Annotated in this window: 53 protein-coding genes, 1 tRNA gene and 1 pseudogene (2 of these 55 cut by a window edge); 30 read left to right on the forward strand and 25 right to left on the reverse strand. The window is 68.9% G+C overall.

Going from position 1 to position 56,264, the window contains the following annotated elements:
- Both M9979_RS05340 and M9979_RS05345 read right to left on the reverse strand, forming a co-directional pair.
- Positions 1-208: the 5' portion of a hypothetical protein gene (locus M9979_RS05340; RefSeq protein ID WP_254288308.1), read on the reverse strand. 128 nt of this gene lie to the left of the window's left edge; only the first 208 of its 336 coding nucleotides appear in the window; the start codon lies at positions 206-208; its stop codon lies beyond the left edge, outside the window.
- A gap of 131 nt (positions 209-339) precedes the next feature.
- On the reverse strand, positions 340-660 hold the full coding sequence (locus M9979_RS05345; protein ID WP_254288309.1) for a hypothetical protein: 321 nt from the start codon (positions 658-660) through the stop codon (positions 340-342).
- A gap of 156 nt (positions 661-816) precedes the next feature.
- On the opposite strand from M9979_RS05345, the gene M9979_RS05350 reads away from it, so the two are divergent.
- Entirely contained in the window at positions 817-1,413 is a 597-nt protein-coding gene (locus tag M9979_RS05350) for an FKBP-type peptidyl-prolyl cis-trans isomerase (protein WP_254288310.1), read from the forward strand.
- Between the two features lie 405 nt (positions 1,414-1,818).
- Here the strand turns inward: M9979_RS05350 and M9979_RS05355 are convergent, their stop codons facing one another.
- Positions 1,819-3,081: an MGH1-like glycoside hydrolase domain-containing protein gene (locus M9979_RS05355; RefSeq protein ID WP_254288311.1), complete on the reverse strand. Its 1,263-nt coding sequence runs from the start codon at positions 3,079-3,081 to the stop codon at positions 1,819-1,821.
- A complete protein-coding gene (locus M9979_RS05360) occupies positions 3,081-5,561 on the reverse strand; it encodes a TonB-dependent receptor (RefSeq protein ID WP_254288312.1) in 2,481 nt (826 codons plus the stop codon). Before M9979_RS05360 ends, M9979_RS05355 begins: the two co-directional genes overlap by 1 nt.
- 159 nt (positions 5,562-5,720) lie before the next feature.
- Between M9979_RS05360 and M9979_RS05365 the strand changes: the two genes are divergently transcribed.
- From M9979_RS05365 to M9979_RS05430, 14 genes are all read left to right on the forward strand, one after another.
- Positions 5,721-6,632: a LysR substrate-binding domain-containing protein gene (locus tag M9979_RS05365; protein ID WP_254288313.1), complete on the forward strand. Its 912-nt coding sequence runs from the start codon at positions 5,721-5,723 to the stop codon at positions 6,630-6,632.
- A 122-nt stretch (positions 6,633-6,754) separates the two neighbouring features.
- Positions 6,755-8,044: a glycerate kinase type-2 family protein gene (locus M9979_RS05370; RefSeq protein WP_254288314.1), complete on the forward strand. Its 1,290-nt coding sequence runs from the start codon at positions 6,755-6,757 to the stop codon at positions 8,042-8,044.
- Positions 8,041-9,258, forward strand: coding sequence for an MFS transporter (locus tag M9979_RS05375; RefSeq protein ID WP_254288315.1), 1,218 nt, complete (start codon positions 8,041-8,043; stop codon positions 9,256-9,258). Before M9979_RS05370 ends, M9979_RS05375 begins: the two co-directional genes overlap by 4 nt.
- Before the next feature lie 38 nt (positions 9,259-9,296).
- A complete protein-coding gene (locus M9979_RS05380) occupies positions 9,297-9,869 on the forward strand; it encodes an RNA polymerase sigma factor (RefSeq protein ID WP_254288316.1) in 573 nt (190 codons plus the stop codon).
- Positions 9,866-10,825, forward strand: coding sequence for a FecR family protein (locus M9979_RS05385; RefSeq protein ID WP_254288317.1), 960 nt, complete (start codon positions 9,866-9,868; stop codon positions 10,823-10,825). The genes M9979_RS05380 and M9979_RS05385 overlap by 4 nt, the downstream gene beginning before the upstream one ends.
- Positions 10,826-10,908: 83 nt before the next feature.
- On the forward strand, positions 10,909-13,680 hold the full coding sequence (locus M9979_RS05390) for a TonB-dependent receptor (protein WP_254288318.1): 2,772 nt from the start codon (positions 10,909-10,911) through the stop codon (positions 13,678-13,680).
- Positions 13,680-15,014, forward strand: a complete 1,335-nt coding sequence (locus M9979_RS05395; protein WP_254288319.1) for an alpha/beta hydrolase — start codon at positions 13,680-13,682, stop codon at positions 15,012-15,014. Before M9979_RS05390 ends, M9979_RS05395 begins: the two co-directional genes overlap by 1 nt.
- The gene (locus tag M9979_RS05400) at positions 15,014-16,315 is read left to right on the forward strand and encodes a family 1 glycosylhydrolase (RefSeq protein WP_254288320.1); all 1,302 of its coding nucleotides are present in this window, start codon (positions 15,014-15,016) and stop codon (positions 16,313-16,315) included. Before M9979_RS05395 ends, M9979_RS05400 begins: the two co-directional genes overlap by 1 nt.
- Positions 16,312-17,535 (forward strand): glycoside hydrolase family 1 protein, encoded by a 1,224-nt coding sequence (locus M9979_RS05405; RefSeq protein WP_254288321.1) that lies wholly within the window; start codon positions 16,312-16,314, stop codon positions 17,533-17,535. The genes M9979_RS05400 and M9979_RS05405 overlap by 4 nt, the downstream gene beginning before the upstream one ends.
- The gene (locus M9979_RS05410; protein WP_254288322.1) at positions 17,532-18,482 is read left to right on the forward strand and encodes an alpha/beta hydrolase; all 951 of its coding nucleotides are present in this window, start codon (positions 17,532-17,534) and stop codon (positions 18,480-18,482) included. Before M9979_RS05405 ends, M9979_RS05410 begins: the two co-directional genes overlap by 4 nt.
- On the forward strand, positions 18,479-19,516 hold the full coding sequence (locus tag M9979_RS05415) for an alpha/beta hydrolase (protein WP_254288323.1): 1,038 nt from the start codon (positions 18,479-18,481) through the stop codon (positions 19,514-19,516). The genes M9979_RS05410 and M9979_RS05415 overlap by 4 nt, the downstream gene beginning before the upstream one ends.
- A gap of 18 nt (positions 19,517-19,534) precedes the next feature.
- A complete protein-coding gene (locus M9979_RS05420; RefSeq protein WP_254288324.1) occupies positions 19,535-20,878 on the forward strand; it encodes an alpha/beta hydrolase in 1,344 nt (447 codons plus the stop codon).
- A gap of 200 nt (positions 20,879-21,078) precedes the next feature.
- Entirely contained in the window at positions 21,079-21,438 is a 360-nt protein-coding gene (locus M9979_RS05425) for a hypothetical protein (protein WP_254288325.1), read from the forward strand.
- Between the two features lie 5 nt (positions 21,439-21,443).
- Positions 21,444-21,998: a hypothetical protein gene (locus M9979_RS05430; protein WP_254288326.1), complete on the forward strand. Its 555-nt coding sequence runs from the start codon at positions 21,444-21,446 to the stop codon at positions 21,996-21,998.
- Here the strand turns inward: M9979_RS05430 and M9979_RS05435 are convergent.
- Both M9979_RS05435 and M9979_RS05440 read right to left on the reverse strand, forming a co-directional pair.
- Entirely contained in the window at positions 21,989-22,942 is a 954-nt protein-coding gene (locus tag M9979_RS05435) for an alpha/beta fold hydrolase (protein WP_254288327.1), read from the reverse strand. The two genes, M9979_RS05430 and M9979_RS05435, sit on opposite strands and share 10 nt — an antisense overlap.
- Positions 22,943-22,985: 43 nt before the next feature.
- Positions 22,986-23,900, reverse strand: coding sequence for a hypothetical protein (locus M9979_RS05440; protein ID WP_254288328.1), 915 nt, complete (start codon positions 23,898-23,900; stop codon positions 22,986-22,988).
- Between the two features lie 147 nt (positions 23,901-24,047).
- Between M9979_RS05440 and M9979_RS05445 the strand changes: the two genes are divergently transcribed.
- Entirely contained in the window at positions 24,048-25,145 is a 1,098-nt protein-coding gene (locus tag M9979_RS05445; RefSeq protein WP_254288329.1) for a sensor histidine kinase, read from the forward strand.
- Complete coding sequence (locus M9979_RS05450; RefSeq protein ID WP_254288330.1) at positions 25,142-25,864, forward strand: LytR/AlgR family response regulator transcription factor; 723 nt, start codon at positions 25,142-25,144, stop codon at positions 25,862-25,864. The genes M9979_RS05445 and M9979_RS05450 overlap by 4 nt, the downstream gene beginning before the upstream one ends.
- Here the strand turns inward: M9979_RS05450 and M9979_RS05455 are convergent.
- The 5 genes from M9979_RS05455 to M9979_RS05475 form a co-directional block, all read right to left on the reverse strand.
- On the reverse strand, positions 25,861-26,115 hold the full coding sequence (locus M9979_RS05455) for a hypothetical protein (RefSeq protein WP_254288331.1): 255 nt from the start codon (positions 26,113-26,115) through the stop codon (positions 25,861-25,863). The two genes, M9979_RS05450 and M9979_RS05455, sit on opposite strands and share 4 nt — an antisense overlap.
- A gap of 2 nt (positions 26,116-26,117) precedes the next feature.
- Positions 26,118-26,294 (reverse strand): hypothetical protein, encoded by a 177-nt coding sequence (locus M9979_RS05460; protein WP_254288332.1) that lies wholly within the window; start codon positions 26,292-26,294, stop codon positions 26,118-26,120.
- Entirely contained in the window at positions 26,291-26,674 is a 384-nt protein-coding gene (locus M9979_RS05465) for a hypothetical protein (protein ID WP_254288333.1), read from the reverse strand. Before M9979_RS05465 ends, M9979_RS05460 begins: the two co-directional genes overlap by 4 nt.
- A gap of 4 nt (positions 26,675-26,678) precedes the next feature.
- On the reverse strand, positions 26,679-27,443 hold the full coding sequence (locus M9979_RS05470) for a hypothetical protein (protein ID WP_254288334.1): 765 nt from the start codon (positions 27,441-27,443) through the stop codon (positions 26,679-26,681).
- Between the two features lie 156 nt (positions 27,444-27,599).
- Positions 27,600-28,187 (reverse strand): ankyrin repeat domain-containing protein, encoded by a 588-nt coding sequence (locus M9979_RS05475; protein WP_254288405.1) that lies wholly within the window; start codon positions 28,185-28,187, stop codon positions 27,600-27,602.
- A gap of 79 nt (positions 28,188-28,266) precedes the next feature.
- Between M9979_RS05475 and M9979_RS05480 the strand changes: the two genes are divergently transcribed.
- Complete coding sequence (locus tag M9979_RS05480; RefSeq protein WP_254288335.1) at positions 28,267-29,313, forward strand: hypothetical protein; 1,047 nt, start codon at positions 28,267-28,269, stop codon at positions 29,311-29,313.
- A gap of 440 nt (positions 29,314-29,753) precedes the next feature.
- Positions 29,754-30,148, forward strand: a pseudogene (locus tag M9979_RS05485) (IS3 family transposase); the annotation flags it as partial.
- Between the two features lie 224 nt (positions 30,149-30,372).
- Here M9979_RS05485 and M9979_RS05490 read toward each other — a convergent pair.
- Positions 30,373-30,463, reverse strand: a tRNA-Ser gene (locus tag M9979_RS05490).
- 87 nt (positions 30,464-30,550) lie between these two features.
- On the opposite strand from M9979_RS05490, the gene M9979_RS05495 reads away from it, so the two are divergent.
- Positions 30,551-31,399 (forward strand): peptidylprolyl isomerase, encoded by an 849-nt coding sequence (locus M9979_RS05495; protein WP_254288336.1) that lies wholly within the window; start codon positions 30,551-30,553, stop codon positions 31,397-31,399.
- 81 nt (positions 31,400-31,480) lie between these two features.
- On the opposite strand, the gene M9979_RS05500 is transcribed toward M9979_RS05495, so the two are convergent.
- The 7 genes from M9979_RS05500 to M9979_RS05530 form a co-directional block, all read right to left on the reverse strand.
- Positions 31,481-32,065, reverse strand: a complete 585-nt coding sequence (locus M9979_RS05500) for an ABC-type transport auxiliary lipoprotein family protein (protein ID WP_254288337.1) — start codon at positions 32,063-32,065, stop codon at positions 31,481-31,483.
- A gap of 5 nt (positions 32,066-32,070) precedes the next feature.
- Entirely contained in the window at positions 32,071-33,033 is a 963-nt protein-coding gene (locus M9979_RS05505) for an MlaD family protein (protein ID WP_254288338.1), read from the reverse strand.
- Complete coding sequence (locus M9979_RS05510) at positions 33,033-33,929, reverse strand: ABC transporter ATP-binding protein (protein ID WP_254288339.1); 897 nt, start codon at positions 33,927-33,929, stop codon at positions 33,033-33,035. Before M9979_RS05510 ends, M9979_RS05505 begins: the two co-directional genes overlap by 1 nt.
- Positions 33,929-35,029, reverse strand: a complete 1,101-nt coding sequence (locus tag M9979_RS05515) for an ABC transporter permease (protein ID WP_254288340.1) — start codon at positions 35,027-35,029, stop codon at positions 33,929-33,931. The genes M9979_RS05510 and M9979_RS05515 overlap by 1 nt, the downstream gene beginning before the upstream one ends.
- An 82-nt stretch (positions 35,030-35,111) precedes the next feature.
- The gene (locus M9979_RS05520) at positions 35,112-36,377 is read right to left on the reverse strand and encodes a DUF445 domain-containing protein (RefSeq protein ID WP_254288341.1); all 1,266 of its coding nucleotides are present in this window, start codon (positions 36,375-36,377) and stop codon (positions 35,112-35,114) included.
- Positions 36,378-36,587: 210 nt separating this feature from the next.
- Positions 36,588-39,818: an efflux RND transporter permease subunit gene (locus M9979_RS05525; protein WP_254288342.1), complete on the reverse strand. Its 3,231-nt coding sequence runs from the start codon at positions 39,816-39,818 to the stop codon at positions 36,588-36,590.
- 1 nt (position 39,819) lies between these two features.
- Positions 39,820-40,995 carry an efflux RND transporter periplasmic adaptor subunit gene (locus M9979_RS05530; RefSeq protein WP_254288343.1) on the reverse strand — a complete coding sequence of 392 codons (1,176 nt, stop codon included), beginning with the start codon at positions 40,993-40,995 and terminating at the stop codon, positions 39,820-39,822.
- A gap of 222 nt (positions 40,996-41,217) precedes the next feature.
- Here M9979_RS05530 and M9979_RS05535 point away from each other — a divergent pair, with 222 nt between their 5' ends.
- Entirely contained in the window at positions 41,218-41,943 is a 726-nt protein-coding gene (locus tag M9979_RS05535) for an SIMPL domain-containing protein (RefSeq protein WP_254288344.1), read from the forward strand.
- Positions 41,944-42,010: 67 nt separating this feature from the next.
- Here the strand turns inward: M9979_RS05535 and M9979_RS05540 are convergent, their stop codons facing one another.
- The 3 genes from M9979_RS05540 to M9979_RS05550 all read right to left on the reverse strand — a co-directional run bounded on the left by M9979_RS05540 (position 42,011) and on the right by M9979_RS05550 (position 43,033).
- Positions 42,011-42,268, reverse strand: a complete 258-nt coding sequence (locus M9979_RS05540; protein WP_254288345.1) for a GlsB/YeaQ/YmgE family stress response membrane protein — start codon at positions 42,266-42,268, stop codon at positions 42,011-42,013.
- A gap of 134 nt (positions 42,269-42,402) precedes the next feature.
- Entirely contained in the window at positions 42,403-42,702 is a 300-nt protein-coding gene (sciP, locus tag M9979_RS05545) for a CtrA inhibitor SciP (protein ID WP_254288346.1), read from the reverse strand.
- A gap of 103 nt (positions 42,703-42,805) precedes the next feature.
- Positions 42,806-43,033, reverse strand: coding sequence for a hypothetical protein (locus M9979_RS05550; protein ID WP_254288347.1), 228 nt, complete (start codon positions 43,031-43,033; stop codon positions 42,806-42,808).
- A 135-nt stretch (positions 43,034-43,168) separates the two neighbouring features.
- On the opposite strand from M9979_RS05550, the gene mnmA reads away from it, so the two are divergent.
- Together mnmA and M9979_RS05560 are read left to right on the forward strand one after the other, a co-directional pair.
- Positions 43,169-44,287 carry a tRNA 2-thiouridine(34) synthase MnmA gene (gene mnmA / locus M9979_RS05555; protein WP_254288348.1) on the forward strand — a complete coding sequence of 373 codons (1,119 nt, stop codon included), beginning with the start codon at positions 43,169-43,171 and terminating at the stop codon, positions 44,285-44,287.
- Complete coding sequence (locus M9979_RS05560; protein ID WP_340689046.1) at positions 44,284-44,538, forward strand: UvrB/UvrC motif-containing protein; 255 nt, start codon at positions 44,284-44,286, stop codon at positions 44,536-44,538. The genes mnmA and M9979_RS05560 overlap by 4 nt, the downstream gene beginning before the upstream one ends.
- An 81-nt stretch (positions 44,539-44,619) precedes the next feature.
- Here M9979_RS05560 and ligD read toward each other — a convergent pair whose 3' ends face one another.
- Together ligD and ku are read right to left on the reverse strand one after the other, a co-directional pair.
- On the reverse strand, positions 44,620-47,145 hold the full coding sequence (gene ligD / locus M9979_RS05565) for a DNA ligase D (protein ID WP_254288349.1): 2,526 nt from the start codon (positions 47,143-47,145) through the stop codon (positions 44,620-44,622).
- A gap of 114 nt (positions 47,146-47,259) precedes the next feature.
- Positions 47,260-48,150, reverse strand: coding sequence for a non-homologous end joining protein Ku (ku, locus tag M9979_RS05570; protein WP_254288350.1), 891 nt, complete (start codon positions 48,148-48,150; stop codon positions 47,260-47,262).
- 230 nt (positions 48,151-48,380) lie between these two features.
- Here ku and pdxH point away from each other — a divergent pair, with 230 nt between their 5' ends.
- The 5 genes from pdxH (at position 48,381) to M9979_RS05595 (ending at position 54,260) form a co-directional block, all read left to right on the forward strand.
- Positions 48,381-48,959: a pyridoxamine 5'-phosphate oxidase gene (pdxH, locus tag M9979_RS05575; RefSeq protein ID WP_254288351.1), complete on the forward strand. Its 579-nt coding sequence runs from the start codon at positions 48,381-48,383 to the stop codon at positions 48,957-48,959.
- Positions 48,956-49,909, forward strand: a complete 954-nt coding sequence (locus M9979_RS05580) for a cation diffusion facilitator family transporter (RefSeq protein WP_254288352.1) — start codon at positions 48,956-48,958, stop codon at positions 49,907-49,909. The genes pdxH and M9979_RS05580 overlap by 4 nt, the downstream gene beginning before the upstream one ends.
- The gene (locus M9979_RS05585) at positions 49,909-50,706 is read left to right on the forward strand and encodes a PhzF family phenazine biosynthesis protein (protein WP_254288353.1); all 798 of its coding nucleotides are present in this window, start codon (positions 49,909-49,911) and stop codon (positions 50,704-50,706) included. The genes M9979_RS05580 and M9979_RS05585 overlap by 1 nt, the downstream gene beginning before the upstream one ends.
- A gap of 156 nt (positions 50,707-50,862) precedes the next feature.
- Complete coding sequence (locus M9979_RS05590) at positions 50,863-53,337, forward strand: circularly permuted type 2 ATP-grasp protein (RefSeq protein ID WP_254288354.1); 2,475 nt, start codon at positions 50,863-50,865, stop codon at positions 53,335-53,337.
- Positions 53,338-53,369: 32 nt separating this feature from the next.
- Positions 53,370-54,260 (forward strand): transglutaminase family protein, encoded by an 891-nt coding sequence (locus tag M9979_RS05595; protein WP_254288407.1) that lies wholly within the window; start codon positions 53,370-53,372, stop codon positions 54,258-54,260.
- A 149-nt stretch (positions 54,261-54,409) separates the two neighbouring features.
- On the opposite strand, the gene M9979_RS05600 is transcribed toward M9979_RS05595, so the two are convergent.
- Positions 54,410-54,670, reverse strand: a complete 261-nt coding sequence (locus tag M9979_RS05600) for a hypothetical protein (RefSeq protein WP_254288355.1) — start codon at positions 54,668-54,670, stop codon at positions 54,410-54,412.
- A 92-nt stretch (positions 54,671-54,762) separates the two neighbouring features.
- Here M9979_RS05600 and M9979_RS05605 point away from each other — a divergent pair, with 92 nt between their 5' ends.
- Positions 54,763-55,701 (forward strand): DnaJ C-terminal domain-containing protein, encoded by a 939-nt coding sequence (locus M9979_RS05605; RefSeq protein ID WP_254288356.1) that lies wholly within the window; start codon positions 54,763-54,765, stop codon positions 55,699-55,701.
- A gap of 7 nt (positions 55,702-55,708) precedes the next feature.
- Positions 55,709-56,264 carry the 5' portion of a YihY/virulence factor BrkB family protein gene (locus M9979_RS05610; protein WP_254288357.1) on the forward strand. 395 nt of this gene lie beyond the right edge of the window, so only the first 556 of its 951 coding nucleotides appear in the window; it begins with the start codon at positions 55,709-55,711; its stop codon lies beyond the right edge, outside the window.

Here is a 56,264-nt window from a genome sequence, read left to right on the forward strand (position 1 = left end):
AATTGGTGAAATTGGCGATCAGGGTCTGCTGGCAGATCGGATGCATCGGCACGACATCGCGGCCACCGCGGCTCTTGGGCACGGGATGGTGCCAGACGATGGCCTTGCCGGTCGGTCGCCCGCACAGCCAGCAGGGCACCGGCGCGGCCGGGGCATCGTCGTCCTGCGGAAGATGATCGTAGGGATCCTGTCTCGAACGTCTGCCCATAGCGCGATCTACCTGCCTTGATTGCGCTCGCCTGTAGCGAAGCGATCCGCTGCATCATATGGAAAGATATGGAAAGCTGTCAGCGGTGTCGGCACCTCGTTCTGCCCTGACGGCCATACGCGTCCCGCACCTCAATTGCCTTCGGCATCGACCGTGATGACCATCGGCTTGCCGCGCGACAACGGCTCCCAACCCGCCGACAAAGCGGCACGCACGCACCGTGAAATCGTCGCGTCATCCAGCTGGAGGCGACCGCGCGGCATCCCCTTCAACAGTCGCTTGGGCGGCGGGAATTCCAGCAGTGCGGCGCGTTTGGCATCTTGCTGGAGGAGCGAGATGGTCATGCCCTTCCAGCCCTCGTCATCCGACAGATGCGGCTCGCGCTGGAGATGCCAGTCATAGGTGACGCCATCGACATCGACGGTGCCGGCCGTGCTTCGGGATTTTGCCATAGGACGGGCTTTAGCACGGCATCGCCGCCGAGGCACAGGTCAGGGTACCACCCGATGGGCAGCCGACCTCGGCCGCCTTCCCGGACAGGCGGCGTCGCAGCGCCTGGACGACGATCGAAATGGCGCCGGCCGCAAGCCTTGCCTATAGCGGCCGCCATGCCATTCTTGTCGCACGCTTCGTCCCGCCTCATCCTCGCCGCGCTCCTGCCGTTGCTCGCCGCCCCGGTGCCGGCGAGCGCGGCGGCAACCCGCCGGCAAAAACCGCGCGTCGCAGCGCCCGCGCCCATCAGGACGGACAATGCCATCATCGCCTTGCCGCTGACCCCCGTGGTGCCGGCCGGGCAACGCCGGTGTGCGACGACGGCACCGACCGGGCTGGGATCGACGATCCTGCGGCCGGGCACCGGCGCCAAGCCGGGCGCAGGCGATGTCGTGCTGGTCAACTATATCGGCTATCTCGCGTCGACGGGCGCGGTGTTCGATCAGGGCATGCGTTCGCCCCTGCCCGTCAACGGCGTCATTCCGGGGTTCTCGCAAGGGTTGCAGACGATGGCCCGATCCGGCGTCACGCGCTTCTGCATTCCCGCCGCCCTGGGCTATGGCGCGCAGGCGTCGGGGCCGATCCCCGCCAACGCCGATCTCGTGTTCCAGGTCGAACTGCTGGACTTCAAGACGGCGGCCGAGGTGGAGAGCATGAACCGCACGCCAGCCGCCGAACCCGCGGCGCAAGGAAAGGCATCGCCGCAGCCATGACCGCGGCGATGCCGGACGAACGATACGAGACGTCCGGTCGTACCGCCAACGCGATGCGGTGCCACGCCGGACGACACCGACCGCCTGTCCTCCCGTTCGCCTGAGGCGCCTGCCCATGCCTATGCCGGTCGAGATCCACGACCCGGACGATCCCAGGATCGAGGGAGCTGTCAGGTCAAGGCAAACGCGTCTCGGGTCGAAGCACGTCGGTGGTGATGGCATCGGCACCACCCCCGGATCACTTCCGGCGACGAATGGAAATGGCGGAAACGGGTTGGCTGGCCTGCGCGCACGGGGCATGTCCTGCCCTACCTCGTTTGGCCCATCGGCACAGCGGGTGCAGCTGATCTGACGGAGCCCTCGAGTTTCCACCGATCGTTCATCCCCCTACCCACCAGTCATCGGTTACGGATCCGATCGCCTCGCCCAGGCGAGCCAGATTGCCGCGGTCCAGGAAAAGGTGTCGCCGCCGGTTGGCGCGCCGCCGGTAGGATCGAACGCCTCGTAGAATCCCGATCGCGCGATCAGCCCGTTGGTGTCGGCGCGTATCCGCTCGCCCGCAGCGACATGGCCCGCTTCCTTCAGTCCGCGGCCGATCATGTAGTTGACGACCGCCCACACCGGCCCCCGCCAATAGCGCAGCATCTGGAAGCCGGGATCGTCCGGATCGAGGCTCGGCATCAGATAGCCAACACGCATGCCGATCCGGTCGAGATGCGCGAGCATCGCCTCATCGCGCGGACCATCGCCTGCCCCCGCCCAGAACGACAGGAAGGATGCGCTGGTGACGAAGCCCGACGAGCGCCCGGTGATCGTGTCGCGCGAACACCAGCTTCGTGCCGCATCGTCCCACAGCCAGCCGATGCCTTGCTCGGCGCGGGCGATATGGCCTGCAATCTCGTCCGCCGCCGCGTCGTCGCTGAGCACCTGCGCCAGCGCCAGCAGATCGCGGTTGGCGCGCAGGAAGATCATCGACATGCCCACATCGGCGACGCGGAACGGATTCTCCGCGGCGATCCGGGCATGATCCCACCCGGTGCTGCGCCCGAAATCGACCAGCGCGACGTAACGGTCGTATTCCGCGCCGGTCGGTCGCATCGCCGCATCGAGATGGCCGAGGTCGCGCCGGACGTACGGTGCGACGCCGGCGGTATCGATGGCAGCGCCCGGCACATCCCATTCGGGCGAATTGTCGCGCCCGGTTTCCCATGGATGCATCGCGACGACGACGCCACGGCCTTCGAAATCGCGATATCGCCAGAACCAGCGGTGCCACGCCAGCAGCTTGGGGAACAGCGCCGCCAGTCGCGGGCGAACGCCGGGATCGCCATCCCACAGGGTGCGCACGATGCTGGCTGCGACGGGTGGCTGGGTGATGCCCGAGGTGCGCACCCCCTCCCCCGCCTGCCAGCGGTCGGGCCCCGGAAAATAGCCGGCGTCGTCCTGCCAGAAGACGATGTGCGGCACGAAGCCGTCGGCCCATTGCGCGGCGAATAGCGTCTCGATCTCCTGCCATGCCCGATTCCCATCGAAGGTGGCGAAGCCGAGCGCGACGAACGCCGAATCCCAGTTCCACTGAAACGGATAGACGCGCCCGTTGGGCACCGAATAGCCGCCGCGGTCGTTGCCGCGCAGGATCGCGCGCGCCTCCTCGTCTCGCGACCGCATCAGAAGTCGTAGCTCAGCCGTATCGACAACCGGCGCGGCAGGATCGGGCGGCCGACGAAATAGGTGCCGACGGTCTGCGATACCTGGCGCGGCGATCCTTCCGAAATGCCCTGGCTGTCGAACAGATTGTAGACGTCGACCCCGAGCCGAACCGACTGGCGATCCGCGAGCGGCAGCTTGTAGCCCGCGATCAGCCGCACGGTATTGAAGCCGTTCAGCCGGATTGCGTTGGAATTGTCGGTATAGTTCGGCCCGGTATAGGTTGTCGCCACCGACGCATCGAAGGCGTCGTCGTCGTAATACAGCCCGGCATTGTAGAGCACGTTGGGCTGGCGCGGTTCCTTGTTGCCGACGAACTGCGGCGTGATGTCCAATGCCGTGAATTCGTCGTGGACCAGGCTGACGTTGCCGTCGAAGCGCAGATGGTCGAGCAGACGGACGCCGAGCACCGCCTCCAGCCCATAGGCCTTGGTCGAGACGATCGTCACCTGTTCGGTCACGCCGCCGCCGGGCGCATTGACCAGCAGCACCGTCCGCCGGTTCTTGAGGTCGTTGTAGAAGCCCGACAGCGATGCGGTCACGCGGCCCGCTCCGAACTTCAGTCCGGCCTCGGCCTGGCGAATGATCTCGGGCTGGTAGGATTGCGTCTGCCCCGCCGCGTTGACCGCCACCGAATTGAGCGCAGGGAAGAAAAAGCCGCGATTGGCGTTGGCGTAGAGGTTGAGGCTCGGCGTCAGCTTGTAGAGCACGCCGGCGGACAGCGCCCAGCTACTCGCACTCACCTTGCCGCGCACCACCGTACCGGTTTCCCACACGACGTTGCGCAGCGCCGTCGACAGATTGGGCGTGGTCGCATCGGTGATCGTCGTCGCGGTCGCGGCGCGCGCGATGTCGCCGTCCGACCATTCGACGCGGCCGCCGAAGTCGAACACCAGCCGCCCGCCCTCGATCTGGTCGGCAAGGTAGACCGCGTAATGCGTCTGTTTCGCGGTGTTGTCGGTGTAGCCGACACCGGCATCGAGCAGCCCGCCGTTCGACACGATCGTCGGTACGCCCGCCGCGTTGCGCACGGTGAGGTTGATGAGCCGCGGCCGGTTGTTGAACGCGCCGAGATAGGCGGTGGTGACGGTCTGGTCACGCGCCCAGGCATCGGCAAAATAGCCGCCCAGCGTCAGGTTGTGGCGGACATCGCCATCGGTCAGCTGCCTGGTCAGGTTCAACTCGGCGGTGGTGTCGTGATTGGGCCGGTTGCGGTCCTGGAAGCGGTTGGCGAACAGGATCGCGGACCCCGGCACCGCCGACCCGTCGTCGGCATAGGTGAAGCTGGCGTTGCTCGGCAGTCCGCGCAATGCCAGGAACCCGGCCTGCGTCTGCGGCACGTTGGCGAGCCCGTCGCCGTCGAGGAAGAAGCCGAAACGATGGGCGTAGCGCGAATATTTCGCCTTGCCGTTCAGCCCCCAGCCGTCGCCGAAATCCTTGGTGAAGGCGAGCGCCACCTGACCGCCCGCGGTATAGACGCCATCGGCGATCCGCGTCTGGAACCGACCGCCGCCGGGCGTCGCGAAGCCCAGTCCCGACACCGCATCGGTCAGCAGCGAATTGACCAGTTTCCCGTCATTGCCGGGGATGCGCTCGCGCGTTGCGCCGTCGAGCGGAAACGGCAGATAGAATTGCACGCGGTCGTGGATATACTGGCCCGACAGCGTCACCGATCCCGATCCGTCGGAGAAATCCTTGCGGATATTGCCGCGCAGCTGCCCACCCTTGGTCGGCAGACCGGTGCGGATCGGGCCATCGTCGTGGCGGAAATACCCCGAGAAAGCGTAATAGAGCCCTGCGGCGTCCAGCGGCCCGCTTGCCGCCACATCGCCGCGGAACCGCCCACGCTCGGCCCATTCGGCCTGGACAGTGCCCTGCGGCGTATCGGTCCCCGTCTTCGAAATGTAGTTGATGAGCCCCGCGACCGAACCCGAACCGAACAGGTTGGACACGCCGCCGCGGACGAACTCGAGCCGTTCGATGCCCGGATCGTTGCGATAATAGACGTCATAGGCCGACGAGTTGAGCCCGAACGAGCTCAACACTGGAATACCGTCATATTGCAGCGGTGTCAGCTGGTAGGTGCCGCCGAGCGGCAATCCCTTGATGAAGACGTTGACCGCGACTTCGCCGCCGCCGCCCTCCGCCTTGATCGACGGGACGGTATTGAGGATGTCGGCCTGGCTCGACGCGGCGGTGCGCTGCAGCTGGGTGGCATCGATCGTCGACACCGACAGCGGCGTGTCGCGCGCGCGGCGCGCGGCGCTGGTGCCGGTCACGACGATGTCGCCGTCCTGCGGCTGATCGGCCCCGGCGGGCGCCTGGGGAGCCGGTGCGGTCTGCGCCTGGGCGACGCCGGCTCCGGCGCCTCCCGATGCGACGGCCATCGCCCCCGCCAGCCACAGCGCCCGCATCGATACGTTCGACCTTGAATAGCTCATCGATCCTCCCCCTGTGCGTGCTCCGCCTTGCCGGTCGGTCGCGTGTCGAGGGATAGGTGCGGCGATCGCCGGGGAAACAGAAGGCGCGAAAGGCAGAACAGTCCGTTGCGGTTACAGCAACAATGCCGCAGACTGCCGGTAAAGAGAGGACACGCCATCATGCTCGATTTCGGGGACCTCACGGTCTTCGCCAAGGTCGTGGAGACCGAGAGCTTCACCCGCGCCGGCCACCAGCTCGGCATGCCCAAGTCGAGCGTCAGCCGGCGCATCACGCGGCTCGAACAGCATCTCGACACACAGCTGCTCCGCCGCAACACGCGGGCGGTGACGGTGACCGAGGACGGCGCGCTGTTCTTCCAATATTGCCTGCGCTCGATCGGCGTCCTCAAGGACGGCGAACGCGCGTTGCAGAGCCAGCAGCGCTATCCGCAGGGGATCATCCGCACCGTCCTGCCGCACGGCCTCAGCCAGAGCCTGCTCGGCCCGATGCTCGCCGATTTCCTGGCGCTCTACCCAGAGGTGCGATTGCTGACCCAGGTCAGCGACGACGGGATCGCGATGCTGCGTAGCGGATTCGACGTTGCGATCGTGGTCGGCCCGCTGGCCAGTTCCGATCTCGTCGCGACCCGGCTGGGCGGCGCCGAATGCGGGCTGTTCTGTTCGCACGATCTCGCCGAGCGGATGGGGATGCCGCAGACGCCTGTCGAATTGCCGCGCTTCGACCTGCTCGGCCTCGACGCGGTCGATCGCCGTCACCGCTGGACGCTGCAACGCGGGGCCGAGGAGGCGAGCGTCGAATTCGCCGCCCGCTTCGCGACCAACGATCTCGCCATGCTGCGCCAGGCGACGCTCGCCGGGCTGGGCATCGCCAGCCTTCCCGCCTTCCTGTGCAAGCGGGACCTGGCGGAGGGCCGGCTGACCGAGGTGATGCCGGGATGGAACAGCGGCGGCATCGACTATTTCGCGGTGTTCAGCGATCCCAAGACGGTGCCGGTGCGCGTGCGCACGCTCATCGATTTCCTCGTCGAGCGCCTGCGTCGCGGCCTGTCCTGGGAACCCGCCGGACTGTAAGTTGTCGAAACCGGAACAGGGCGTTGCGCAGACAGTGACTGCCGATGGTGCGCGCGCTGGGCGAAGATCGGGCACAACGGACGGGCCGAACCCCGATCCGCGCAAACAAGGGTCGGGGGCGGATGACGGTCGACGGGGCATTGGTGCAAGTGCGCGACAGGTTGCGCGGGCTGTTCGATATCGCGGTCGACGCGGTGTCGGCGCATCGCGTGATGCCGCGCAAGCTGGCGCAGGCGAGCGACGGACGCACGGCGATCATCGCGATCGGCAAGGCGGCGGCGCCGATGATGCGCGTCGCGATCGATCGGATCGGCGATCCCGCCGCGGCGCTGCTCGTCACCCGCCACGGGCATCTCGGCGCCATCGCCTTCCCGCCGATCGTCGAGGTGATCGAGGCCGGACACCCCGTTCCCGATGCCGCCAGCCTGATCGCCGCGGATCGCGCGCTCGCCGTCGCGGCGGGGCTGCGGGCGCAGGACCGGCTGATCCTGCTGCTGTCGGGCGGCGGCTCCGCGCTGGCGGCGGCGCCGGCCGCCGGCGTCGGGCTGGAGGACAAGCAGGCGGTGACGCGCGCGCTGCTGCGATCCGGCGCGACGATCGGCGAGATCAATTGCGTCCGCAAGCATCTGTCGCGGATCAAGGGCGGGCGGCTGGCGCTCGCCGCCGGGCCGGCGCGGACGACGACCTACATCATCTCCGACGTGCCGGGCGACGATCCCGCCTTCGTCGCGTCGGGGCCGACCGTCGCCGACGACAGCTCGCTGGCGGACGCGCGCGCGATCGTCGCCGGCTATGCGCTCGCGCTGCCACCCGCGGTCTCCGCGGCGCTCGCCGATCCGGTGAACGAATCCCCCGCCGCCGACGCGCTCGGCCTCGCCGGCTGCGAGACCCTGGTCATCGCCCGCGCCCGCGACGCGCTGACGGCGGCCGCCACGGCGGCGGCGGCGCAGGGGCTGACCGTGACCAACCTCGGCGACCGGTTGCAGGCGGAGGCGCGGCACCTCGGCACCAGCCACGCCGCGCTCGCCCGCCGTCTCGCCGCCGACGGCAGAGCGCGCGCGATCGTGTCCGGCGGGGAGACGACGGTCACCGTCGTCAATCCGCAGGGGCGCGGCGGACGCAACCTCGAATATCTGCTCGGTCTGGCCATCGCGCTCGATGGCGATCCGCGGATCAGCGCGCTGGCCTGCGACACCGACGGGATCGACGGGACGGAGGATGCCGCCGGCGCGATGATCTTTCCCGACACGCTGGCGCGCGCCGCGGCGGCGGGGCTCGATCCGGCGGAACATCTCGCCGCGAACGACGCCTATCGCTTCTTCGCCGCGCTCGACGACCTCGTCGTCACCGGCCCGACGCTGACCAACGTCAACGATTTCCGCGTCATCCTGATCGCCGGGGATCCGGCATGACGCGCGGTCGCTATCCGTGGGTGCTGGTGGCGCTGCTGTGGGTCGCCTCGTTCCTCAACGCCGCAGACCGCTCGATCCTGGTCGCGACGATGCCGCAGATCCGTGACGCATTCGGCCTGTCCGCGACACAGCTGGCGCTGGTCAGCTCGATCTTCTTCTGGGTCTACGCCTTCGCCGCCTTCGTCTCGGGGCGGATCGGCGATGCGACGCGGCGCTCGCGGGTCATCGCCTATGGCCTCGTATTCTGGAGCATCGCGACCGGCGCGATGTCGCTCGCCGCCGGATTCGGCATGCTGCTCGCGATCCGCGCCGCGGTCGCGCTCGGCGAATCGAGCTATTATCCCAGCGCGACCGCGCTGATCGGCGACTGGCACGGCGACAGGATGCGCAGCCGCGCATTGTCGCTGCATCAGACCGGACTGTTCGCGGGGGCCGGCATCGGTGCGCTCGCCGCCGGGATGATCGCGGACCGGTTCGGCTGGCGCGCGCCTTTCCTCGTATTTGCCGGCGTGGGCATCGTCTGGGCGGTGATATTGATCCGCTTCCTGCGCGATCCGGGCGACCTTGCCCCGAAACCGGCGATCGCGCCCGCCGACGGCCCGCTGCGCACGATCCTGCGGACACCGGCCGCGCTCATCCTGTGCGGCGTGTTCTTCCTCGCCAATGGTGCATCGACCGGCGTGATGGTCTGGGCGCCGACCTTCGCGCACGACCGGCTCGGCCTCGACCTGACCGGATCGGCGCTGCTCGGATCGGCGACGATCAACCTCGCCGGCTTCCTGTCCGTACCGGTCGGCGGGCTGGTCGCCGACCTGCTGCGCCGCCGCTTCGCGCTCGGGCGGTTCCATACGCTGGCGATCGGTCTCGGGATCGCCGGGCTGTGCCTGTTGCCACTCGTCCTCGCCAAGACCGCATCGGCGGTGGCCATCGTGCTGGTCGCCTCGAGCGTCGGCAAAGGGCTGTTCGACGGCTGCATCTACGCCGCGATGCACGACATCGTGCCGCCGCCGGCGCGTGCGACCGCGGTGGGGCTGATGACGACGCTCGGCTTCATCGGTGCCGGACTCTCGCCGCTGCTCGTCGCGCAGATCGCCGGGCGCTTCGGCCTTGCCGCCGGGATGACGTCGCTGGCACTGGCCTATTTCGCGGCGGTGGCGGTGATCGTCGCGATGCGCCGCCCGGCGCTGCGCGCGATCGCCACGGTCGCGCATTGATGTTACGGCTTTGGCCCCGCCACTCGTCCAGGCCGGTGATGACCGACGATGCCGCGACCAAGCGATGGTTCACCCAGGAGGTTCTGCCGCTCGAGCGCGACCTGGTGCGGTTCATCGCGCGCCATTGCCGCGATGGCGCCGATATCGCCGACGTCCGGCAGGAGGTGTATGAGCGCGCGCTGACCGGCGCGCGCGCCGATGCCCTGCGCTCGACCCGCGCCTATCTGTTCACCATCGCGCGGCATGTGCTGATCGACCGCGCCCGCCGCGCCAAGATCGTCTCGTTCGAACAGATCGCCGACATCGATACCGTCGACTGGGACCATGATGCCTTCGCGCAGGATCGCCACATGACCGCGCGCGACGAATTGCGGCGCGCGATGCTCGGCCTTGAACAGCTGCCGCCGCGCTGTCGCGAGGTGGTCCGCCTGCGCAAGGTCGAAGGGCTCAGCATCCGCGAAACCGCCGACCGGATGGGCGTCAGCCACCACACGATCGAACGCCAACTGACGCTCGGCCTGCGCGCGCTCGCCAATTTCATGCTCGGCGGCGAGGGGCGGATCAGCCGCCCGCGCGCGCGATCGACCGCAGCGCGAGAGGCCGAACGATGAGCGCCGCCCGTGATCTCGAACAGCAGGCGGCGCACTGGCTGGTCGCCCGCGACCAGCCCGACTGGTCCGCCGACGATGCCCGCGCGCTCGCCGCATGGCTGTCGGACAGCGTCGCGCACAAGGCGGCATTCTGGCGGTTGGAGGCGGGCTGGCATGCCGCGGACCGCCTCGCGGCAACGCGCGGCCCTTCTACCTTCAGGACGCCGCGCCGCTGGGCCCCGTCACCGATCTGGGGGATCGCTGCGGCGCTGGTGATCGCCTGCATGGCGGCGCTGGCGCTCTCGCAGTTCGTGCCGCTCGGCGGCGACGTGCCCACGATCCGTGTCGCCACCGCCGTGGGCGCGCGGCGTCAGGTGGCGCTCGCCGACGGCAGCGCGGTGACGGTCAACACCGCCAGCACGATGCGTGCGTCCTTCGCCGCGGGCGAACGTCGCGTCTGGCTCGATCGCGGCGAGGCCTATTTCGAGGTCGCGCACGACCGACGCCACCCGTTCGTCGTGTTCGCCGGCGGACGCAAGGTGACGGTACTCGGCACCAAATTCTCGGTTCGCCGCGATGGCGACACCGTCACCGTCGCGGTGGCGGAAGGACGCGTGCGGGTCGAGGATGCCGACCCCGCCACCGCCGAACGCGCCGCGATCATCACCGCCGGCGACGTCGCGATCGCACGCGGTCACGCGATGCTGCTCGCCGACCGCTCCGAACAGCAGGTGCAGGACGCACTGGCTTGGCGGCGCGGCGTGCTGACCTTCGACCAGGTGACGCTGGAACAGGCGGCGCATGAGTTCAACCGCTACAACCATCGCCAGATCCGGCTGGGCGACGCGCAGGCCGCCCGGCTGCGCATCGGCGGGTCGTTCGAGGCGACCAATATCGACGCCTTCACGCGACTGCTCCACGACGCCTTCGGCCTGCGCATTGCCCACGATCGCGACGGCGTGACGATAAAATCCTGACGCGCGTTACGGCTTTCGCCGAACCGTTCGTCTGACCCCGTATCGGCCCGCAGAGGCCGACGGGACGCACACAAGGGGGGGATATGCGTAAATCTGATGCGCTCATGATCTGTCTGGCGACCAGCGCGATCATCGCTGCCGTGCCGGCCGCCGCGCAGGCGGAGACCCGCACCATCGCGGCGCTGCGCCGCTACGACATCGATGCCGGCAGCATGAAGGCGGCGCTCGACGCCTGGGCGCGCCAGTCGAAACGACAGATCCTCTATCGCACCGATGACGTGCGCACGCTGCGCTCGCCGGGCGTGCGCGGACGGCTGGGCGATGCCGATGCGCTCGACCGCATCCTGTCCGGGTCAGGCCTCAGGATGCACCGCGATGCATCGGGGGCGGTGGCGATCACGCGGCCCGTCGCCTTCGCCAGCACGATCGCGCAGGACGTCGCCCCCACGGCGGCGGCACAGGAGCCTGCCGCGACGCAGGACGCAAGCGGCATCCAGGACATCGTCGTCACCGCGCGCCGCACCGAGGAGCGCGCGCAGAAGGTTCCCGTCTCGCTGACCGCGTTCACGCAGGACACGATCCGCCAAAAGAGTATCAACACGGCCACCGACCTGCAGAATTTCACGCCGTCGCTGACCGTGCTCGGCAACGTCGCACGCAATCAGGAGACCTATACGATCCGCGGCATGGGCGGCGGCGGTGGCGCCGGCACCGGCAGCGGCCCCGGCGTCGTCGGCTATTTCGCCGAGGTGCCATCCTCGGCCAGCGGCCCGGGCAGCTTCTACGACCTCGCTTCGCTGCAGGTGCTCAAAGGTCCGCAAGGCACGCTGTTCGGGCGCAACACCACCGGTGGCGCGGTCTTGCTCGAGCCGGCGCGTCCGAAGATGAACCGCGTCGAAGGCTATGTCGAGGGGACGCTCGGCAACCTGCGCCGTCGCAGCGCGCAGGGCGCGCTCAACATTCCGGTCGTCGACGACGTCCTGGCGGTGCGCGTCGCGGGCCAGTTCGACAAGCGCGATGGCTATGTCCGCGACGTGCTGACGGGACGCGACTATCTGAACCGCGACAATTATTCGCTGCGCCTCGGCATCCAGTTCAACCCGACCGATACGATCAACAGCTATACCGCGGTCAATTACATCCAGGTCGACGAACATGGCGGCGGCAGCATCCTGCTCGCGGTACGCCCCGGCAGCCCCTATGCGGCGTTGCTCCAGCCCTATCTCGCGCAGCAGCAGGCGCGGGGACCGCGCGAGACGTCGACCGGCGTGAACACGTTCGAGAAGGCGCGCAACCTGCTCGTCCTCAACAACACGACCTGGAACCCGACACCGGAACTCACGATCAAGAACGTCTTCAGCTACGGCCGCACCCGATCCACCAGCGCGACCGACCGCGATTCGACGCCGTTGCCGATCGCCGACCTGCTCGGCGCCTTTCCGGGCAGCTACAACAACAACCTGCGCACGATCACCGAGGAGCTGCAGGCGCGCTACGACGACGGCCGTTTCTCGCTGCAGGGCGGCGGCTTCTACCTCGACGAGAAGAGCCCCTCCCCGCTCACCTTCCTGACCGTCAACCCGTTGCAGGCGGGCGGCATTCTGGGCGGCGGGCCGATCATCCTGCCGTCGGTGGTTCAGGCCCTGCTGGGCGTGAACGGCCCGCTGCTGCCCGCGCTCAACATCCAGCCCGATGCGTCGGTGCGCGGCCGCAGCAAGGCGCTCTACGCGCAGGCGCAATACAAGATCGTCCCGACGCTGACCGCGACCGCCGGCTTCCGCTGGACGTGGGACAGCTTCGGCGGCGACATCCAGAGCTACCAGGACGCACAGAGCTATCAGGTGTTCAACCGGCTCGCCGCGCTCGGCATCGTGTCGCCGGCGCAAGCGGCACAGGTGATCGGTCTCAACGCCAATCTGTGCGTCTACGACGCGTTCCTCGCGGTTGCGGCGGGCGGCTTCCCGACGCTCAAATATCCCAACTGCACCAAGCCGACGTTCAGCGGCAAGAGCGACGGGCCGACCTGGCAATTGGGCCTCGACTGGCAGGCCGATCCGCAGACGCTCGTCTATGCGGTGTCGCGGCGCGGCTACAAATCGGGCGCGAACAACCCGATCGTGACGCTGTTCCTCGGCAGCGACTACCCGCTCGCCCCGGTCAAGCCCGAGCGCGTGACCGATGCCGAGGTCGGGCTGAAGCGCGACTGGACGATCGGCGGGGTCAAGGCGCGGACCAACGTCGCCGCCTTCTACACCTGGTTCAACGACGTGCAGGTCATCCAGCGCGCCGCGATCGCCGGATCGGACATCCTGGCCAACGCGAAGAAGGCGCGCGTCGTCGGGCTGGAGTTCGAAGGACTCATCATCCCCTTCAAGCCGCTGACGATCAGCGGCACCTATTCGTACAACGACGCCAAATTCCTCGATTACGTCACCATCCCGATTCCCGCGATCCCGTCGGCACTGACCGCGGCGCAGCCGTCGCGCGACCTGTCGAGCACGCCCTTCACCTTCGTCGCGCGGCACAAGTTCAGCCTCGACGGGCGCCTGGCGCTGCCGATCCCGGCGGCGGAGGGCGATATGGCGATCCGTGCGACCTATTCGTGGCAGTCGCGCCAGCGAGTCGCGCCGGACGCACAGCCGTTCGATACGATCGATCCCTACGGCCTGCTCAACCTGCGGCTCGAATGGAACCAGATGCGCGGCGCGCCGCTCGATCTGGCGATCTACGGTACCAACGTCCTCAACACGGCGTACCGGATCACCGCCAACACCGGTTACAACAATTCGGGCTTCAGCAACTCGATCTATGGCGAACCGGCGCAATACGGCCTGTCGCTGCGGTATCGCTTCTGATGCGTGCGCGCGTTTCGGTAGCGATCGTCGCCATGCTGCTGGCATCGTGCAGTTCGGGTCCCGAACGGCGCGCGATCACGCCCGCCCAGCGGCAACTGGTCGACCGGATGGGTCGTGCCGGCGCCGCAGGGATCGACGCGAACGGCCGCGCCGACGGCGGGATGAGCGTCGCCGGCACGCTCGCCGGCCGGCCCTTCGGCATCGCCGTCCCTGCGCGCTGGAACGGTCAGGCGGTGCTGTTCGCCAACGGTTATTCGATCCCCGGCTCGCCGGTGTCGGTGCCCGCCGACCCGGTCGCGAAGGATCCATCGGGCGGCTTCCTCACCGCCGCCTACAAACAGGGATTCGCGGTCGGCCAGAGCGCGTTCGACAAGCCGGCGATGGCGGTGAAGAGCGGCGTCGCCAACACGCTGCGCCTGCGCGGCTGGTTCGAGCGGCTCGGCACGACGCGCTTCTACCTCGGTGGCGCGTCGATGGGCGGCAATATCGTGATGGCGCTGATCGAACAGCATCCCCGGGCCTTTGCCGGCGCGATGAGCGCGTGCGGCGTGACGGGCGGATGGGACAGCGAGGTCGGCAGCCTCGTCGACCTGCGGGCCGCCTATCGTTACTACACGCGCGGCACGAAATACGCGCTGCCCGGCAACCCCGATATCGCCGCCAACGGTGTCTCGCCCACGCCGCCCACCGGCCTGGGGTTCGCCCGGACCCCCTGGCTGTTCTGGCAGCTTAAGAAAATGAGCGGCGTCATGGCCGACCTGTTCAAGGCGGCGCGCGCCAAACCGGACGGCCCGGAGGCGAGGATGGTGGCCCGTATCGCCTCGGTCGCGAAGGCCGACGCGGATCCGGCCAGCTTCATCTTTCCGATCATGACCGCGATGGTCAGCATGGAGGATATGCGCGCGAGCTTCGGCGGCGTCGTCTACGGCAATGTCGGCAAGGTCTACGACAGCCCGCTGCTGACCGCGCGCGAAAAGGCGGACCTCAACGCCGGCATTCAGCGTATCGCATCCGACGCCCCGGCACGCGCCTTCGCCGTGCAATGGCACCGGTCGACCGGCCGCTTCACCACGCCGCTGGTGGCCGTCCACAACCGCCACGACGGCCTCGTCTTCGCGCAGCAGGCTCTCCTGCTGCAACAGCGGGTCGCGGCCGCCGGCAACGATGCGCATCTGTTCCAGCTGTGGGCGCCGTCGCTACAGAAGGACATTCCCGGCACCGGCCTGAAGGGATGGGCGCACTGCGGCTTCACCCCACGCCAAGCGGCGGTGCTGTGGAACACGCTGCATGGCTGGGTCGACAGCGGTCGCAAACCGACGGCGGGGGTCTATTGATGACGAACACGATCGACCGGCGACAGGCCATGGCGCTTGGCGCCGCGGCCCTCGCGACGCCGGCACTGGCGCGCGGTGCCCGCGACACGTTCCTGTGGGGCGCGGCGACGGCGGGGCATCAGATCGAAGGCAACAACGTCAACGCCGATATCTGGCTGCTCGAACAGGTGAAGCCGACCCTGTTCGCCGAGCCGTCGGGCGATGCCTGCGACAGCCTGCACCGATGGGAAGAGGACGTCGCGATCGTCAAGGCGCTCGGCCTCAACGCCTATCGCTTCTCGGTCGAATGGAGCCGGATCGAACCGGCGGAAGGCCAGTTTTCCCAGGCGTATCTCGACCATTATGCGCGCATCGTCGCATCCTGCCGGGCGTCGGGCCTTGCGCCGGTCGTCACCTTCAACCACTTTACCACGCCGCGCTGGTTCGCCGCGCGGGGCGGCTGGGAAGCGGACGACGCCCCCGCTCTATTCGCGCGCTATTGCGACCGCGTCGCCCGCGCGATGGCGCACGGGATCAGTCATGCCCTCACCTTCAACGAACCCAATCTCTCGATCAACGGCCCCTGGTCGCGCTTCCAGCCCGATGCAAAGGCCAAAGCGGCGACGCAGGCGATGATCGCCGCGGCGGCGAAGGCGTCCGGGTCGAACCGCTTCTCGTTGCTCAACGGCGGCGACCCGACGCCGATGATCCCCGGGCTGCTGCGCGCCCACCGGCTGGGGCGCGACGCGATCAAGGCGGTGCGCGGCGACCTGCCCGTCGGCATGAGCCTCGCGATCTCCGACGACATCGCGCTCGACGGCGGCGACGCTCTGCTCGCCACCAAGCGCCGCGCCTATTACGAACCGTTCTTCGAAGCGGGCCGCGACGACGATTTCGTTGGCGTCCAGACCTATGAGCGGACGTACCTCGGCCCGGGCGGCCCGGTCGACGCGCCAGCCTCCACCCCGCGCCGCGCCGATGGCAAGCCCTACGAGCCGGCGGCGATCGGCGGATCAATCCGCTACGCCCATCGCGCCACGGCCAAGCCGATCCTCGTCACCGAAAACGGCATCGATGCCAGCGACGATGCCGATCGCGCGCGGTTCATCCCCGCCGCGATCGCCGCGGTGGAGGCGGCGCGGCACGACGGCGTGCCGGTGCTGGGTTACATCCACTGGTCGCTGCTCGACAATTTCGAATGGCTGAGCGGCTACAAGCCTCGCTACGGTCTGGTCGCGGTCGATCGCGCCTCCTTCAAGCGCACGGTCAAGCCCAGCGCCCGCGTGCTCGGCCGGATCGCGCAGGCCGGCGGGACGCGATGACGGCGACGGCGTTCCTGTGGGGTGCTGCGACCGCCGGGCACCAGGTCGAGGGCAACAACGTCAACGCCGACATCTGGCTGCTCGAGCAGGTGCCGGGGACCAGCTTCCTCGTCCCGTCCGGCGATGCCTGCGACAGCCTCCACCGCTGGCGCGAGGACGTCGGGCTCGTGCGCAGCCTGGGGTTGAACTGCTATCGCTTCAGCGTCGAATGGAGCCGGATCGAACCGACGCCGGGATATTTCAGCACGGCGTGGCTCGATCATTACGCCCGGATCGCGGCGGCCTGCAGGGAAGCGGGGATCGCGCCAGTGGTCACGCTCAGCCACTTCACCTCGCCGCGCTGGTTCGCGCAGGCAGGCGGATGGACGCAGGCTGACGCCCCGATGCTGTTCGCCCGCTATGCCGAGCGCGTGACGCGTCGCCTGGCGCCTTGGGCCAGCCACGTCGTGACGTTCAACGAACCCAATCTGCCGCTGATGGGCCGATGGAGCGCCACCCCGATCGCCGATCCGGGGCGCGAAGGCCTCGACCGGATGCTCGCCGCCGCGACACGCGCCTGCGGGTCCGATCGTTTCGACGTCTGGGTCTATTCGCGGGGCGAGGAGGCCGCGCTTGCCAACCTGCTCGCCGGCCATCGCGCCGCCCGCAGCGCCGTGAAGGCCGTCCGTGCCGATCTGCCCGTCGGCATGAGCCTGGCGCTGCCCGATGTGCAGGCGGTCGGCACGCAAAGCGGGGTCGCGGCGTACCGCCGCCATGCCGAGGCGCCGTTCTTCGCGGCGGCACGCGACGACGATTTTCTCGGCGTCCAGACCTATGGCCGGCTGCGCCTCGACGCCCAGGCCGTCGTACCGCCGCCGGCCGACGCGGAACGCACCCAATCCGGGGACGAATATTATCCGTGGGCGCTTGCCGCCGCCGTGACGCGCGCGCACGCCGAAACCGGCCGGCCCGTGCTGGTCACCGAGAACGGCATCGCCACCGCCGACGACCGCCAGCGCGCGCGTTACATCGCGGATGCGCTGGCCTCGCTCGATACGGCCCGCACCGCCGGCGTGCCGGTGATCGGCTATATCCACTGGTCGCTGCTCGACAATTTCGAATGGCGGCGCGGCTACGCACAACGGTTCGGCCTCGTCGCGGTCGATCGCCGGACGTTCCGCCGCACCGCGAAGCCGAGCGCGCGGCGTTATGCCGAACTCGTCCGGGCGCGGCAGGCATGATCCGGCTTGCGCTCGCCGCACTCGCGCTTGCCCCCGCAGCACAGGTCGCAGCGCCCTGGTCCGACACGCTGTCCCGAGAGGCATTGGCCGGACTCGCGGCGGACGCGGCGCGGCCCCCTGCGCCGGCGGACATGGCCGCGCGCCGGGCCAGGGCCGAGGCGATCCAGCGCGACATCGGTACCCGCCAGGCGGCCCGCTACCGCGTCGTTATGGCCGACCGGACGATCGGCGGCGTAGCCGTACGCGTCTTCACCCCCGCCGGTCGACCGCGCAGCGACGCGGTGTTGCTCAATCTTCACGGCGGCGGCTTCGTCGTCGATTCGGGATCGCTGACCGAGAACATCCCGATCGCCGCGCTGACCGGCATGACCGTGGTCGCGGTGCGGTATCGATTGGCACCCGAGCACCTTTTCCCCGCGCCGGTCGAAGACGCCACGGCGGTCTATCGCGCGCTGCTCGCCGATCGTCCGCAGCGCCGGATCGGTGTGTACGGCACGTCCGCCGGCGCGATCGTGGCGGCGGAGCTGGTCGCGCGGCTGCGGGCGGAGAAACGGACCGCGCCCGCCGCGCTGGGGTTCTTGAGCGGCAGCGCCGACTTGACGCGGACCGGCGACACGATGGCGCTGTTACTCGGCGCCGACGCGGGCAAGGGCGTCGCGAGACTGTATGCCGGCGCGCGCGATCCCGCCGATCCCGCGATCTCCCCTGCACGGGGCAGCCTGAGCGGATGGCCGCCGACGCTGTGCCTGTCGAGCACCCGGGACTATCTGCTGAGCGCGACCGCCGATTTCTGCCGCGCGCTGGGCGACGCGGACGCCGATGCCCGGCTGGTCGTGTTCGACGGCCTGCCCCATGCCTTCTGGAGCTACATCGAAGCGCCCGAGAGCGACGTGGCGTTCGCGACGATGGCGCGCTTCCTGCGCCGACACCTGGAGACGACCCGATGATCCGCTGGCTGACGCCGCTTGCCCTGCTTGCCGCCCCCGCGGTGGCGCAGGGTCCCGTGAAACAGGTGCCTGGTTTCCGCCTGCCGCCCTCCAACCAGTTGAGCCCGGCGGCGCAGCAGGTGCTGGCACGCATGGATGCGGCGGCCGCGCCCGATACCGTGAAGGGCGACGTCGCCAGGCAGCGCGCCTTCTACGGCAAGTGGAACGACGATCGCCTGGCCGAGATGCGCCGGCGCTTCCGCACCGAGGTGCGCCGCGAGACGATCGGCGGCGTCGGGGTGGACATCGTCGACCCCGCCGACGGGCCGGCGGCCGATAACGCGGCGCGCGTTCTCATCAACGTCCATGGCGGCGCGTTCATGTGGGGGGCGGGCAGCGGCGCCCTCGTGGAGGCGATTCCGATCGCCGCGACGATGCGCATCCGCGTCGTGACGGTGGATTATCGGCTGGCGCCCGAACACCGTTACCCGGCGGCATCGGAGGATGTCACCGCGGTCTACCGCGACCTGCTCAAACGCTACCGGCCCGAGAACATCGGCGTCTACGGCTGTTCGGCGGGCGGCGTCATCACCGCACAGGCGACCGCCTGGATCGGCAAACAGGGCCTGCCCCGCCCCGGCGCGATCGGCACCTTCTGCGGCACGGGCGCGCCCTACAGCGGCGACAGCCCCTATCTGGCGCCGGCACTCGCCGGCACCGCGCCGCCCGCGATCCCCGCCCTGCCCGCGACGCTGCCGGTCGGCTACATGGATGGGGTGCCGGCCAGCGATCCGCTCGCCTACCCGCTGGCGTCCGACGCGCAGATCAAGGCGATGCCGCCGACGCTGCTGCTGGCGGGCGGCCGGGACTTCGCGGTCAGTGCGCTGACGCTCGCGCATCGCAGACTCGCCGCGGCAGGCATCGACAGCGAACTCCAGCTCTTCGACGGCCTGCCCCACGCCTTCTTCATGTGGCCCGACATGCCCGAATCCGACGAGGCGTTCGCGACCATCGCCCGCTTCTTCGACAGGCACCTCGGCCGCCGTCCCCGCTGACCCCGAATGGAGATACCTATGTCGCTTCGCTTCGCCCTCCCCCTCGCGCTGCTCGCCGGCGCATCCGTCGGTGCCCAGGTTCCGCCTGCCGCCACCACCCTCACCGCCGCGCAGACCGCACTCGTTGCGAAGGCGCGCGCGAACGGCGCGACCGACCTGTCGACGCGCCCCGCCCCCGCGGGCGGCGTGACACTGGTCGGCAAGCTGGAGGGCGATCAGTTCGCGCTGTCCTTCCCCGCGGGATGGAAGGGCGACGGCCTCGTCTATGCGCACGGCTATTCGACGCCCGGCACGCCCATCGCGGTGTCCGAGGATCCGACCGGCGCGTCGACCGGGGGCGGGATGATGCGCTTCGCCTATGAGGACGGCGTCGCGGTCGGGCACAGCGCCTATGACAAGGACGGGCTGGGCGTGGAAACGGGCACCCGCAACACCAAACGGTTGCGCGATTTCCTGGTCGGGATGGGCGCAAAACGCGTCTACGCCACGGGCGATTCGATGGGCGGCAGCATCGTCGTCACCTTGCTCGAGACGTACCCGGGCGCCTTCGCCGGTGGCCTAGCGCGGTGCGGCGTCGTCGGCAGCTGGAAGACGCTGCTCACCCAGCTGTACGACATGCGCGCCGCCTACAATGTCCTGACGAAAGGCACGGCCTATGCGCTGCCGGGCGAACAGGACATCCGCCGCTCCGCGCTGTCCACGACACCGCCGGCGGGCACGGCGATGGACGCCAAGACCTATGGCTGGAGCCAGCTGACGCGGATCGCCACCCCGGTCCTCGCGCTCTTCGCCGCCGCGAAGAAGGATCCCGCAGGGCGTGAGGCGCGCATCCTGCGTCAGGTCGCCGCGATCGGTGGATTCGACGTCGATCCGGGGTCGATCGCCTTCCCGCTCGTCACGGTGTCGCTCGGCGCGGACGACATGGCCGCGACCGCCGGCGGCCTTCCCTATGGCAACATCGGCAAGGTCTATGCCAGCGACACGATGACCCCGGCGGAGGCGAGCGCGCTCAACCGCGGAATACAGCGTGTCGCCGCGTCTCCCGCCGCGATCGCCTATCTTACCCGCTGGCACGAGGCGAGCGGGCGAATCTCCGCGCCGCTCGTCACCATCCACAACAGCGTCGATTCGCTCGTTCCCTATGCGCAGGAGACGGTGTTCGCCGATGCCGTACGCAAAGCCGGCAAATCCGCCCTGCTCGCCGCCTACCCGGTCGCGCCGCTGCGTGCTCCCCTGCCCGTCGGCGGGGTCGAGGCCTATACGCATTGCGGCTTCACGCCCGAACAGACGAAGGCGGCGTGGAACGCCCTGCACGGCTGGATCGATAATGGCCGGCGCCCCACCGCCGACGCGGTGAAGTGAAGCCATGCGTTGCCCGGGGTCACGACTCGTTGATCGGAGTCACAAAAACGTAACGGCTTAAGGTGCGAGACGTATCAGCGGCATGTCACGAGGCAAACGGGTACCGCTCGTCGCGCTGAACGGCGCTTTGGTGTGACCAGCCTTGAACCACGACGCCGCGCGGAGACCAATGGTCGACAGCACCGATTGGAGGAAACCGCATGACCGGCAAGATCATCACCCTGTCCGCTCTCGCAGCATCTGCCTTGGCCCTGGCGTCGCCGGCGCACGCCAGCGGCTGTAACGGGGTCGTCAACTTCTTCGTATGGGGCTGCGCGCCGTGGGACAACAATAACGGCCCCAATTATCCCTATTACAGGAAGAAGGTCGTCACGATGAAGGCGCCCGCCGGCTCCAGGATCGAGGAGAAGAACGGCGCGGCGATGATCGATATCAACGGGCAGAAATTCCCGCTCGCCAACGGCGTGATCGCGCCGGGCGGGGCCAACGTGATCGCACCGGGGGGGGCGAACGTCATCGCACCAGGCGGGGCCAACGTCCAGGTCGTGGTGCCGGGTTGAGCGGCATGATGCTCAAGCTCGCGCTCGCTGCATCGCTGCTGGCGGCGGGGCCGGCGGCGGCGCAGTCCGGCGCGGCGGCGCGCATCGACGCGCTGTCGCTCGACCAGATCGTCGCCGCGGTCAGGGCCGGGTGCGGGCAGCTGACCGCGGCGATGACCGAGTTGCAGCGCCGCTATCCCGATCGCGTCACGGAGGTGCCGCGCTGCGACGGCGTGCCGATCACGGCCGATGCAGCGACCTACCGGACGATGAGCGACGACGCGCTCGGCGACGAAATCACCGCGCAGTCGAGCGCCATGGAGCAGCTGGTCGCGCACGGCACCGCGCTGCGTGCGGCAGCGGCGCAGGCATCGGGGATGCCTGCCGTCAGACCGACTGCCAAGCCGTCACCTGCGCCGGTCGCCAAGGCTGCACCGCCCAAGCCTGCCGCCTTGCCCGCGCGCAAGAAGGAGTGCGAAGCGCAGCACCTCGCCGACATCCGGCTGTGCTACGACAGTGCATGCAAGATGGTCACCTATCGCCGCTGGCAGCAATGCCTCGACACCGGACGCTATTGGTAGCGCGCGGCGACGTCGTCCAGCAGGCGATCGATCGTGGCAAGCGCGCGGTCGCGCACCGGATCGATCTCGCGCAGCAGTTCGTGCCCGACGCCGTGCGGAAAGCGGTGTAGCACGATCTCGCCGCGCGCCTGCGCGAAGCGGCGCGAGGCACGCGTGTCGGTCAACCGGTCGTCGTCCGCCGCGAGCAGCAGGACGGACAGGTCGAGCGCTGGCGCGGTCCGCGCCAGCGTCTCGAGCGCGCGGCCCGACGCGAACGCCGCCGCCAGCCAGCCCCAGCTCGGGGGGCCCAGGCGCAGTCCCGGCATGCGTTCGTGCCACCAATGCTCGTCGAGCAGCCGGCCATAGTCCGCGGTCAGCATCGCCTCCGCATCGGCGCGCGCGGCGTCGCCCGCCTTCGCGGTCCAGGCGGCGCGGCCGGGATCGGCGCGGCGGCATTGCCAGCGGGCAATGCGTTCGCTGATTCCGGCGCCGAGCGGGCTGCGGATGCGCACCATCGGCGACAGCAGCACCGCGCCCGCCGCCATGATCCGCCCCGACAGCAAGGCGTGCGCAAGCACGTTGCCGCCCATCGAATGCCCCATCGCGACGCGCGGGGCGGGCGCGGTCCAGTCGCGCCAGAACGCCGCGAGATCGTCGATCAGGCTGGTGAAGCTGTCGAGATGCCCGACCGTGCCGTCGGCGGTCAGCCGTCCCGATCCGCCATGCCCGCGCCAGTCGAACGCGGTGACCGACCAGCCGCGGGTCTGCCAGTGCGCGAACGCTTCGAGGTGTTTCTCGAAGATGTCGCCGCGGCCGCCGAGAAACAGGAGCGCGCCCCTCGCCTGTCCGACCGCCGGCCAGTCGAAGCGGCGGATCGGCCAGCCATCGGGCGCGTGCCAATGATCGATCGTGCTGCCCTCGGGACGACGACGACGGATCGGATGCGGCAGCGCGCTTGGTTCCATGCCGGCATATCAGGCGATCGGCGCGCCGAATTCAAGCGTTCGATCAGCCGGGAAACCGTTTGAGGCAAGCGTCGGCGACCGCGGCGGCGTTGCCGGTCGCCGCGACGTACGCGGCGGCGGGCGTATAAGCGGCGGTGACCGCCGCGGCATCGACCGACAGCCTGCCGAGTGCGACCGCGACGCGCTGCGCTCCCGCCGCATAGGATCTGGCCGCCGCCGTGTCACCGGCGCCGACCGCCAGCCCGCCATGCCGGAGCGCGCCCAGCGTCGACGAACAGATCACCCCGGCTACGACCGGGTCGGCGGGCAGCGGCCGTGGCATTGCGGTCGTCGCCTTGGCATCTTCCTTGCGGCACGCGGCGGCGAAGATCTGCGCGGCGCCGTTCCGCACCAGCGGCTTCATCGCGTCGACCGCGGCGTTGGCGGCGTCGAGCGGCGGCTTGCGTGCATCATGCGCCGCCTTCCATGCGAAATAGAAGCCCTGCGGATCGTAGACCACGGCGGACCCGGGGTCGATCGCCTTGCCGCGCGCGGCATCGATCGCGACCGCCGCCGCGCATGTCGTCGCGCGCTCGTACGGCGCGGCCGGCAGGCTCGGCACCGGTTCGGCGGCGATGTCGTAGGCGGCGAAACACTGGTTGAGCGGCGTCAGCCACACCGCCTGCACCGCCTCGGTCACGGCCTTCTCGCCCCCCAGCGCCGCGAGCATGTCGTCCTTGGCACCAGGCACGAGTTCCTGGAGCCGGGTCACCTCGCCCAACTGCCTGACCTTGTCGGCGAGACGCTGCTTCGCCTCCGCCGTGCCGCCCTGCGCGGTGTTGCCGAGCGCCAGCACGCCGGCACGCATGCACAGGATCGCGCGCGTTCGCTCGTCCCTGGGCAGATCGCCGTAATCGCGCTCGCCGCAGCCCGCGAGCAACACCGCCGCCATCGCCACGCCCGCTACCCCGCTCCGCATCCGCCGTCTCCCCTGGATATCTCCCTCGGGATGCCAGCCCGGCGCGGCCATGCGCGCATCGCGCGACCAACCTGCCCGCGGCCGCGACGAAACGGGCTTGCCAGCGCGGCAGCGAACGGGACATTCCTCGAAACCGAGGGAGCACCGATGGAAGCATTGTTGCGACAGGTGATGCGCGGCACGGCGGTCAGGCTATGCGCCGTCGTGTGGACGTTCGGCTACGTGCTCGTCGCGATCACCGGCGCGGCGCAGGGCCGGTCGGGACCGGCGGCGATGTTCGTCGCCAACGTGCCGCTGCTGTTGCTTGGCATCGTCCAGTCGATCGCGCTGGGGCTGCTGTTCGACCGTCTGGCGACCGTGCCGGGCGTTGCGCGCTGGATCATCGTCGCGCTTGCCGGGATGGTCGCCGCGCTCGTGCAGACGATCGCCGACCATTATCTGCTGAGCGCGATCGCGCTGACCGTCGCGCCCGACTGGCGCGCCTGGGCGCTGGACGTGCAGCCGGGGCGCAAGTTCGCGATCCTGATCCTCTATCTGTGGACGCTCTACCTGACGATCGCGCTGATGTGGGCGCTGCGCACGTCGGACATGGCCAAGCTGAACGAAGCGCGTGCCGCCGCGTTCGCCGCGGCCGCGTCGCGCGCGGAAGCGGCGGCGCTCAGGTTGCAGCTCAACCCGCATTTCCTGTTCAACACGCTGAACGGCATCGCCAGCCTGGTCGTGCGGCGCCAGCAGGACGAGGCCGAAGAGATGATCGGCCGGCTGGCCGATTTTCTGCGCTCCTCGCTCGCCGCCGATCCGACCGCGTTGGTGCCGCTCGACCAGGAGATCGCCACGGTGCGCGCCTATCTGGCGATCGAGGAGGCACGGTTCGGGCCGCGCCTGTCGGTCAGTTACGCGATCGATCCGGCGCTTGCCTTGCTCGACGTGCCCAATTTCATCCTCCAGCCGCTGGTCGAGAACGCGATCCAGCACGGCGCGGCGCCGGTGCGCGGCGCGGTGTCGATCGCGATCGAAGCGCAGCGCGGGGAGGATATGGCGATCCTGTCGGTGACCAACCGTGCCGCGCACCGTGGCGCCGCGCCGCAGCCGCGCGCCGGGCACGGCATCGGCCTGACCAACACGCGCGCGCGGCTTGCGACGCAATATGGCGACGCGGCGCGGCTCGACGGCGGGCCGCTCGCCGACGGCTACCGCGTCGAGATCGCGCTGCCGTTCGACGCCGCGGCGCGGCGCGCGGCATGAGGGTGCTGATCGCCGACGACGAACCGCTGGCGCGCGCGCTGCTGCGGGCGCTGCTCGAGGATCTGTCAGGCGTGGCGGTCGCGGGCGAGGCGAGCGACGGCGAGGAGGCGATCGCGCTGGCCCGTTCGCTGGCCCCGGACCTGGTGTTCCTCGACATCGACATGCCGCAGCTGAGCGGCATCCACGCGGCACCGACGCTGATCGATACGGGCGTCGAGGTGATCTTCGTCACCGCGCACGAGGAACATGCGATCGACGCATTCGAAGTCGGCGCGCTCGACTATATCCTGAAGCCCGTCAGTCGCCCGCGCCTGGCGCACACGGTCGAGCGGGCACAGCGCCGGCGAGCCGCGCGCGACGCCCCGACCGGGACCCCGACCACCGCACCGGGCGAGGACGGCATCTGGGTGCCGGTCCGTCACGGCGTCGCGCGCGTGGCGTTCGCCGACGTGCAGCGCGTCGAGGCGGCGCGCGATCACGTCTATTTCCACACCGCCGAGCGCGCCTATCTGCACCGCATCACGATGAGCGAGACGGCGGCGTTGCTTGCCGGCACCGGTCTGCTGCGCGTGCACCGCTCGGCCTTCATCCGCCCGGAACGCGTCGTTGCGCTGCGCCGTCATGGCAAGTCGCTCGCGCTGACGCTCGACGACGGCGCCTCGGTGCCGGTCGGCACGACCTATCGTGTCGCGACGCTCACCGCGATCCGGCCGGCCTAGCGCCGGAGCGCGGCGATACCGCGCTGCACGCCGGCCACGATCATCGCGACCCCAAGGCCGATCAGCGCGGCGGGCACCGTCATCACCACCGCGAAGATCGCGAGCGTCGCCCATTCCGCCGCCCCGGCGGGCCACGGCGCCGCGGCGGCCGGCGTGCTGCGAACCGACGCGACGACGTAGCTGCCGAACAGCACGGCGAGCTCGACGGCGACGAATGCGGCGATGCCGATGGCCTTGGCAAGCCGGCCCATCGCTACAGCCCGATCTCGTCGGGCCGATAGGCGCGCCCGCCATACCAGCGACGATACGATCCGTCGGCCTGTCGATAGTAGCGCCTGCCCGCGAAACGCACCGGCGTGCCCATCGCCTTGAAGCTCTGCCACGCCCCGAGCGAGAGCAGGATGAGCGTGACGACCCTGAGCCAGATCATCGCTGCGCTACCAACGTGATACCACAGGCGAACTGCGGCGTATCGGGCGCACCGTTCCCGCCCAGCGCAAGCATGTCGGCGGCGATCCAGCGCAGCGTCACCGGCCTTGCCGGTCGCCCCTTGTCGGACCAGCGCGCGACGACGCAGTCGGGGCCGTCCGCGCTCAGCCATCCGCCGCGCCGGTGTACGCTGAGCGTCGTGATCGGGAACTGCATGCTGCCGCCCTGTCGCTCGGCCAGCGCCTCGCGCGATCCGTCGGGCGACACGGCATGCGCCGCGGTGCCGGACAGGCCGTCGATCGCGATCAGCCCACCGACGGCGACGAACGGCACCAGCGCCAGCACCGCCACGACGATCAGCAACCGGACAAGCAGCGCCATCGCGCTACCGTTTCGCCGTGCATGCAGTGCGCGCGATGTCGACGATCGGCACGCCCGCCGCCGTGCGGTTCTCGTCGCGCTCGAAGTAGACCGCAGGCGCGCCCGAACCGTCGGGTCGCAACCGTCCGACCGCGCCGGCGAACTGCCCCGAGGTCAGCCGGATGCTATCGCCGGTACCGCGTACCCAGCGACCGGCGGTATGCGCCGTGCGATAGCTGCCGCCCGCCGACAGTTCGAGGAACCCCATGTTGGAGTAGCGCAGCGCGTAGGTCGCGGCACCGCCGCCGATCACGGTGCCGCCGATCCGCTCCTGATACGCGCAGATCAGCCGCGTGCCCGGCACCACGCCCGCCGCCGGCGCGCGGCCCGGCGCACGCCAGGCGAGCCTGCCCCTGGCATAGCCGTCGACCGAATAGACGTCGCCGGTCGGGATGAACGCACTGAGGTGTCCGTCGATACCCGTGGTCGAGCAGGGCCCTGCGATCTCGGCGCGCGCGCGTTCCCGTTCCCAGTGGAACACGCAGCGCCCGTTCTCGAGATACGATCGCGCCGGCAACAGCGCGGCGGCGAAGGTCTGCCCCCGGATCGTCACCGATCCCGTGCCATCGAACCGCCCGCCGGCGAGCCGCGCGTCGATCGACCAGGTGCCGATCGCCTGCCCGTCCCGATCGGTCAGCACGCCGTCGCCGGTGACGGGCCCCATGTCGGGAGGCACCGGTGCCTGCGCTGCGAGCAACATCGGTGTCATCGCAGCCAACATCCAGCGCATCGTTCGTCCTCCACGGCGCAGGATGCCAGCATCGGACATCGTGGGAAGACCGGCACGACGAACTCGGGGCACGCTGCGACGAACCTCCCGGGCGGTCGATTGTCTGCAAGCCTCGCTCTGATCGGCTGGCATTTTCCCGGGTCGCAAAGACCGTTGTTACCAGTAACGGCCGGTCTTCGAGCATTGCGCATGTTTTCGATAGGTGGTCATTTTGCAGGTCGTGTCGCTGCACAGGTCGTAGTCGGCCTTCCACTTCCGGTTGCAGGCAAGCTCGCCCTTGCTTTCGACTGACGGTGCTTTCGATTTAGCGATGACCGTCCCTGCCGGTCGTGCCGGCGACGACGGCGCGCGCACGGTCGGGATGACGGGTCGCGTAGCGGTGGGACCAACGCCCTGGCGCCGTTGCACCGCCTGAAGGAGCACTGCCTTGATCATGGTCGCCGACGCCACGTTCCCCGGCGTCGATCCCCATTTGGTCTTGAGCGTCGCGTCCGCCCCGCGTTCGAGCAAAGCCTTTACCATCTCGAGGTTTCCGGCCTCTGCAGCGTAATGCAGCAGCGTCCAGCCTTCGTAATTGGGCTGATCGACCGAAAACTGTCCGCTGTCGACGAGCCGCAACGCCTCGGCATTTTCCTTGTTCACGACATGGTGACGGGCATCGTCGAACGGATCGCTCGCTGCCCAGCTTGCAGTAAAGGCAGAGCCTGCCAGCAAAACGGCGCCAAACGTGCCTCGCCAATTCATGCTCACGCTCGCCCCTTCCGGTCCCGCGCTTGGTCGGCAACGCGGCCGAAGCAAGAAACCGTTTAGGCATCGACGGTCCGTGTCGCGTTTACCGCAAGACGAATGCGCCGTTTCGCACGACGAGAGCGCGCAAATTGGTCGCGTGCCCGACCGCGCCCGTCGCGCTCGACTGTCGCTGAAGCTCGTTTTCGACCAGTTCGAGTGTCGAGGAGAGGCGAGCATGCTGGCACGGATTGCGTTGGGCGGAATTGGCTTGCCGACCCTGATGATGGCGGGGGTGGCACCGGCCGGCGCGCAGGACGGCGCAGCGCTGTGTCAGGTCGGACAGAAGGTCGAATATGCCAAATCCGGGCGACGCTATCCCGGCGACGTACGCGGCAGCGACGGGGGCAAGTGCCAGGTCTACGCCCCCGACTATATGGGCATGATCGACGTCGACATGGCCGATCTGCGGCCGTTCAGCGGGGCTCCGAAAGGGACGGGCAAGCCGGACGTGGCCGCGGTCGGACCGGCGGTTGCACTGACCGCGAGGCAGATCAGCACCATGTTCGATCGCGACCCGACGAACGCGAAGGCGCAACTTCTGGGCCGCAAGGTTCGCGTCACCAGCGAGTTCTGGCATCTGGGCAGCGATTCGGCATCGATCAAATCGAACATCGTTCAGGTTGCGGCCAAATGCCGGATCGAGGCCGCGGACCGCCAAGGATGGCGCAGCGTGCCGGACGGCGCACAGGTCACCGTGGAAGGAACCGCGACCGACTATGGCGATACCGGCATCGCGCTGCAGGGGTGTCGGCTCATGCGGCAGGGAGCGGCGCCGGTGGTTGCCGTCGGCCCCGCCAGCCCGCCTCCCGGCCGCTATTTCTGCCGCAGCGCAGGCAACGGGATCGGATACCTGATGCTTGGCGCGGCCAACTACTCGGTCGATGGCGTTGCGGGAGCGTGGCGGTTCGATGCATCGACACGGCGGCTCGGCTTTGTCGGCGGTAGCTACGCTACGTGGGGCTGGACCGGCGAATGGCGGACGGATCCCGATGGCGATGGAGGGCCAGCGGAGCCACGCATCCTATTACGCGATGGCAAAGGGTTGAAGGTGACGTGTACACCGCAGCCTGAGGGTGGCTGATGCTTCTAGGAGAAGGCGTGGTTGGTGCAGCTAGAATAGCCCACCTCCCAGGATTGTTAGATCTCTTTTTTCCCAGTATCATTACCATCCCTGGCCTGGCGCACCTGATCTATGGATTATGATCCATTACCGCGTCAGCCAGGACGATTAAAAAAGCATGGACTTTCCTAAATCAATAGGCATACTTGCGCTGCCATTCATTTAATTTTATTAATCGATTCCGGTGAGGACGGTCATAATTAAATTACGGATTTTAATTCGTGAGAGCACCTTTATCATTCTAAGAATATATGGCTAAGATATTTTTGGCGTTGTAGTGTCTGTTTTAAAGGAGACCAGTGATAGCGAGCAGTAAAACAATCTCTTCTGGGTTATTCTCGTAGATTTGCTTGTCAGGTTGAGCAATGAGACGATCGGGTTGGCAGCGGTGCTTATTCACGAAGCGGCAAGCCGTCGCACACCTCCAGGCAACGTTGGGATAAGCGAACGGCGGGCGTGCATGGTCATCGGGGCGGATCGCACGAGCATGCGGTATCGGTCATGCCGGGCGGATGATGGCGACCTGCGGTCGCGGCTGTGCGAGCTGGCGCAGCAGCGCCGGCGGTTCGGCTATCGGCGGCTGCACATCCTGCTTCGCCGAGACGGCATCACGATCAACCGCACGAAGACCCAGCGGCTTTACCGTGAGGAGGGTTTGACGGTCAGGCGCCGGAGGGGACGAAGGCGCGCCAGTACCGGCGCGGGCGCCCGCGCCGGTACTGGCGCTTCCCAACCAGCGCTAAGCCTGGACTTCGTGCACGACCAGCTCGTCACCGGCCGGCGGTTCCACGTGCTCACCCGACCCCGCCGATCCTGCCGTCAACCACCCCCGTGCTGACGATCATGTTGGCGTCGGAATACTGACCATGAGACCACATCCGCGCATCATGGGCACGATAACCTCAGCGCCAGAACGGTCGTAGACATCCGCGACCGTTCGCCGAACGCCAAACCGAAAGTGGGGAAGGCGGTGGGCAACGGCATCCGATTTTCAATTTCTTCAATGAAAACAATGGATGTTGGCGGAGCGGGAGGGATTCGAACCCTCGATACGCTTTTGGCGTATACTCACTTTCCAGGCGAGCGCCTTCGACCACTCGGCCACCGCTCCGCATGTCCTGGAAGGGCGCGCCTAGCCTGTCCGTCTGTACGCTGCAAGTGATTGCGCGCGGGCGTGGCTTGCGTCAGTCTGTGCGGCATGTTGAGCCTGTTCCTTCTTGCCGCCGCGCCGTTGGCCCAGGCGGCGGCCGTGCCCTCCCCCGCCGATCCGGTTGCGGCGGACTGGCGGGCGGTGCCCGACGACGAGCTGCTGGTGATGACGCTGGCGAATGGGCGCCAAGTGGTGATCCGGCTCGCGCCCGCGATGGCGCCGGCGCATGTCGGCAACGTCCGCACGCTGGCGCGCACACGCTGGTGGGACGGGGCGAGCGTCTATCGCGTGCAGGAAAACTGGGTGACGCAATGGGGCGATGCGACGGAGAAGAAGCCGCTGCCTGCCGGCGTCACCGATCGCCCGGCCGCCGAGTTCGAAATCGCCGCATTCCGGCCGGCGGTGCGGATGGCGAAGGCGGATGGCTATTCGACCGCGAGCGGAATCACCGCGGATGGCTGGCCGGTGGCGACCAACGGGACGCAGGCGTGGGTGACGCATTGCTACGGCATGGTCGGGGTCGCGCGCGATACGCTGCCGAGCACGGGGTCGGGTGCCGAATTGTTCACGCCGATCGGGCAGTCGGCGCGGCGGCTCGATCGCAACTACACCGTCGTCGGGCGGATCGTCGAAGGGATGCAATATCTGTCGGCGCTGCCGCGCAGCGAGGCGGCGATGGGCATGTATGCGACGGCGGGCGAGCGGGTGCCGATCGTGTCGGTGCGCCTTGCCAGCGACCTGCCGGCGGGCGAGCGGCCGCATTTCCAGTATCGCAGTGCCGATAACCCGCGCTTCGCCGCGGCGGTCACGCGGCGCGAGAATCCGGAGGCGCCGATGGTGTCGCTGGGCGGGGCGTCGGTGTGCGACGTATTGCCGGCGGTGCGGCGGGCGCCGTAACGGGTCCGGCGTTCCCGTGGCGGGCCGGGCGTCGACAGGCTCGGCCCGAACGGGTGGAGAGTGGCGGGTCAGCCCCTCCCCTCAGTTGGCCGCTACCCAGGTGGCGACTTCGCCGGCGACCTGGTTCGCGGCCTGGCTCAGTGCCGGGCCGGCGCTGGTCGCATCGATCGTGGCGACGGGTACGCGCGCTTCGAAGCGGTGCTTTTCCACCGTGTCCTTGCCGGCGCGGGTCAGCGCGGCGTCATAGGTGACGATCGCTTCGCGGCTGGTCGCATCGAGGCCGAAACGGCGCAGCTCGCCGGCCAGCGTCGAGGAAGGATCGCCGATCGACTGGACGGTCGAGAGCACCACCAGCCCGCGCGCCGACACCGTGTCGGACAGCAGCCGCGCGAACAGGCGCGCGGGCGGTTCGGCCCATTGCGCATCCTTGACATAGGCGATCGTGGTGGGCGTCGCCTGCACCGGCACGCGCGCGCCCGCGATCGCGGTCGGGGTCGACGGGACCTGGATGGTGATCGAGCGTGCCTTGGCGGAATTCTGATCGGCACCGACCGCCGGCGCCGCGGTCGCCTCCAGCGTCAGCAGCGAGGGCGGCGGCTTGGCGCCGAAGCTGATGCAGGCGGCGAGCGGCAGGGCCGCAGCGACGATGAGAAGCTTCGTCTTCATGAGTCTCACTTGCCCTTATAGTCGGGGAGCTTCTGCTGGCCGATCAGCGAGCTGGCGCCGCCCTGATCGACCTTGTCGGCGATCGACGACAGCGCGGTCGCGGTGACGCGCAGGTCGCGGACCAGCCGGTTCGCCTCCGGGATCGTCTGCTTCGAGAAGGTCTGCAGCCCGGGGCGCGCATCCTGGATCGCGGCGTTGAGCGTTTCGGTGCTCTGCTGTGCCGAAGCGATCGTCTTGTTGAGGTTCTGCAGCGTCGGCTTGACGTCCTCGGCGAGCACGCCGTTGGTCGTGTCGGCGAGCTTGCCGATCGACTGCGCCGCGTCGCCCGCCTGCTGGATCGCGATCCGGGTCTGCGCCAGCGTCGCCGCGATCTCCGGCCCGCGGTCGGCGAGCGCGTCGGTCAGGCGGTTGGTATTGTCGAGGATGCCGGCGATCGATGCCTGGTTGCGATCCGTCAGCAGCCCGGTCAGCCGCTCGGTCAGCGTCGAGAGGCGTTCGAGCAGCTGCGGCGCGCTGTTGAGGATCGCGCCGATGCCGCCCTGCTTGGTCGGGATGACCGGCACGCCATAGGGGCATTGCGTCGCATCGGGGCGTTCCGGGCAGGCGATCGGCGGCGCACCCTTGCGCGCGCCGTCCAGCGCGACGGTGCTGGTGCCGGTGAAGCTGCCCTGAATGGTCGCGGTGGTGCCGAGCAGGATCGGCGTGTCGTTGTTGACCGTCACGCGGACGCGGACGAACTGCGGATCGGGCTTCCACAAGGCGATCGTCTTCACCTGACCCGTGGGCACGCCCGAATAGGTCACGGTCGAGCCCTTGGCCAAACCGTCGACGGATTGCTTGAAGAAGATGTCGTATTCGCGTTCGGTCTGGCCGCCGAGGCGAGCGATCCAGACGGTAAAGATCGCGAGCATGGCGAGCAGGATCAGCACGACCGCGCCGACGATCACATGGTTGGAACGGGTTTCCATCAGTCGGTCCTTGCCCCTTCGGCCGGTTCGGTCGCCGCGGCGGGACTTGCCGCGATCTGCTGGGATTTCACTTCGGTGGGATGTTGCGACGCGTCCGCGTGCGCTTCCTGCGTCGCGATCGCGGCACGCCCTCTCGGACCCTTGAAATATTCCTCGATCCACGGGTGGTCGAGCGCGAGAAGTTCGTCGATCGTGCCGACTGCGATCACCTTCTTGTCCGCCAGCACCGCCACGCGGTCGCAGATCGCGTAGAGCGTATCGAGATCGTGGGTGATGAGGAACACCGTCAGCCCGAGCGTTTTCTGCAGCGATTTGGTGAGGTCGTCGAACGCCGCCGCGCCGATCGGGTCGAGGCCGGCGGTCGGTTCGTCGAGGAACAACAGTTCGGGATCGAGCGCGAGCGCACGGGCGAGGCCGGCGCGCTTCTTCATGCCGCCCGACAGTTCGGCGGGGAATTTGGGGCCGGCATCGGGTTTGAGGCCGGTCATCACGACCTTGTACGCCGCGATCTCCGCCATCAGCGCCGGGTTCATGTCGCCGTAGAATTCGCGCAAGGGGACAGCCACGTTCTCGGCGACGGTCAGCGTCGAGAAGAGCGCGCCGCCCTGGAACAGCACGCCCCAGCGCTTGCGGATGTTGGTCGCCTCGGTCTCGTCGCGGCCGATCGTCGGTTCGCCGAAGACGGTGATGTCGCCCGCGACCGGCGTCTGCAGGCCGATGATCGAGCGCATCAGCACCGATTTGCCGGTGCCCGAGCCGCCGACGACGCCGAGAATCTCGCCGCGCCGCACGTCGAGGTCGAGACCGTCGTGGATGACCTGTTCGCCGAACGCGTTCTTCAGCCCCCGGACCTGGATGATATGTTCGTCGGCGTCGGCGTCGCGCGTGGTGGCCATCAGTTCCACCCCACCCAGGTGAAGAACACCGCGAAGAAGGCGTCGAGCACGATGACGAGGAAGATCGCCTGCACCACCGCCGACGTGGTGCGCAGCCCGACCTGTTCGGCGTCCGATTCGACCAGCATGCCCTGGAAACAGCCGGCGATCGCGATGATCGCGCCGAACACCGGCGCCTTGATGAGGCCGATATACAGGTCGGTGATCGGCACGACTTCACGGATGCGCTGGATGAACGTGACGGGCGGGATGTCGAGCGACACCCAGGCGAGCAGGCCACCACCGATGATCGCGATCAGCGACGAATAGAAGCCCAGGAGCGGCATCAGCAGCACCGCGGCGATCGTGCGCGGCAGCACCAGCGCCTCCATCGGCGAGACGCCGATCGTGCGCATCGCGTCGATCTCTTCGGTCAGCTTCATCGTGCCGAGCTGCGCCGCGAAGGCCGAGCCCGAGCGGCCGGCGACCATGATCGCGGTCATCAGCACGCCGAGTTCGCGCAAGGTCAGGCGACCGACGAGGTTGATCGTGAACACCTCCGCGCCGAATTGCCTGAGCTGGACCGCGCCCTGCTGCGCGATGACAATGCCGATCAGGAAGCTCATCAGCCCGACGATCGCCAGCGCCTGCACGCCGACCACCTCGAACCGATGCACCGTCGCATTGAAGCGGAAGCGGCTGGGGTGGCGGACGACGTTGACGAAGGCGATCGTCGTCGCACCGAGGAACCCGAGCAGGCCGTAGAGCGTGCGGAAGGTGATGACGACCGCGTCGCCGACCTCGCCGAGCACGCGGGTGAAGGCGCCTGCCGAGCGATCGGGCAGCGCGACCGGCTGGTCGGCGGCGACGACCGAATCGAGCAGATAGCGGCCGTCCTCGTCCAGCCCCTCGATCGGCGCATCGTGGCGGGTGGCAAGGCGGTGGACGACCCAGGCGCCGACGGTATCGATGCGGCCGACGTCGCTGAGGTCGATGCGCGTCACGGGGCCGGACAGCGTGTCGAGCCGGTCGGGCAGGGCCCCGAGCGTGCGCAACAGCAGGTCACCGGAGAAGCGCAGCGTTCCGCCGCCATCCTGCTGGAAATCCGGTGAGGCGCTCATCAGGGGCGCTTGTGCGACACCTTGCCGTAAACGGCAAGGCGTTTCCGACATGCGACGGCCGGGGGCTTCCGTTCAGCCTGCGTCACAACAGGACATCGACGGCGTGGATGACGAGCCCGACGAGGCCGCCGACCAGCGTGCCGTTGATGCGGATGTACTGGAGGTCGCGGCCGACCGCATTTTCCAGCCGGCTGGTGATCGTATGCGCGTCCCAGCCGCGCACCGTCTCCGACACCAGCCGGACGATGCCGTCGCCATAGTCCGCGGCGACGCCGACGATCGCGCGGCGGACGAAGCGGTTGATCGTGCGCGCGAGCCGCGGATCCTGCGTCAGCGTGCCGCCGAGCTGGCGCAGCACGTCGCCCAACTGCCCGGCCATCGCGCTTTCGGGATCGCGCGCGACGCGCAGCAGCGCGGCACGCGCCGATTCCCACAGGCCGTCGAGCCAACGCTGCATCGCCGGATTGGCGATCAGTTCGATCTTCATCGCCTCGACCTTGGCCTGCGTGGCGGGATCGAACTGCAGATCCCAGGCGAGGCGATCGAGCCCTTCCTCGGCCTTGAGGCGCAGCGGGTGCTGCGGATCGTCGGCCATGTCGGCGATGAGTTTGTCGAGGCCGGCGATCAGTTTGTCGGCCACCGTCTCGTCGAGGCCGGTCCAGCGCAGGATCGATCCGGCGCGCTGGTGCACCATCTCGCGGATGAGATGCTCGTTCGCGGCGAGCGCCTTCGCGCCCCAGCGGATCGCACCGTCGAGGAGGGGGGCGTGGCGCTGTTCGGCGAGCGCCGCCTTCATGACGCGGCCGAGGATCGGCGCGACCTCGGTCTCGCGCAGGCGCGCGGCGATGCCGGCCTTCACCATGCCGCCGAGCCGCTGAGGATCGAGGCCGTCGAGCACCTGTGCGACGAGTTTGGAGGCGCCCTGGCGGAAGCGGCCCCCGGCCCCCTCGGCGGGGTCGGTCAGCCAGCGGGCGAGCGCGCTGGCGACGTCGACGCGGCGCATGCGGCGGGCGATGACCGCGGGCTGGAGGAAGTTGGTGCGCAGGAAGACCGCGAGCGTGTCGCCGATCCGGTCCTTGTTGCGCGGCACGATCGCGGTGTGCGGGATCGGCAGCCCCAGCGGATGGCGGAAGAGCGCGGTGACCGCGAACCAGTCGGCGAGGCCGCCGACCATCGCCGCCTCGCCGAACGCCTGGACGAAGCCGAGCCAGGGATAGGCGGGGGCGTAATGGCGGCTGACGAGGAACACCGCCGCCATCGCGAGCAGCAGCCCGCCGGCGATCCGCCGCATGGCCACGAGCGCGGGCGGGGCCGCCTCGCCGGCGTGGGTGCGGGGGAACGGGTTCATCGGCGAGACAATCCGCGAGCGGCGGGAATGTTCATGTCGGGGTAACGAGGGGGTGCCCCGCCCCATCCTTCGTCAGTCCCCCGCAGGCGGGAATCCATACCGGCTGACGTGGCGGTGCCATCGCACGACTGGCGCCTATGGATCCCCGCCTTGAACCCCTGCAAAGTAGTACTTTGCAGGGATTCCTGCGCCGGGATGACGGAAGGGGGCTCACTCCGCCGGCTGCGACCCTGCGTCGCCGTGACCGAGGCGTCCCGGCACCGGGCCGAGCACCGGGTCGTTCGGCCCGGCGATGCCGACCACCGTGCTGCCGTCGTCGCCGGGGCGATAGGTGAGCAGGCGCCGGCCGAGGCGCGGGCCGACGTAGCGTTCGACGCCGACCGCGAGGCTGAACGCCGCGGGGACGATCACCAGCGTCAGCAGCGTTGACAGGATCAGGCCACCGATCACGACGATGCCCATCGGCGCGCGCCACGACCCGTCGCCCCCGAGCGACAGCGCCGTCGGGATCATGCCGGCGACCATCGCGACCGTCGTCATGACGATCGGCTGCGCACGCTTGTGGCCGGCATCGATGATCGCGGTGAGCGTGTCGACGCCCTTGTTCATCTCCTCCAGCGCGAAATCGATCAGCAGGATCGAATTCTTGGCGACGATGCCGAGCAGCATCAGGAGGCCGATGAAGACGGGGAGCGACAGCGGGTTGCCCGTCGCCCACAGCGCGATCAGCCCGCCCAGCGGCGCGAGCAACAGCGAGGCCATGTTGACGAACGGCGGCAGCGCCCGGCGATAGAGCAGCACGAGCACCGCGAAGACCAGGAACGTCCCCGACACCACCGCGACGACGAAGTTGGTCAGCATCTCCGCCTGGAACTTGGCCTGGCCGATCGTCATCCGGTTCACCCCGATCGGCAGGTTTTTCATGATCGGCAGCGCATTGATCTGCTCTTGCGCGACGCCGGACACGACGCCCCGCGCGAGGTCGGCGCCCACCGCGATGCGGCGCTGCTGATTGACGCGATCGATCTGCGTCGGGCCGCTGCCGAGGCTGATATCGGCGATCAGCGACAGCGGCACCGAACCGCCGGTCGCGGTCGAGACGGGCAGGTTCTGGATCGTCGACAGCTGGGTCCGCGCGCCCTGGTCGAGCGCGACGCGGATCGGCACCTGCCGGTCGGAAAGCGAGAAGCGGGCGGAATTCTGGTCGATATCGCCCAGCGTCGCGATGCGGATCGCGCTGGAGAGCGCCTGCGTCGTCACGCCGAGATTGGCGGCGAGGTCGAAGCGCGGCTTGATGACGATCTCGGGCCGCTGGAGGTTGCCCGAGATGCGCGGCTGGGTCAGCGTCGGCAGCGTCGCCATCTGGTCGACGAGCGTGTTCGCGGTCTTCTGCAGCAGTTCGGGGTCGTCGCCGCCGAGCACGATGGTCATGTCGCGGCCCGACGAACCCCAGCCGAACTGCGACCGGAAACCGACGCGCGCATCGGCGATCTTCGCCAGTTCGGGCGCGAGGTTGCGTTCGAATTCGGTGCTGGTGACCTTGCGGTCGTCGCGCAGCGTCACGGTGACGCGACCGGTGTTGACCGCACCGTTCGATCCGCTGCGCGCATAGACCGACGAAACCTCCGGCTGGCGGCGCAGCAGGTCGGCGACGCGCGTCACGACCGCATCGGTCTGCGCGAGGGTCGTGCCCGGCACCATCTCGATCGTCGCGGTCGAATCGTCGTTGTTCTGCGGCGGCTGGAACTGCATCGGGACGACGCCGAACATGACCAGCGTCAGCACGAACGACGCGAAGCCCAGCCCCATCACCCACATGCGGTGATCGCGCCAGCGGCTGGTGATGCGATGATAGCCGCCACGCGCGGCGCTCGCCTTCTGCCGCGTGCTGTCGAGCGTCCAGCGCAGCACCGCCATATAGGCGTCCATCAGCCTGCCCTCGCCATGTGCGGCATGGCCGAAGCTCTTGAGGAAATAGGCGGCGATCATCGGCGTGATGAGGCGCGCGACGGCAAGGCTCATCAGCACCGAGACGACGACGGTCAGGCCGAAATTCTGGAAATACTGGCCCGAGATGCCGGGCATCAGGCTGACCGGCATGAACACCGCGACGATCGACATGGTGGTGGCGAGCACGGCGAGGCCGATTTCGTCCGCCGCATCGATCGATGCCTGATAGGCGGATTTGCCCATCCGCATGTGCCGGACGATATTTTCGATCTCGACGATCGCGTCGTCGACCAGCACGCCCGCGACCAGGCTGAGGCCGAGCAGCGTCATCTGGTTGAGGTTGAAGCCGAGCAGTTCCATGAACCAGAAGGTCGGAATCGCCGACAGGGGAATCGCCAGCGCCGAGATCAGCGTCGCGCGCCAGTCGCGCAGGAACAGCAATACGACCAGCACTGCGAGCACCGCGCCCTCGATCATCGCATGGATCGCGGATTCATACTGCATTTCGGTGTATTTGACGCTGTTCGAGCGCAGGATGAAATGCACGCCGGGGTTGCGCTTCTCCAGCGCCGCCAGCTTCTTCACCGCCTCGTTGAAGACGCTGACGTCCGAGGCGCCCTTGGCGCGCTGGAAGTCGAAGCTGATCGCCTGGCGCCCGTCGATCGCGGCGCGGCTGCGCTGTTCGGCATAGAGGTCGCGCACCGTGGCGATATCGCCCAGCCGGATGGTGCGGCCGTTGCCGACGTTGATCTGCGTCTGCGCGAGGTCGTTGGCGTTGCGGGCGTTGCCGAGCACGCGCACCGACTGTTCCGACCCGGCGATCTCGGCACGGCCGCCGGCGGCGTTGAGGTTGACAAGCCGCAGCTGCGCGTTGACCTGGCTCGCGGTCAGACCCTGGCTCTGCAGGCGCAGCGGATCGAGGATCACGCGGATTTCGCGGCTGACGCCGCCGTTACGGTTGACCGCGGCCATCCCCGGCACCGACAGCAGCTCCTTGGTGACGGTGTTGTCGATGTACCAGCTGAGCTGTTCGACCGTCATGTCGCTGGCGACCGCCGAATAACTGGCGAGATCGTTGGAGGTCGTATCCTCGCGGAAGATCTGCGGTTCGAGGATGCCTTCGGGCAGGTTGCTGCGGATCTGCGCGATCTTGTCGCGGGTGTCGTTGACCGCGCGATCGATCGGCGTGCCGATCGCGAGCTGGACGACGGTGATCGACTGGCCCTCGGTCACGGTCGAGGTGATCTCGTCGATGCCCTGGAGCGAGCGGACCGCGGATTCGACGCGGTTGGTGACCTGGTTCTCCAGCTCGGTCGGTGCGGCGCCGGGCTGGCTGATGACGACGATGACGATCGGAAAATCGATGTCGGGATCGTTGTTGACGTCCATCCGCATGAAACTGACGATCCCCGCCAGCGTCAGCGCGATGAACAGCACGATCGGCGGAACCGGATTGCGGATCGCCCAGGCGGAGATGTTGCGAAAGCTCATGTCAGCTCGCCTTCTGCACGACCGGCTTCACCTTCTGGCCCGGCGCGAGGAACCCGCCGGCGGAGCGGACGACGCGCTCGGTGCCGTCGAGGCCCTGCATCACGGTGACGCCGGCGTCGGACACCTGGCCGACCTTGATATTGCGGCGTTCGACCTTGTCGTCCTTGCCGACGATATAGACGAAATTGCCCTTGTCGTCGCTCTGCAACGCCGAATCGGGGAGCAGCGGCGCGACCGCGGCGCCGCCGACGATCGTCGCGGAGGCGAAACCGCCCGGGCGCAGCGCGGGGTCGTAGGCCAGCGCGATGCGGGCGATGCCCTGTCGCGTCTGCGCGTCGATGACCGGCGACACCTGCCACACCTGGCCGGCGAAGCGGCGGTCGCTGCCGACCGGCGTCACCTGCGCGCGCGCGCCGGCGCGCAGCGCCGCGAGGTCGGATTCGGCGAGCTGCGCGCGCATCTCGATCTGCCCGCCCTGCGCCATGCGGAACAGCACGCCCGAGCCCGAACTGACGATCTGGCCCGGCTCGACGCCGCGCGTGAGGACGAGGCCGGCGGCGGGCGCACGGATGTCGAGGCGACCGTTGCGGGCCCGCGCCTCGCGCAGCCCCGCCGCGGCGACCTGCACGCGCGCCGCGGCGGCATCGCGGGTCGCGGCCTTGCGCTGCAAATCCGCCTTGGAGATGAAGCCGCGGTCGACGAGCTGTTGCGCGCGATCGAGCTCGGCTTGCGCGATCGTCTGGTCGGAGCGCGCGACGGCGACCTGCGCGGCGAGGCTTTGCGCGGTCTGCGTCTGTACCGACCGGTCGACGGTAGCGAGCACCTGCCCTGCGCCGACCCACTGGCCCGGCTCGACGAGGACGCGGGTAATCATCCCGCCCTCGCCCGCGACGCCGACCGGCATCTCGCGCCGTGCGGCGAGCGTGCCGGTGGCCGACAGCGTGCGGTCGACCGCCTTGCGGCCGGGGACGACGACGGTGACGGTCGGCATCTGTTCGGTCTTCTGCCCGGCGGCGGGATCGACCTTCTTGCGGCCGAACATCGCCCAGCTGACGAGGGCGAGCAGCGCGACGACGATCAGCACGATCACGATCTTGCGGCCGCGACCCGACGGCGCCGGCTCACCCGGCAACGCCAGCCGCTCCTCGTGACCGATCGAACCCTGATAGTCGTTCATGCCTGTCCCATCCCCGTGCCGGCCACCCGGTGGCCCTCGCATCACGTCGCTGTGTTATCTGAATATAGCACCGCGCTCAAGCCCCCGCTGGCGCAATGCGTCGGCCATGCCCGAAACGTGCGACCCACGCAACGTCGGGACCGGGGCCGGGCGCTCGTTCAGCTAAGGTTGACACACGCGCGGCCAAGTGGCGGGACGACAGCAGACGATGGGAGATCTGACATGCAATATTGGGCCGCCTTGGCGATGATCGCGGTGCCGTCCGCGGCGATGGCGCAGACCGTGCCGACGAGCGTGGAGCCGCTGGTGCCGGCGCAGGGCACGATCCTGGACGTGAGCGCGGAGGGGCGGACGACGCGCGTCCCCGACCTCGCGACGATCCGCGCCGGCGTGGTGTCGCAGGCGCCGACGGCGGCGGCCGCGCTCGCCGACAATGCGCAGCGGATGGCGCGGGTGATCGCGGCGCTGAAGCGCGCCGGGATCGCGCCGCGCGACATCGCTACCGCGAACGTCGCGCTCAGCCCGCAATATCGCTATACCGAGGGGCAGGCGCCGGCGATCACCGGTTATCAGGCGAACAACACGGTCAGCGTCCGCTTCCGCGACGTCGCCAAGGCGGGCAGCGTGCTCGACGCGCTGGTCGCGGAAGGCGCCAACCAGATCGACGGCCCCAATCTGTCGCTCGACAAGCCCGAGGCGGCGCTGGACGAGGCGCGCACCGATGCGGTCAGGCGCGCCCGCGCCCGCGCCGACCTGTACGCCGCGGCGGCGGGGATGAAGGTCGCGCGGGTGATCTCGATCGCGGAAGCCGGGCAGGACGACGGCGGATCGCCGATCCGGCCGCAGTTCATGGCGCGCGCGATGAAAGCGGATGCCGCGCCGACCGAGATCGCGCCGGGCGAGAAGGACGTCACCGTCACCCTGTCAGTACGCTTCCTCCTCCAGTAATGCGAAAAGGGCCGCCCGGTCGCCCGGACGGCCCTTTCGTTTCGCGTGACGAAGCGAACGTCGTGACTTAGCGGACGCTGCCGCGACGCACAAGATTCACGATCGCGAGCAGGATCACCGCACCGAGCAGCGACACCAGGAACGACGTGATGTTGAGCGGCTGGTTGTTGATCGAGCCGCCCGACAGGATCAGGCCGCCGATGAACGCGCCGACGATGCCGACGATGATGTTCAGGAAGATGCCCTGCTGCGCGTCGGTGCGCATGATGATGCTGGCGAGCCAGCCGATGACACCGCCGATGATAAGCCAAAGAATGATACCCATAAATCCCTCCGTTTACGCCCGGCGTGGGCTCTGACGGAAAGACTCACGAAGCCGGATAAATGTTCCGCACGCGTTTCGTTCGTTGCGCGCCGGTTCGTCGCAGGCCTTGTCCCGCGACGCCGGCGCGCGCCTCCTCAATATTTCTGCTGGCGTTCGTAGAGCGATTTGTAATGCTGGATGCGGGTGACGCGCAGGCCGGGCATCCCCGACCGGTCGATCGCGCGCTGCCAGCCGGCGAATTCCTCGACGGTCAGGCCGTAGCGGGCGCACACATCGTCGACCGACAGCAACCCGCCGTTGACCGCGGCGACCACCTCCGCCTTGCGGCGCACCACCCAGCGCGTCGTCGAGGGCGGCGGCAGGCTGTCCAGCGTCAGCGACTCGCCGAGCGGGCCGATGACTTTGGCGGGGCGGATTTTCTGGTTCTCGATCATTACTCAACCTCGATCGGGGCGGGGGGCCCCCTCTCAAAACGCGATACGGTCCCTTAGCGACACGGACTGAAGATCGCCTGAAACGCCACGGTAAACGGCGTCTTCATGCCTCTCCCCAGCGGGCGAGCAGCGCCGCGGTCGGCCCGTTGAAGGCGCCGTCGCGCGGTTGCAGCAGCCGCGACGGGCTGCCGATCCGGCCGAACTCGGCCTGCGCCACCGCCGTCGGCGACGCCGACTGCCGTGCCGCGATCCCGACCATCAGCACCGCCAGGTCGCCCGGAAGGCGGGTGACTTCCGTATTCCTGTCGAAGCCGGGAAAGCTGAGATCCAACGCTGCTACTCATGTCACTCTTGGGAGAGGCAGCTGTAGGCGCGGGGCGATGAAGGCGGGGTAAAGCGGACCGCAAGGTTGTGTGAACCTTCGTTACTTTGCGGTTCAGCGGCCAAGCGCGTATGGGGCCGGCGCATGGATGACGTGGATTTCCAGCTGGATGGCAACCTCGCGGCGAAGCGGATCGTGGTGGCGATGTCGGGCGGCGTCGACAGTTCGGTGGTCGCCGCGCTGGCGGCGCGCACCGGTGCCGAGACGATCGGCGTGACGCTGCAATTGTACGACCATGGCGAGGCGACGGGCCGCGCGGGCAGCTGCTGTGCGGGCCGCGATATCCGCGACGCGCGCGCGGTGTGCGACAGGCTGGGGATCGCGCATTACGTGTTCGATCACGAAAGCCGGTTCCGCGAAACGGTGGTCGATACCTTCGCCGACGCCTATCTCGCCGGGCAGACGCCGATCCCCTGCGTCCAGTGCAATACGGGGCCGAAGTTCACCGACCTGCTCAGCCTGGCGAAGGATCTGGGCGCCGATTGCCTCGCCACCGGCCATTACGTGCGCCGGGTGATCGGGCCGGCGGGGGCGGAGCTGCACCGCGGCGCCGATCCGGCGCGCGACCAGAGCTACTTCCTGTTCGCGACCACGCAGGCGCAGCTCGATTACCTGCGTTTCCCGCTGGGAGCCTTGCCCAAGGCGCGGGTGCGCGAAATCGCGGCAGAGCTGGGGCTCGGCGTCGCCGCCAAGCCCGACAGCCAGGATATCTGCTTCGTCCCCGACGGCGATTACGCCGGACTGGTGCGCAAGCTGCGCCCCGAGGCGGATACCGCGGGCGACATCGTCGACCTGGCGGGGCGGCGGCTCGGCAGCCATCGCGGCATCATCCATTTCACCGTCGGCCAGCGCCGCGGGCTGGAGATCGGCGGCAGCCCCGAGCCGCTGTACGTCGTGCGCGTCGATGCGGCGAGCCGGCAGGTGGTGGTCGGCCCGCGCGCGGCGCTGGCGGTCGGCGCGGCGCGGGTGACCGGCATGAACTGGATCGGCGGCGACCATGCCGGGCCGCTCGCCGTCAAGGTGCGATCGATGGCCAAGCCGGTGCCGGCGCGGCTGGAAGGCGACCGGGTGGCGTTCGACGCACCCGAATATGGCGTCGCGCCGGGGCAGGCGGCGGTGCTCTACGCGGGCGAACGCGTGCTCGGCGGCGGCTGGATCGCGGCGACCGAGCCGGCACTGGCCGGCGAGGCGGTGGCGGCGTGACCGTGTCGATCGAGGCGCTGCGGCTGGAGATGGAAGCCGCCGCCGCGGCGCTCGATTTCGAGACCGCGGGCCGGCTGCGCGACCGCATCAGCTTGCTGCGCGCCGGCGGCGACGACATGGATACCGCCGGGCTGGAGCGGCAACGGCCGGGCGCGATGGGGCTGGGGACGAGCCAGTCGCGGGTGGTCCCGCCCGAAGGCTGGGTGAAACCGGCGAAGCCCGATCCGATGACGAAGCGGCGGGGGCGGTAGGGAACACACCACGTTTTCTCGCAAAGGCGATGATCGATACGCGCCCGCGCGGGAATGGCGAAGGGTGGCAGGTCGGCCCTCTTACAAATCCGGCAACACCTGCTCCGCCATGCCCCATCCCGCCAGCGCCCGCGACGTCGCCCGCTGCAACAGCTCGTCCGCATCGCGCACGCTCCAGCGCGCCGCCGTGTCGATGTCGCGCAATTCGCTCCACGACACAGGCGCCGCCACCGGCGCGCCCGCCCGCGCCCGCGCCGAATAGGGCATGATCGCCGTGGCGCCCCGCTGGTTGCGCAGATAGTCGATGAAGATCCGCCCCTTGCGCTTCGTCTTGGTCGCCACCGCGACGAAGCGATCCGGCTCCGCCCCCGCCAGCGCACGCGCAAAGCGGTCGGCGAAGTCCTTGACCGCGGGCCATTCCGCCTGCGGCGTCAGCGGCACGACGACGTGCACGCCCTTGCCCCCCGACAGCAACGGAAAGCTGACCAGCCCCAGCTCGGCAAGCTGTGCGCTGACATGCTCCGCGGCGCGCTTGGTGTCGGCGAAGTCCAATCCCTCGTCGGGATCGAGGTCGATCACCAGCCGGTCGGGCTTTTCCAGCGGATCGATCCGCGATCCCCAGCCGTGGAATTCGATCGTCCCCATCTGCACGCAGGCGACGAGGCCATCGGCGTCGTCGACGTACAGATACGGTTCGACCGATCCGTCCTTCTCGCGCACGTCGACGTGGTGGACGTGGTCGCCGAAACTGCCCGCGTCGTGCTTCTGGAAGAAGCAGGCGCGCGCCCGACCCTGCGGACAGCGGACCAGGCTGATCGGCCGCCGCCCCGCCCAGGGCAGCATGATCGGCGCGAGCGCGGCATAATAATCGGCGAGCTCGCCCTTGGTGACGTCGCTGTCGGGGAAGACCAGCCGGTCGCGGCTGCTCACCATGACATGGATCGCGGGCGCGGCGGGCGCGGGTTCGGCGACCTCGGCGACGACCTCCGCCGCCGGCTTGTCGGCGCGCAGGCCGAGGAAGCTCGGGTGGCGCAGCACCTTGTCGGGCGTCACCTCGGTAAAGGCGATCTCCGCGACCAGCTCGGGTTCGATCCATTTCGCGCCGCGCACCATCGCGCGGTACGGCTTCAAGCCGGTGGCATCGACCGGCGGCGTCTTGACCGCGAGCTTCGCCATCCGTTCGGCGAGGTCGTCCATCACGCCTTGCGTGAAGCCGGTGCCGACCTTGCCTGCATAGCGCCAGCCGTCCCCCTCGCGTAAGCCCAGCAGCAGCGATTTGAACCCGCGTTTCTTGTCCGACGGCGTCCAGCCGATGACGACGAACTCCTGCCGCCGGATGCACTTGGCCTTGAGCCAAGACCGGTCGCGCTTGCCGGTGTAGGGCGCATCGGCGCGTTTCGAGACGACGCCCTCCAGCCCCTCGCGGCACATCGCGTCGAACAGGGCCTCGCCCGATCCCAGCACATGTTCGGCGAACTGGATACGCTCGCCGTTGGCGATGAGGGTGCGGAGGCGCTCCTTGCGCTCGATCGTGGGCAGGCCGGTCAGGTCCTCGCCGTCCACCGCGAGCAGATCGAATGCGAACAGCGTCATCGCCCCGCCCTCCGAAATCGCGTCCTTGAGCGTCGAGAAATCGGGCCTCCCGTCCTTGAACGCGACGATCTCGCCGTCGATCAGCGCGGATCGCACCGACAATGCGGCGGCGGCCTCGGCGATCCGTCCGAACTTGTCAGTCCAGTCGAGCCCGCTGCGGGTGAAGACCTTCGCCGTACCCCCGCCGACCGCGACGAGCGCACGATAACCGTCGTATTTGACCTCGTGCAGCCAGCCGGAGCCTGCCGGTACACTATCGACCAAAGTGCAGAGCTGCGGGTCGCGAAAGACAGGCGAATCCTCCCCGGCACGGGGAGGGGGACCAGCGAAGCTGGTGGAGGGGGGCTTCCGCAAAGTGGATCGCTTGCGGCGCGCCCCCTCCACCCCGGCGCTGGCGCGCCGCGGTCCCCCTCCCCGTGCCGGGGAGAATTTTGGTTTGGCACCCTCCGCGATCTCCACCATCGTCCGGCCGGTGGCGACGCTGGTCAGCGCCTCCTCGACCAAAGTATCCGTGCCCCCCGCATAGGCGTCGTCGATCTTGCGCAGCAGCCAGTTCTCGCGCTTCTCCTTCGCGCGCGGTTTCAGCCGGATCAGCAGCCATTCCCCCTTCATCCGCTCGCCGTCGAGCGTGAAGTGGAGGTGACCCTTGTCGAGATCCTTCGCCGACTTGCCTGCGATCGGCGCCCAGGTGCCGCGGTCCCACAGCATCACGGTGCCGCCGCCATATTCGCCCTTGGGGATCGTCCCCTCGAACGTCGCATAGGACAAGGGATGATCCTCTGTGCGCACCGCGAGGCGCTTCTCGTCGGGGTCGAGGCTGGGGCCGCGCGTCACCGCCCAGCTCTTGAGCACGCCGTCGAGTTCGAGGCGGAAGTCCCAGTGCAGCCGCGTCGCGTCGTGCTTCTGCACCATGAAGCTGTTGCCGTGACCGGGGGCGAGCGTCCCCGCGGGTTCGGCGGTCTTGGTGAAGTCGCGCTTGGCATTATAGCGGTCGAGCGGATCGGTCCCGGCCATGTCAGCGGCCCCCATCCGTCATCCCAGCGCAAGCTGGGATCTTGGCGTGGGGATCCGCGCCCCTGCCGCATGAGACCCCAGCGTGCGCTGGGGTGACGGTTGGGGGCGGGGGTGTCATGCCCGCTTCTTCGCCGCCGGCTTGCGGGGGGCGGCAGTCTTGGCGGGCGCCTTCTTCGCCGGGGCCTTCTTCGCAGGCGCCTTCGCCGGCGCGCCACCCGATTTCTCCATCGACTTCTTGAGCGCCGCCATCAGGTCGACGACGTTGCTCCCCGACTTGCCGCCGCCGTCGTCCTTCTCCTCGATCACCTTGCCCCCCTTCGCCTTGCGCTTGCGCTCGACCAAGTCCTTCAACGCATCGACGTAGCGGTCGTGGAATTCCTGCGGGTCGAAGCGGCCGCTTTTCTTGGCGATCAGCGCCTCGGCGAGGTCGAGCAGGTCGTCGTCGGGCTTCTGATCGGGGATTTCGCGGAAATAGCCCTGCGCCTTGTTGACCTCGTCGGCGTAGCGCAGCGTTTCGAGCACCATGCCGCGCCCGCACGGCTTCAGGCTGACGACATATTCGCGCCCCCGCATCGCGAGCTGGCCTAGCCCGACTTTCTTCGTCCGCCGCAGCGCCTCGCGCAGCACGATGAACGCCTCTTCGGCGAGGTCGTCGGCGGGGACGACGAAATAGGGCTTTTCGTAATATAGCACATCGATCTCGTGCGCGTCGACGAACTGGGTCAGCTCCAGCGTCTTCTTCGATTCGAGCTTCACCGCGTCGATCTCGTCCTGCTCCAGCAGCACGAACTCGCCCTTCGACACCTCGTACCCCTTCATGATCTCGTCGGTATCGACCGGCCCCACGCCGGTGACGACCTTCTCGTAATGGATCGGTTTGCCGCTGGGTTCGTGGATCTGCTTGAAGCTGACCGCCGCGCCGCTTTTGGTCGCCGAATAGATTTCGACCGGGATCGACACGAGGGCGAGGCGGATCTGTCCTTGCCAATAGGCGCGTGCGGGCATGTGCGAGTGTCTTTCCGTTGCGGAAGCGATTCAATTCATGGGGGAAAGAGTCGTTCCGCGCGCAGTCCTCCCCGTCACGGGGAGGGGGACCGTTCGCGCAGCGAATGGTGGAGGGGGGCTTCCGCGAGCGGATCGTTGGAGGAAGCCCCCTCCGTCACCGCTGCGCGGCGCCACCTCCCCGTACCGGGGAGGATTTTTACTTGGGTCCAACATGCGCTACAGCGCCGCGCATGGCCGACGATCCCTTCGCGCTGTTCGATGCCTGGTACGCCGAAGCCAGGACGAGCGAACTCAACGATCCCAATGCGATGGCGCTCGCCACCGTCGATGCCGCGGGACAGCCGTCGGTGCGGATGGTGCTGCTGAAGGGCCATGGCCCCGACGGCTTCGTCTTCTACACTAACCGCGAGGGCCGCAAGGCCGCCGACCTCGCCGCCGTGCCCAAGGCGGCGCTGCTGTTCCACTGGAAGTCGCTGCGCCGGCAGATTCGCATCGAGGGGCCTGTGAGCCTCGCCTCAGACGCCGAATCCGACGCCTATTTCGCCAGCCGCGGTCGCGATTCGCAGCTCGGCGCTTGGGCGTCCGACCAGTCGCGCCCCCTCGCGGATCGCGAGACGTTCGAAGCGCGGTTCGACGCGGCCAGGGCGCGGTTCGAGGGGCGCGACGTCCACCGGCCGCCGCATTGGGGCGGCTATCGCGTCACGCCCGAGCGAATCGAATTCTGGCAGGACCGCGCCCACCGCCTGCACGAACGCCGCCTGTTCACCCGGACGCACGACGGCTGGGACGAAGGGCTGCTGTTCCCATGACCCGCGACGAACAGCGCCGGTTCCTGCCGCTGGCGACGCGCGCCGCGCTCGCCAGTGTGGCGATGGCGTGCTTCCTGCTCGCCTTGAAGGGCTTCGCGGCGTGGCGGAGCGGATCGGTGGCGATGCTCGGCAGCCTCGCCGATACCGCGCTCGACCTGCTTGCCAGCCTCGTCACGCTGTATGGCGTGCGGCTCGCCGCGACGCCCGCCGATCACGACCACCGCTTCGGCCATGGCAAGGCGGAGGCGCTCGCGGCCTTGTTCCAGGTCGCGCTCATCACCGCGTCGGCGGGCGGCATCGCCTGGCGCGCGATCGCCGCGCTGGGCGAGAACGGCCCGACCGCCGACGCCGATTTCGGCATCCTCGTCTCGGTCATCGCGATCGCCGCCACCGCGGTCCTGCTCTGGTATCAGCGCACGATCATCCGCCAGACCGGATCGGTCGCGATCATGGCGGACAACGTCCATTACCAGTCCGACGTGCTGCTCAACGGATCGGTGATCGTCGCGCTGGTGCTCGACCAGTATCTCGGCTGGCACAAGGCCGATCCGATCCTCGGCATCGCCATCGCGCTGTGGCTGGCGTGGGGCGCGTTCCAGGCATCGTCGAACGCGATCGACCAGCTGATGGACAAGGAATGGCCCGAGGATCAGCGTGCCGCCTTCCTCGACGTCGCCGCGCGGCAGCCGGGGTTGAAGGGCATCCACGATTTCCGCACGCGCCGCTCGGGCAGCCACGATTTCGCGCAATTTCACATGGAGGTCGACCGCAACCTCACCGTCCACGACGCGCACGAGATCGTCGAGGCGGTCGAGCGCGACCTGCGCCGGACCTTCCCCAAGGTCGAGGTGCTGATCCACCTCGATCCCGAAGGCCATGTCGACACCGACAATCCGCTGGTCGAGGCGGACGTGACGCCGCACTGGTTCGGCAAGAGAGTGAGCTATTGATGCGCATCCCGTTCAGCCAGATCGACGCCTTCGCCACCACGCCCTTCACCGGTAATCCGGCGGCGGTGATGCCGCTGTCCGCGTGGCTGCCCGACGACGTGCTGCAGCGAATCGCCGCGGAGAACAACCTGTCGGAAACCGCCTTCCTGCTGCCCGATGCGACCGGCGAGGCGGATTTCGAGCTGCGCTGGTTCACCCCCGACCACGAGGTCCGGCTATGCGGCCATGCGACGCTGGCGAGCGGCCATTTCGTGCTGTCGTCGGGCAGCGACGCCTCGCAGGTCCGCTTCCGCACCCGCCGCGCCGGCGTGCTGACCGTGACGCGCGACGGCAGCGGCTATGCGCTGGCGCTGCCCGCCTGGAAGCCCGATCCCAAGCCGCTGCCGCAGGTGGTCGCCGCGCTCGGCGTCACCGATGTGGTGGAGACGCTGTGGCGCGAGGGTGGCTATGGCGTGATCGTCCTCGGATCCGAAGCCGCGGTTCGCGCGGTGCAGCCCGATTTGCGCGCGCTGGCGAAGACGGGCGATCACCAGGCGATCGTCACCGCGCGCGGCGACACGGCGCAGGTGGTCACCCGCATGTTCGCCCCCGGCGCGGGGGTGGACGAGGACCCCGTGACCGGATCGGCGCATGCGGTGATCGTCCCCTATTGGGCGGAAAAGCTCGGCACCGACCGCTTCACCGCCTTTCAGGCGAGCCGCCGCGGCGGGGCGCTGACCTGTACGCTGGAGGGGAATCGCGTGGTCCTTGGCGGTGGCTGCGTCACGGTGATCGAAGGCACGTTCCTGCTGCCCTGACACCTCCGGCTCGTTCGCCATCCTCGCAGAGGCGAGGATGGCGAAGAGTAAGGGTTTGAATCGGCCCTTCCCCGCTTCCGCCCAATTTGTGTTGCTTCGCAGCACGCAAGCGTAGACGGTGCCGGTTCGGTTCAACGGGGTGACACGCTGACAGCGATGGCGACGCAGGCTGCGCCCTTATTCGATGCGGCGACGCATGCCCGGCGGTGGATCGCCGATTATTGCGCGCGCACCGGCGCGGGCGACGTGCTGTGCGGCAGCGACGATCCCGCCTGGGCCGCGATGTTCGAGGAACTCGCCACGGTCGCCTCCGACGATCTCGACCATGTCCGCGAGCGCGTCCGCCGCCATGCCGCCGACATCGGCATGGGGTTCCGCATCATCGGCGAGGCGGACGAACGCCCCTGGCCAGTCAGCCCGGTGCCGCTGCTGATCGAGGCGCAGGAATGGGCGCAGATCAGCCGCGGCGTCGTCCAGCGCGCCGAGCTGATGGAGACTGTGATCGCCGATCTCTACGGCCCCGGGATGCTGGTCGAGCGCGGGCTGATCCCCGCCGCGCTGGTCACCGGCAGCCCCTATTTCCTGCGACCGATGGTCGGGCTCGAGCCGCCGGGCGGCAAGCACCTGCATTTCATCGCGATCGACCTGGGGCGTGGGCCGACCGGCGAATGGCGCGTGCTCGCCGATCACCTGCGCGCGCCCGCCGGCGCCGGCTATGCGCTGGAGAACCGGCTGGCGGTCAGCCGCACATTGGGGGGCCTGCAGGCACGGATCAACGTCCAGCGCCATGCGCCGTTCTTCGCCGCGTTCCGCGCCGGCATCGCCGCGATGTGCCGTCGCGCCGAGCCGCGCATCGGGTTGCTGACGCCGGGGCGGTTCAACCCGAGCTATCCCGAACAGGCGCATCTCGCGCGCTATCTCGGGCTGCTGCTGGTCGAGGGCGCCGACCTCGCCGCGCTGGAGAACCAGCTGTACGTCCGCACGATCGGTGGCCTCAAGCGGGTGGACGCCCTGTGGCGACGGGTCGATCCGCGCATGCTCGATCCGCTGGCGTTCGATTCGCATTCGCAGATCGGCGTGCCGGGGCTGATCGACGCTTATGCCGCGGGCAATGTCGTGCTGTCGAACGCACCGGGCGCGGGGGTGCTCGAGGCGCCGGCGTTCGGCGCCTTCCTGCCGCAGCTGGCGACGCGATTGCTCGGCGAGAGCCTGCACCTGCCCAATATCGCGACCTGGTGGTGCGGCCAACCGTCCGAGCGCGCGCATGTCGAGGAGGACCTCGACCGCATGCTGATAGGCTCCGCCTTCGGGCCGGTGCCGCTGGGCCTGCCCGGCGGACGGACGATGCCGGGCGCGGAGCTCGACGCCGGCCAGCGCGCCGCGCTGCTCGCCGACATGGCGCGCCGGCCGCAGGATTATGTCGGGCAGGAAATCGTCCGCCTGTCGACGATGCCCGTGGTGATCGAGGACACGCTCGAGCCACGCCCGTTCACGCTGCGCGTCTTCGCCGCGCGCGACGCGAGCGGCGGCTGGACGGTATTGCCCGGTGGCTTCGCACGCATCGGCGAGGGCACCGATCCGCGCGCGAGCGTGCTCGGCGAGGGGCTGTGGTCGGCGGACGTCTGCATCCACGGCGCCGACACGGTCGAGCCGGTGTCGCTGCTCCCTGCCCCCGATTCGCACCACGTCCGCCGCAATCCGGGTACGCTGCCGAGCCGCGTCGCCGACAATTTCTATTGGCTGGGCCGCTATCTGGAGCGCGGCGAGGCGCTGCTCGCGGCGATCCGCGTCATGCTCGGCAATTCGATCGACGCCGATGGTGGTGCGGCGCTGTCGTCGGCCACCGTGGGGAAACTGGTCGGGCTGATCGCCGGCGGCGGTGCCGCGCCGCATCCCGCGTCGCTCCGCCGCAGCGACCTCACCGCCTTCGCGCGCACCGCGATGGAGGACGAAGGCTGGCATTCGATCGCGACGATCAACCGCCTCGCGCGCGGCATCGGCGAAGGATCGCGCGACCGGCTGTCGGCGGACATGGTGCGGCTGCTCGAGGCGCCCTTCCCCACCCATCGCGGCATGCTCGATCGCGCGGGGTCGCTGCAGCGCCGCTATGTCGCGATCGCCGGGCTATCGGCGGAGCATATGGGGCGGACCGCGGCGTGGCGGTTCCACGACCTCGGCCGCCGGGTCGAGCGCGGCGTCGCGATGGCGCGCGCGCTGCGGGTGTTCGGTATGCCGGGGGCGACCGCGGACGACCTGTCGACCTTGCTCGACCTCGCCGACAGCCAGATCAGCTATCGCCAGCGCTACCTGACGGGCATCGCGCGCGTGCCCGTCGTCGATCTCGTCGCGCTCGATCCGGGCAATCCGCGCAGCCTCGCCTATCAGGCGGAGCGGATCAACGCGCGGCTGCGCGACCTCCCCGTCCTGAGCGACGACGGCATGCCCGAGCCGCAGCAGGCGCATGGCCGAGAGTTGGCGGCGGCGCTGGCGATGACGACCGCGGCGACGCTCGACCCCGATACGCTCGGCGATATCGAGCGGCGGCTGGCGCAACTGTCGGAAGGGATCGCGCGCCGTTATTTCCTGCAAGGCGCCGAGCCGCTGCGCGCGGTCGGGCTGACGCTGGCATGACCGGCGGCATGACCGGCGGCATGATCGACTGCATGCTCTACGACATCCGCCACATCACGCGGTTCGATTATGGCGGCAACGTCAAGTTCGCGCGCTGCAATTTGCGGCTCAAACCGATCGACTGGCCCGGGCAATGCCTCGAGGATTATGCGCTGACCGTCGAGCCGGTCGGCCGCACCAGCCCGGCGCGCGCCGAAGCGGGGCTCGCCAACGTCACCCGGCTGGTGATCGACACGCCGGTGCGCGAGCTGACGATCGAGAGTCGCTCGCGGATGCGCGTCGACCGGCTGGTGCCGGTGCCCTCGCCCGACGATCCGACGCTGGGCGAGATCGCCGCGCTCGCGCGGGCCAGCCGCGACCTGTCGGCGGCGAGTCCGGCGAACTACCTGTTCCCCTCGCCGCTGATCCCGCTCGACCACGCCATCGCCGCCTATTGCGCGCCCGACCTCGACCCCGACCGCGGCAGTCTGGAGGCGGGGATCGCGCTGGCGCGGCGGATTCAGGACGATTTCGATTTCGACGCGACCGCGACCTTGGTCGACACGCCGCCGCACGAGGCGTTCCTGCAGCGCAAGGGCGTGTGCCAGGACTTCGCGCAGATCATGATTACCGGCCTGCGCGCCGCCGGCCTGCCTGCGGCCTATGCCAGCGGCTATATCCGTACCATCCCACCGGAGGGGCAGCCGCGGCTGGTCGGTGCGGATGCGACGCACGCCTGGGTGCTATTGTGGTGCGGGCCGGTGCACGGCTGGGTCGGGCTCGATCCGACCAACGGCATCTGGATGGCGGGCGACCATATCGTCATGGCGGTGGGGCGCGACTATGCCGAGATCGCGCCGGTCGATGGCGTCGTATTGGGGTCGCAGGCGCAGCATATGGCGGTGAGCGTGGATGTGGCGCCGTTGGTGGGGGGGGCGATGTAGCCTTCTGTTTACCGTCATCTCGACTTACCGTCATCCCGACGAAAGTCGGGACCCATGGATGCGGTAGGCTGGCGTTATGCGCACCATCGGCCGTGCGCATCCATGGGTCCCGGCGTTCGCCGGGATGACGAAATAGATGGAACGCCCCGCTACTTCGTCACCGCATTCTCGTTGCCGACCTTTTCGTCGGTATCGCCATCCCCCGGCCCGGAATAGTCCATGCCGCTCTGGCCACCGTGCCCCATGAAGCCGCCGCCGACATTGTCCTTCGACCCCTTGCCCGTATGCGGGTTGGGATAGGCACCGCCGTCGCTCTCGCCGCCGCTTTGCTTGCCCGACGGCTCCTCGACGCCGTCCTTCGTTTGCTTGTCGCCGCCCATCGCCTGCATCGGTTGTGTGTCGGTCATCATGGCTCTCCTCGCCCATCCAACGAAGCAGCGACCGATTGCGTTGCGCCGCGCCCTCCCCCACATAGGCGCGTAATACACCTGACGGGGACCCAATGGCCGATCCATATCAGACCCTGGGCGTCGCGCGCGGCGCGTCCGAGGCCGACATCAAGAAAGCCTATCGCAAGCTCGCCAAGGAGCTGCACCCCGACCGCAACAAGGACAACCCCAAGGCGTCGGAGCGGTTCAGCCAGGTCACCAACGCCTATGACCTGCTGACCGACAAGGACAAGCGTGCGCGTTTCGACCGCGGCGAGATCGACGGCGACGGCAACCCCGCCGCGCCGTTCGGCTATGGCGGCGGACGCGCCGGTGGCGCGCGCGGGGCGCCCGGCGGCGGCTTCAACAGCGCCGGGTTCGAATTCGGTGCCGGCGGCGACCCGGACATGAGCGATATCTTCGAAGGGTTGTTCGGCGGCGGTCAGACGCGCGGCGGCGGCTTCGCCAGCGGCTTCGGCCGGCGCCCGCAGCCCAGGGGCGCCAACGTCACCTATCGCCTGCAGGTGCCGTTCGTCGATGCCGCGACGCTGAGCCCGCAGCGCGTGACGCTGGGTGACGGCAAGACGATCGACCTCAAGCTGCCCGCCGGGGTCGAGACCGGCACGCAGATGAAGCTCGGCGGCAAGGGCGAGCAGGGTCCCGGCGGCGCCGGCGATGCGATCGTCGCGATCGAGGTGCAGGGCCACCGTTTCTTCACCCGCGACGGCGACGACGTGCGCCTCGATCTGCCGATCACGCTGCCCGAGGCGGTGGCGGGCGGCGCGGTGCGCGTGCCGACCGTCGACAAGGCGGTGATGCTGACGATCCCGAAGGGCACGACCTCGGGCAAGACGCTGCGGCTGAAGGGCAAGGGCTTCCACAAGAAGGACGGCAGCCGCGGCGACCAGCTGGTGACGCTGATGATCGACGTGCCGGCGGATGATGCAGCCTTGCAACAGTTCGTCGCCGACTGGAGCGATGCGCGGAACCCGCGGGGCGCGATGGGCGTCTGACCCGCCAGTGACCGATGCCACCGCCCTGACCCCCGAAGACCGTGCGCACCAGCGCCACGGTGCCCGCCACACGCTCGCCAGGCTGAAACCGGGGCCCGCCGCGATCGAGGTGACCAAGCGTGCGGCGCTCGGCGTGTTCAACGACGGCTTCATCCACGCCGGCAACCTCGCCTATCTGGCGCTGATGACGGTGTTCCCGTTCTTCATCACCGCCGCCGCGGTGCTGTCGCTGCTCGGGCAGAGCGAGGAGACGCAGCGCGCCGTCGCCTCGTTCCTTCACGTCCTGCCGCCCAATGTCGCCGATATCCTGAGGAAGCCGATCGCCGACGTGCTCGTCGCGCGGACTGGGTCGTTGCTGTGGCTCGGCGGGCTGGTCGGGCTATGGACGGTCGGCAGCTTCGTCGAGACGATCCGCGACATCTTCCACCGTGCCTATGGGCTGAAGGCGACCGCGCCGTTCTGGAAATCGCGATTGTCGTCGTCGGGGGTCATCATCCTGTCGGTCGTCATCGCGCTGATGAGCTTCCTCGTGCAGGGCATCCTGACCGCGGCGGAGCAATTCA

The sequence above is a fragment of the Sphingomonas liriopis genome (assembly GCF_024211255.1).
GTDB classification, from domain to species: domain Bacteria; phylum Pseudomonadota; class Alphaproteobacteria; order Sphingomonadales; family Sphingomonadaceae; genus Sphingomonas; species Sphingomonas liriopis.

Bases quoted from the DNA above. Each gene is read 5' to 3' on its own strand.
- M9979_RS05345 (WP_254288309.1), bottom strand. From the start codon at position 660: ATGGCAAAATCCCGAAGCACGGCCGGCACCGTCGATGTCGATGGCGTC.
- M9979_RS05350 (WP_254288310.1), top strand. From the start codon at position 817: ATGCCATTCTTGTCGCACGCTTCGTCCCGCCTCATCCTCGCCGCGCTC.
- M9979_RS05355 (WP_254288311.1), bottom strand. From the start codon at position 3,081: ATGCGGTCGCGAGACGAGGAGGCGCGCGCGATCCTGCGCGGCAACGAC.
- M9979_RS05360 (WP_254288312.1), bottom strand. From the start codon at position 5,561: ATGAGCTATTCAAGGTCGAACGTATCGATGCGGGCGCTGTGGCTGGCG.
- M9979_RS05365 (WP_254288313.1), top strand. From the start codon at position 5,721: ATGCTCGATTTCGGGGACCTCACGGTCTTCGCCAAGGTCGTGGAGACC.
- M9979_RS05370 (WP_254288314.1), top strand. From the start codon at position 6,755: ATGACGGTCGACGGGGCATTGGTGCAAGTGCGCGACAGGTTGCGCGGG.
- M9979_RS05375 (WP_254288315.1), top strand. From the start codon at position 8,041: ATGACGCGCGGTCGCTATCCGTGGGTGCTGGTGGCGCTGCTGTGGGTC.
- M9979_RS05380 (WP_254288316.1), top strand. From the start codon at position 9,297: ATGACCGACGATGCCGCGACCAAGCGATGGTTCACCCAGGAGGTTCTG.
- M9979_RS05385 (WP_254288317.1), top strand. From the start codon at position 9,866: ATGAGCGCCGCCCGTGATCTCGAACAGCAGGCGGCGCACTGGCTGGTC.
- M9979_RS05390 (WP_254288318.1), top strand. From the start codon at position 10,909: ATGCGTAAATCTGATGCGCTCATGATCTGTCTGGCGACCAGCGCGATC.
- M9979_RS05395 (WP_254288319.1), top strand. From the start codon at position 13,680: ATGCGTGCGCGCGTTTCGGTAGCGATCGTCGCCATGCTGCTGGCATCG.
- M9979_RS05400 (WP_254288320.1), top strand. From the start codon at position 15,014: ATGACGAACACGATCGACCGGCGACAGGCCATGGCGCTTGGCGCCGCG.
- M9979_RS05405 (WP_254288321.1), top strand. From the start codon at position 16,312: ATGACGGCGACGGCGTTCCTGTGGGGTGCTGCGACCGCCGGGCACCAG.
- M9979_RS05410 (WP_254288322.1), top strand. From the start codon at position 17,532: ATGATCCGGCTTGCGCTCGCCGCACTCGCGCTTGCCCCCGCAGCACAG.
- M9979_RS05415 (WP_254288323.1), top strand. From the start codon at position 18,479: ATGATCCGCTGGCTGACGCCGCTTGCCCTGCTTGCCGCCCCCGCGGTG.
- M9979_RS05420 (WP_254288324.1), top strand. From the start codon at position 19,535: ATGTCGCTTCGCTTCGCCCTCCCCCTCGCGCTGCTCGCCGGCGCATCC.
- M9979_RS05425 (WP_254288325.1), top strand. From the start codon at position 21,079: ATGACCGGCAAGATCATCACCCTGTCCGCTCTCGCAGCATCTGCCTTG.
- M9979_RS05430 (WP_254288326.1), top strand. From the start codon at position 21,444: ATGATGCTCAAGCTCGCGCTCGCTGCATCGCTGCTGGCGGCGGGGCCG.
- M9979_RS05435 (WP_254288327.1), bottom strand. From the start codon at position 22,942: ATGGAACCAAGCGCGCTGCCGCATCCGATCCGTCGTCGTCGTCCCGAG.
- M9979_RS05440 (WP_254288328.1), bottom strand. From the start codon at position 23,900: ATGCGGAGCGGGGTAGCGGGCGTGGCGATGGCGGCGGTGTTGCTCGCG.
- M9979_RS05445 (WP_254288329.1), top strand. From the start codon at position 24,048: ATGGAAGCATTGTTGCGACAGGTGATGCGCGGCACGGCGGTCAGGCTA.
- M9979_RS05450 (WP_254288330.1), top strand. From the start codon at position 25,142: ATGAGGGTGCTGATCGCCGACGACGAACCGCTGGCGCGCGCGCTGCTG.
- M9979_RS05455 (WP_254288331.1), bottom strand. From the start codon at position 26,115: ATGGGCCGGCTTGCCAAGGCCATCGGCATCGCCGCATTCGTCGCCGTC.
- M9979_RS05460 (WP_254288332.1), bottom strand. From the start codon at position 26,294: ATGATCTGGCTCAGGGTCGTCACGCTCATCCTGCTCTCGCTCGGGGCG.
- M9979_RS05465 (WP_254288333.1), bottom strand. From the start codon at position 26,674: ATGGCGCTGCTTGTCCGGTTGCTGATCGTCGTGGCGGTGCTGGCGCTG.
- M9979_RS05470 (WP_254288334.1), bottom strand. From the start codon at position 27,443: ATGCGCTGGATGTTGGCTGCGATGACACCGATGTTGCTCGCAGCGCAG.
- M9979_RS05475 (WP_254288405.1), bottom strand. From the start codon at position 28,187: ATGAATTGGCGAGGCACGTTTGGCGCCGTTTTGCTGGCAGGCTCTGCC.
- M9979_RS05495 (WP_254288336.1), top strand. From the start codon at position 30,551: ATGTTGAGCCTGTTCCTTCTTGCCGCCGCGCCGTTGGCCCAGGCGGCG.
- M9979_RS05500 (WP_254288337.1), bottom strand. From the start codon at position 32,065: ATGAAGACGAAGCTTCTCATCGTCGCTGCGGCCCTGCCGCTCGCCGCC.
- M9979_RS05505 (WP_254288338.1), bottom strand. From the start codon at position 33,033: ATGGAAACCCGTTCCAACCATGTGATCGTCGGCGCGGTCGTGCTGATC.
- M9979_RS05510 (WP_254288339.1), bottom strand. From the start codon at position 33,929: ATGGCCACCACGCGCGACGCCGACGCCGACGAACATATCATCCAGGTC.
- M9979_RS05515 (WP_254288340.1), bottom strand. From the start codon at position 35,029: ATGAGCGCCTCACCGGATTTCCAGCAGGATGGCGGCGGAACGCTGCGC.
- M9979_RS05520 (WP_254288341.1), bottom strand. From the start codon at position 36,377: ATGAACCCGTTCCCCCGCACCCACGCCGGCGAGGCGGCCCCGCCCGCG.
- M9979_RS05525 (WP_254288342.1), bottom strand. From the start codon at position 39,818: ATGAGCTTTCGCAACATCTCCGCCTGGGCGATCCGCAATCCGGTTCCG.
- M9979_RS05530 (WP_254288343.1), bottom strand. From the start codon at position 40,995: ATGAACGACTATCAGGGTTCGATCGGTCACGAGGAGCGGCTGGCGTTG.
- M9979_RS05535 (WP_254288344.1), top strand. From the start codon at position 41,218: ATGCAATATTGGGCCGCCTTGGCGATGATCGCGGTGCCGTCCGCGGCG.
- M9979_RS05540 (WP_254288345.1), bottom strand. From the start codon at position 42,268: ATGGGTATCATTCTTTGGCTTATCATCGGCGGTGTCATCGGCTGGCTC.
- sciP (WP_254288346.1), bottom strand. From the start codon at position 42,702: ATGATCGAGAACCAGAAAATCCGCCCCGCCAAAGTCATCGGCCCGCTC.
- mnmA (WP_254288348.1), top strand. From the start codon at position 43,169: ATGGATGACGTGGATTTCCAGCTGGATGGCAACCTCGCGGCGAAGCGG.
- ligD (WP_254288349.1), bottom strand. From the start codon at position 47,145: ATGGCCGGGACCGATCCGCTCGACCGCTATAATGCCAAGCGCGACTTC.
- ku (WP_254288350.1), bottom strand. From the start codon at position 48,150: ATGCCCGCACGCGCCTATTGGCAAGGACAGATCCGCCTCGCCCTCGTG.
- pdxH (WP_254288351.1), top strand. From the start codon at position 48,381: ATGGCCGACGATCCCTTCGCGCTGTTCGATGCCTGGTACGCCGAAGCC.
- M9979_RS05580 (WP_254288352.1), top strand. From the start codon at position 48,956: ATGACCCGCGACGAACAGCGCCGGTTCCTGCCGCTGGCGACGCGCGCC.
- M9979_RS05585 (WP_254288353.1), top strand. From the start codon at position 49,909: ATGCGCATCCCGTTCAGCCAGATCGACGCCTTCGCCACCACGCCCTTC.
- M9979_RS05590 (WP_254288354.1), top strand. From the start codon at position 50,863: ATGGCGACGCAGGCTGCGCCCTTATTCGATGCGGCGACGCATGCCCGG.
- M9979_RS05595 (WP_254288407.1), top strand. From the start codon at position 53,370: ATGCTCTACGACATCCGCCACATCACGCGGTTCGATTATGGCGGCAAC.
- M9979_RS05600 (WP_254288355.1), bottom strand. From the start codon at position 54,670: ATGATGACCGACACACAACCGATGCAGGCGATGGGCGGCGACAAGCAA.
- M9979_RS05605 (WP_254288356.1), top strand. From the start codon at position 54,763: ATGGCCGATCCATATCAGACCCTGGGCGTCGCGCGCGGCGCGTCCGAG.